Origin of the sequence: Anaeromyxobacter sp. SG64, from assembly GCF_022690745.1 — a bacterium.
GTDB classification, from domain to species: Bacteria; Myxococcota; Myxococcia; order Myxococcales; family Anaeromyxobacteraceae; genus Anaeromyxobacter; species Anaeromyxobacter soli.
The window spans coordinates 17,098-70,989 of record NZ_JALCZB010000008.1 but is presented as its reverse complement, the minus strand read 5'-3'; the positions used below and the strand labels follow the sequence as shown (position 1 = coordinate 70,989).

At 73.8% G+C, this 53,892-nt stretch carries 56 protein-coding genes and 2 tRNA genes (1 of these 58 only partly in view); 30 read left to right on the top strand and 28 right to left on the bottom strand.

The window, feature by feature from the left end; translation table 11 throughout:
• The 4 genes from MNZ29_RS04360 to MNZ29_RS04345 all read left to right on the top strand — a co-directional run.
• On the top strand, window positions 1–356 hold the 3' end of the coding sequence (locus tag MNZ29_RS04360) for a HAMP domain-containing sensor histidine kinase (protein ID WP_242334525.1). 1,198 nt of this gene lie to the left of the window's left edge; the window shows 356 of its 1,554 coding nt (coding positions 1,199–1,554); the start codon falls outside the window, past its left edge; its stop codon occupies window positions 354–356.
• Complete coding sequence (locus tag MNZ29_RS04355) at window positions 353–1,774, top strand: pitrilysin family protein (protein ID WP_242334528.1); 1,422 nt, start codon at window positions 353–355, stop codon at window positions 1,772–1,774. The genes MNZ29_RS04360 and MNZ29_RS04355 overlap by 4 nt, the downstream gene beginning before the upstream one ends.
• A 136-nt stretch (window positions 1,775–1,910) precedes the next feature.
• A complete protein-coding gene (locus tag MNZ29_RS04350; protein WP_242353059.1) occupies window positions 1,911–2,369 on the top strand; it encodes a bacteriohemerythrin in 459 nt (152 codons plus the stop codon).
• A 45-nt stretch (window positions 2,370–2,414) separates the two neighbouring features.
• Window positions 2,415–2,726 carry a hypothetical protein gene (locus MNZ29_RS04345; protein ID WP_242334534.1) on the top strand — a complete coding sequence of 104 codons (312 nt, stop codon included), beginning with the start codon at window positions 2,415–2,417 and terminating at the stop codon, window positions 2,724–2,726.
• Here the strand turns inward: MNZ29_RS04345 and MNZ29_RS04340 are convergent.
• The 4 genes from MNZ29_RS04340 to dapF are packed head-to-tail and all read right to left on the bottom strand — an operon-like array spanning window position 2,723 to window position 7,678.
• Window positions 2,723–3,517, bottom strand: coding sequence for a PhzF family phenazine biosynthesis protein (locus MNZ29_RS04340; RefSeq protein WP_242353049.1), 795 nt, complete (start codon window positions 3,515–3,517; stop codon window positions 2,723–2,725). The genes MNZ29_RS04345 and MNZ29_RS04340 overlap by 4 nt on opposite strands.
• 22 nt (window positions 3,518–3,539) lie before the next feature.
• Entirely contained in the window at window positions 3,540–4,997 is a 1,458-nt protein-coding gene (locus MNZ29_RS04335) for a DUF4388 domain-containing protein (RefSeq protein ID WP_242353047.1), read from the bottom strand.
• 9 nt (window positions 4,998–5,006) lie between these two features.
• On the bottom strand, window positions 5,007–6,875 hold the full coding sequence (locus MNZ29_RS04330; RefSeq protein WP_242353045.1) for a response regulator: 1,869 nt from the start codon (window positions 6,873–6,875) through the stop codon (window positions 5,007–5,009).
• Window positions 6,876–6,877: 2 nt separating this feature from the next.
• Entirely contained in the window at window positions 6,878–7,678 is an 801-nt protein-coding gene (gene dapF / locus MNZ29_RS04325) for a diaminopimelate epimerase (RefSeq protein ID WP_242353043.1), read from the bottom strand.
• Window positions 7,679–7,709: 31 nt separating this feature from the next.
• Here dapF and MNZ29_RS04320 point away from each other — a divergent pair, with 31 nt between their 5' ends.
• Together MNZ29_RS04320 and argE are read left to right on the top strand one after the other, a co-directional pair.
• Window positions 7,710–9,104, top strand: coding sequence for a formimidoylglutamate deiminase (locus tag MNZ29_RS04320; RefSeq protein ID WP_242353041.1), 1,395 nt, complete (start codon window positions 7,710–7,712; stop codon window positions 9,102–9,104).
• A gap of 52 nt (window positions 9,105–9,156) precedes the next feature.
• Window positions 9,157–10,272, top strand: coding sequence for an acetylornithine deacetylase (gene argE / locus MNZ29_RS04315; RefSeq protein ID WP_242353030.1), 1,116 nt, complete (start codon window positions 9,157–9,159; stop codon window positions 10,270–10,272).
• A gap of 142 nt (window positions 10,273–10,414) precedes the next feature.
• Here the strand turns inward: argE and MNZ29_RS04310 are convergent, their stop codons facing one another.
• The gene (locus MNZ29_RS04310) at window positions 10,415–13,111 is read right to left on the bottom strand and encodes an SNF2-related protein (protein WP_242334554.1); all 2,697 of its coding nucleotides are present in this window, start codon (window positions 13,109–13,111) and stop codon (window positions 10,415–10,417) included.
• A gap of 147 nt (window positions 13,112–13,258) precedes the next feature.
• Between MNZ29_RS04310 and MNZ29_RS04305 the strand changes: the two genes are divergently transcribed.
• Both MNZ29_RS04305 and MNZ29_RS04300 read left to right on the top strand, forming a co-directional pair.
• Window positions 13,259–13,330, top strand: a tRNA-Val gene (locus MNZ29_RS04305).
• Between the two features lie 16 nt (window positions 13,331–13,346).
• Window positions 13,347–13,423 (top strand) — tRNA-Asp (locus MNZ29_RS04300).
• Window positions 13,424–13,525: 102 nt separating this feature from the next.
• Here MNZ29_RS04300 and MNZ29_RS24840 read toward each other — a convergent pair.
• Window positions 13,526–14,299, bottom strand: a complete 774-nt coding sequence (locus MNZ29_RS24840; protein ID WP_242353028.1) for an AraC family transcriptional regulator — start codon at window positions 14,297–14,299, stop codon at window positions 13,526–13,528.
• A 158-nt stretch (window positions 14,300–14,457) separates the two neighbouring features.
• Between MNZ29_RS24840 and MNZ29_RS04290 the strand changes: the two genes are divergently transcribed.
• Entirely contained in the window at window positions 14,458–14,808 is a 351-nt protein-coding gene (locus MNZ29_RS04290; protein ID WP_242334622.1) for an antibiotic biosynthesis monooxygenase family protein, read from the top strand.
• Between the two features lie 121 nt (window positions 14,809–14,929).
• On the opposite strand, the gene MNZ29_RS04285 is transcribed toward MNZ29_RS04290, so the two are convergent.
• From MNZ29_RS04285 to MNZ29_RS04255, 7 genes are all read right to left on the bottom strand, one after another.
• Window positions 14,930–15,400, bottom strand: a complete 471-nt coding sequence (locus MNZ29_RS04285) for an SRPBCC family protein (RefSeq protein WP_242334625.1) — start codon at window positions 15,398–15,400, stop codon at window positions 14,930–14,932.
• Window positions 15,401–15,430: 30 nt separating this feature from the next.
• Entirely contained in the window at window positions 15,431–15,856 is a 426-nt protein-coding gene (locus tag MNZ29_RS04280) for an SRPBCC domain-containing protein (protein WP_242334628.1), read from the bottom strand.
• Window positions 15,853–16,179: a helix-turn-helix transcriptional regulator gene (locus tag MNZ29_RS04275; RefSeq protein WP_242334631.1), complete on the bottom strand. Its 327-nt coding sequence runs from the start codon at window positions 16,177–16,179 to the stop codon at window positions 15,853–15,855. Before MNZ29_RS04275 ends, MNZ29_RS04280 begins: the two co-directional genes overlap by 4 nt.
• 157 nt (window positions 16,180–16,336) lie before the next feature.
• A complete protein-coding gene (locus MNZ29_RS04270; RefSeq protein ID WP_242334634.1) occupies window positions 16,337–16,522 on the bottom strand; it encodes a hypothetical protein in 186 nt (61 codons plus the stop codon).
• A 358-nt stretch (window positions 16,523–16,880) separates the two neighbouring features.
• Window positions 16,881–17,675, bottom strand: coding sequence for an SDR family NAD(P)-dependent oxidoreductase (locus MNZ29_RS04265; protein WP_242334637.1), 795 nt, complete (start codon window positions 17,673–17,675; stop codon window positions 16,881–16,883).
• Between the two features lie 119 nt (window positions 17,676–17,794).
• Entirely contained in the window at window positions 17,795–19,183 is a 1,389-nt protein-coding gene (locus MNZ29_RS04260; protein ID WP_242334640.1) for an aminotransferase class V-fold PLP-dependent enzyme, read from the bottom strand.
• A 107-nt stretch (window positions 19,184–19,290) separates the two neighbouring features.
• Entirely contained in the window at window positions 19,291–20,151 is an 861-nt protein-coding gene (locus MNZ29_RS04255; protein ID WP_242334643.1) for an aldo/keto reductase, read from the bottom strand.
• A 211-nt stretch (window positions 20,152–20,362) separates the two neighbouring features.
• On the opposite strand from MNZ29_RS04255, the gene MNZ29_RS04250 reads away from it, so the two are divergent.
• Entirely contained in the window at window positions 20,363–20,905 is a 543-nt protein-coding gene (locus MNZ29_RS04250; RefSeq protein ID WP_242334646.1) for a YgjV family protein, read from the top strand.
• A 20-nt stretch (window positions 20,906–20,925) separates the two neighbouring features.
• Here the strand turns inward: MNZ29_RS04250 and MNZ29_RS04245 are convergent, their stop codons facing one another.
• Window positions 20,926–21,213, bottom strand: coding sequence for a hypothetical protein (locus MNZ29_RS04245; RefSeq protein ID WP_242334648.1), 288 nt, complete (start codon window positions 21,211–21,213; stop codon window positions 20,926–20,928).
• Window positions 21,214–21,443: 230 nt separating this feature from the next.
• Here MNZ29_RS04245 and MNZ29_RS04240 point away from each other — a divergent pair, with 230 nt between their 5' ends.
• Window positions 21,444–22,637, top strand: a complete 1,194-nt coding sequence (locus tag MNZ29_RS04240) for an MFS transporter (protein ID WP_242334651.1) — start codon at window positions 21,444–21,446, stop codon at window positions 22,635–22,637.
• Between the two features lie 62 nt (window positions 22,638–22,699).
• Here the strand turns inward: MNZ29_RS04240 and MNZ29_RS04235 are convergent, their stop codons facing one another.
• The 4 genes from MNZ29_RS04235 to MNZ29_RS04220 all read right to left on the bottom strand — a co-directional run bounded on the left by MNZ29_RS04235 (window position 22,700) and on the right by MNZ29_RS04220 (window position 25,100).
• Window positions 22,700–23,581, bottom strand: coding sequence for a hypothetical protein (locus MNZ29_RS04235; protein WP_242334654.1), 882 nt, complete (start codon window positions 23,579–23,581; stop codon window positions 22,700–22,702).
• A 132-nt stretch (window positions 23,582–23,713) separates the two neighbouring features.
• Window positions 23,714–24,310, bottom strand: a complete 597-nt coding sequence (locus tag MNZ29_RS04230) for a TMEM175 family protein (RefSeq protein ID WP_242334656.1) — start codon at window positions 24,308–24,310, stop codon at window positions 23,714–23,716.
• A gap of 137 nt (window positions 24,311–24,447) precedes the next feature.
• A complete protein-coding gene (locus tag MNZ29_RS04225; protein ID WP_242334659.1) occupies window positions 24,448–24,681 on the bottom strand; it encodes a hypothetical protein in 234 nt (77 codons plus the stop codon).
• An 83-nt stretch (window positions 24,682–24,764) separates the two neighbouring features.
• On the bottom strand, window positions 24,765–25,100 hold the full coding sequence (locus tag MNZ29_RS04220; RefSeq protein WP_242334661.1) for a helix-turn-helix transcriptional regulator: 336 nt from the start codon (window positions 25,098–25,100) through the stop codon (window positions 24,765–24,767).
• Between the two features lie 137 nt (window positions 25,101–25,237).
• Between MNZ29_RS04220 and MNZ29_RS04215 the strand changes: the two genes are divergently transcribed.
• From MNZ29_RS04215 to MNZ29_RS04200, 4 genes are all read left to right on the top strand, one after another.
• Entirely contained in the window at window positions 25,238–25,663 is a 426-nt protein-coding gene (locus tag MNZ29_RS04215) for a DoxX family protein (RefSeq protein WP_242334664.1), read from the top strand.
• A 204-nt stretch (window positions 25,664–25,867) separates the two neighbouring features.
• Complete coding sequence (locus MNZ29_RS04210; RefSeq protein WP_242334667.1) at window positions 25,868–26,500, top strand: outer membrane beta-barrel protein; 633 nt, start codon at window positions 25,868–25,870, stop codon at window positions 26,498–26,500.
• 105 nt (window positions 26,501–26,605) lie between these two features.
• On the top strand, window positions 26,606–26,971 hold the full coding sequence (locus tag MNZ29_RS04205) for a VOC family protein (RefSeq protein WP_242334670.1): 366 nt from the start codon (window positions 26,606–26,608) through the stop codon (window positions 26,969–26,971).
• Between the two features lie 200 nt (window positions 26,972–27,171).
• Window positions 27,172–28,539 (top strand): sodium-dependent transporter, encoded by a 1,368-nt coding sequence (locus MNZ29_RS04200; protein ID WP_242334673.1) that lies wholly within the window; start codon window positions 27,172–27,174, stop codon window positions 28,537–28,539.
• 46 nt (window positions 28,540–28,585) lie between these two features.
• Here MNZ29_RS04200 and MNZ29_RS04195 read toward each other — a convergent pair whose 3' ends face one another.
• Window positions 28,586–29,521, bottom strand: a complete 936-nt coding sequence (locus MNZ29_RS04195) for a hypothetical protein (RefSeq protein WP_242353026.1) — start codon at window positions 29,519–29,521, stop codon at window positions 28,586–28,588.
• A gap of 393 nt (window positions 29,522–29,914) precedes the next feature.
• On the opposite strand from MNZ29_RS04195, the gene MNZ29_RS04190 reads away from it, so the two are divergent.
• Window positions 29,915–30,457 carry a hypothetical protein gene (locus MNZ29_RS04190; protein WP_242334679.1) on the top strand — a complete coding sequence of 181 codons (543 nt, stop codon included), beginning with the start codon at window positions 29,915–29,917 and terminating at the stop codon, window positions 30,455–30,457.
• A gap of 141 nt (window positions 30,458–30,598) precedes the next feature.
• Here the strand turns inward: MNZ29_RS04190 and MNZ29_RS04185 are convergent, their stop codons facing one another.
• Window positions 30,599–31,807, bottom strand: coding sequence for a glutathione-independent formaldehyde dehydrogenase (locus tag MNZ29_RS04185; protein ID WP_242353015.1), 1,209 nt, complete (start codon window positions 31,805–31,807; stop codon window positions 30,599–30,601).
• Window positions 31,808–32,081: 274 nt separating this feature from the next.
• On the opposite strand from MNZ29_RS04185, the gene MNZ29_RS04180 reads away from it, so the two are divergent.
• Genes MNZ29_RS04180 through MNZ29_RS04135 form a run of 10 tightly spaced genes read left to right on the top strand, consistent with a single transcriptional unit; the run spans window position 32,082 to window position 43,367 of the window.
• Window positions 32,082–34,034 (top strand): FAD-dependent oxidoreductase, encoded by a 1,953-nt coding sequence (locus MNZ29_RS04180; RefSeq protein ID WP_242334685.1) that lies wholly within the window; start codon window positions 32,082–32,084, stop codon window positions 34,032–34,034.
• Entirely contained in the window at window positions 34,031–34,531 is a 501-nt protein-coding gene (locus tag MNZ29_RS04175; protein WP_242334688.1) for a ubiquinol-cytochrome c reductase iron-sulfur subunit, read from the top strand. Before MNZ29_RS04180 ends, MNZ29_RS04175 begins: the two co-directional genes overlap by 4 nt.
• A 9-nt stretch (window positions 34,532–34,540) precedes the next feature.
• Window positions 34,541–35,896, top strand: coding sequence for a cytochrome bc complex cytochrome b subunit (locus MNZ29_RS04170; protein WP_242334691.1), 1,356 nt, complete (start codon window positions 34,541–34,543; stop codon window positions 35,894–35,896).
• Window positions 35,897–35,898: 2 nt separating this feature from the next.
• A complete protein-coding gene (locus MNZ29_RS04165; protein ID WP_242334694.1) occupies window positions 35,899–37,170 on the top strand; it encodes a cytochrome c family protein in 1,272 nt (423 codons plus the stop codon).
• Window positions 37,167–39,071, top strand: a complete 1,905-nt coding sequence (gene nosZ, locus MNZ29_RS04160) for a Sec-dependent nitrous-oxide reductase (protein WP_242334697.1) — start codon at window positions 37,167–37,169, stop codon at window positions 39,069–39,071. Before MNZ29_RS04165 ends, nosZ begins: the two co-directional genes overlap by 4 nt.
• Window positions 39,072–39,105: 34 nt before the next feature.
• Window positions 39,106–39,768 carry a hypothetical protein gene (locus MNZ29_RS04155; RefSeq protein WP_242353013.1) on the top strand — a complete coding sequence of 221 codons (663 nt, stop codon included), beginning with the start codon at window positions 39,106–39,108 and terminating at the stop codon, window positions 39,766–39,768.
• Entirely contained in the window at window positions 39,765–41,147 is a 1,383-nt protein-coding gene (gene nosD, locus MNZ29_RS04150; RefSeq protein ID WP_242334704.1) for a nitrous oxide reductase family maturation protein NosD, read from the top strand. Before MNZ29_RS04155 ends, nosD begins: the two co-directional genes overlap by 4 nt.
• Window positions 41,144–42,067 (top strand): ABC transporter ATP-binding protein, encoded by a 924-nt coding sequence (locus tag MNZ29_RS04145; protein ID WP_242334707.1) that lies wholly within the window; start codon window positions 41,144–41,146, stop codon window positions 42,065–42,067. The genes nosD and MNZ29_RS04145 overlap by 4 nt, the downstream gene beginning before the upstream one ends.
• On the top strand, window positions 42,064–42,522 hold the full coding sequence (locus MNZ29_RS04140; RefSeq protein WP_242334710.1) for a nitrous oxide reductase accessory protein NosL: 459 nt from the start codon (window positions 42,064–42,066) through the stop codon (window positions 42,520–42,522). The genes MNZ29_RS04145 and MNZ29_RS04140 overlap by 4 nt, the downstream gene beginning before the upstream one ends.
• Entirely contained in the window at window positions 42,519–43,367 is an 849-nt protein-coding gene (locus MNZ29_RS04135) for an ABC transporter permease (RefSeq protein WP_242334714.1), read from the top strand. Before MNZ29_RS04140 ends, MNZ29_RS04135 begins: the two co-directional genes overlap by 4 nt.
• Before the next feature lie 299 nt (window positions 43,368–43,666).
• Here MNZ29_RS04135 and MNZ29_RS24835 read toward each other — a convergent pair whose 3' ends face one another.
• From MNZ29_RS24835 to MNZ29_RS04125, 3 genes are all read right to left on the bottom strand, one after another.
• Window positions 43,667–43,963 carry an HNH endonuclease signature motif containing protein gene (locus tag MNZ29_RS24835; protein ID WP_308197044.1) on the bottom strand — a complete coding sequence of 99 codons (297 nt, stop codon included), beginning with the start codon at window positions 43,961–43,963 and terminating at the stop codon, window positions 43,667–43,669.
• Window positions 43,964–43,974: 11 nt separating this feature from the next.
• Window positions 43,975–44,853, bottom strand: coding sequence for an HNH endonuclease (locus MNZ29_RS04130; RefSeq protein WP_308197043.1), 879 nt, complete (start codon window positions 44,851–44,853; stop codon window positions 43,975–43,977).
• 394 nt (window positions 44,854–45,247) lie between these two features.
• Window positions 45,248–45,409, bottom strand: coding sequence for a hypothetical protein (locus tag MNZ29_RS04125; RefSeq protein WP_242334720.1), 162 nt, complete (start codon window positions 45,407–45,409; stop codon window positions 45,248–45,250).
• 143 nt (window positions 45,410–45,552) lie between these two features.
• On the opposite strand from MNZ29_RS04125, the gene MNZ29_RS04120 reads away from it, so the two are divergent.
• From MNZ29_RS04120 to MNZ29_RS04110, 3 genes are all read left to right on the top strand, one after another.
• Complete coding sequence (locus MNZ29_RS04120; protein WP_242334723.1) at window positions 45,553–46,605, top strand: nitronate monooxygenase family protein; 1,053 nt, start codon at window positions 45,553–45,555, stop codon at window positions 46,603–46,605.
• 91 nt (window positions 46,606–46,696) lie between these two features.
• Window positions 46,697–47,554, top strand: a complete 858-nt coding sequence (locus tag MNZ29_RS04115; protein ID WP_242334726.1) for a putative RNA methyltransferase — start codon at window positions 46,697–46,699, stop codon at window positions 47,552–47,554.
• A 133-nt stretch (window positions 47,555–47,687) separates the two neighbouring features.
• The gene (locus MNZ29_RS04110; RefSeq protein ID WP_242334791.1) at window positions 47,688–48,170 is read left to right on the top strand and encodes a DoxX family protein; all 483 of its coding nucleotides are present in this window, start codon (window positions 47,688–47,690) and stop codon (window positions 48,168–48,170) included.
• A gap of 23 nt (window positions 48,171–48,193) precedes the next feature.
• Here MNZ29_RS04110 and MNZ29_RS04105 read toward each other — a convergent pair whose 3' ends face one another.
• A complete protein-coding gene (locus tag MNZ29_RS04105) occupies window positions 48,194–49,342 on the bottom strand; it encodes an MFS transporter (protein WP_242334729.1) in 1,149 nt (382 codons plus the stop codon).
• A 203-nt stretch (window positions 49,343–49,545) separates the two neighbouring features.
• On the opposite strand from MNZ29_RS04105, the gene MNZ29_RS04100 reads away from it, so the two are divergent.
• Window positions 49,546–50,391 (top strand): S1/P1 nuclease, encoded by an 846-nt coding sequence (locus MNZ29_RS04100; protein ID WP_242334732.1) that lies wholly within the window; start codon window positions 49,546–49,548, stop codon window positions 50,389–50,391.
• A gap of 8 nt (window positions 50,392–50,399) precedes the next feature.
• Here MNZ29_RS04100 and MNZ29_RS04095 read toward each other — a convergent pair whose 3' ends face one another.
• The 4 genes from MNZ29_RS04095 to MNZ29_RS04080 form a co-directional block, all read right to left on the bottom strand.
• Window positions 50,400–51,419, bottom strand: coding sequence for an aldo/keto reductase (locus MNZ29_RS04095; RefSeq protein ID WP_242334735.1), 1,020 nt, complete (start codon window positions 51,417–51,419; stop codon window positions 50,400–50,402).
• Window positions 51,420–51,848: 429 nt separating this feature from the next.
• Window positions 51,849–51,998 (bottom strand): hypothetical protein, encoded by a 150-nt coding sequence (locus MNZ29_RS04090; protein ID WP_242334739.1) that lies wholly within the window; start codon window positions 51,996–51,998, stop codon window positions 51,849–51,851.
• A gap of 130 nt (window positions 51,999–52,128) precedes the next feature.
• Complete coding sequence (locus tag MNZ29_RS04085; protein WP_242334742.1) at window positions 52,129–52,536, bottom strand: bacteriohemerythrin; 408 nt, start codon at window positions 52,534–52,536, stop codon at window positions 52,129–52,131.
• A 78-nt stretch (window positions 52,537–52,614) separates the two neighbouring features.
• The gene (locus MNZ29_RS04080; protein WP_242334746.1) at window positions 52,615–53,574 is read right to left on the bottom strand and encodes a DUF5996 family protein; all 960 of its coding nucleotides are present in this window, start codon (window positions 53,572–53,574) and stop codon (window positions 52,615–52,617) included.
• Window positions 53,575–53,892: the final 318 nt, after the last annotated feature.

The window sequence follows — 53,892 nt, the reverse complement described above, 5'->3', positions numbered from 1 at the left end:
GCCAGCTCCGCGCCGTGTTCCTCAACCTGCTCCGCAACAGCCGGGAGGCCATGCCCTCGGGCGGGATCGTGACGGTGCGCACCCGCCGCGCGGGGGAAGCGATCGAGGCCGAGGTCGCCGATACGGGCGGGGGGATCCCCCCAGGGGATCTGACGCGCATCTTCGAGGCCTTTTACTCGACGAAGGAGCGCGGCACCGGTCTCGGTCTCGCCTTCACCCGGCAGGTGGTAGAGGAGCACGGAGGCTCGATCCGCTGCGACAGCGCGGTCGGTCGAGGGACGACGTTCGCCGTCCGCCTGCCGGCGGCGGCGGACGAGCAGACTGCAACACCCACGGAGGTCGTGAGTACGAGATGAGGCAGCCGAGGCACGAGATCCGGCGGAAGCGCCGCAAGCTCCTTCCGCAGAAGGCCGGCGCGATGATCCGCGCCGGCGATCCCCGCCAGCGCGTCGCGGCGCGTCCGAGGCCCCCGCGCGAGAACTGGGGGGAGGTGCATCGCTCCGTGCTGTCGAACGGGCTGCGCGTGCTCACGGCGCGCGCGCCGGGCCTCCACTCGGCCATGATCGCGCTCTACGTGCGCGCCGGCTCGAGACACGAGACCGCCGCGCGGAACGGGGTCTCGCACTTCCTCGAGCACCTGTTCTTCCGAGGCTCGGTGGCCTGGCCGGACACGGTCGCGATGAACGCGGCGGTGGAGAGCGCCGGCGGGAGCCTGAACGGCATCACCGCGCGCGACCACGGCTGCTATTACACGCCCATCCACCCGGACGAGGTCGGAACCGGGCTCGCCATCCTCGGCGACCTCATCCGCCGGCCGCTCCTCAAGGAGATGGACGTCGAGCGCGAGGTGATCCTGGAGGAGATCCTCGACGAGGTGGACGCCGACGGCCGCGACATCGACCCGGACAACCTCTCGAAGCGCATCGTCTTCGGCGATCACCCGCTCGGCTACAAGATCGCGGGGACGCCGGAGATCGTGCGGCGCCTCTCGCGGCGCGACGTGCGGGCGCACCACGAGCGCTTCTACAGCGGGGCGAACCTCGTCCTGGCGGTGGCGGGTCCCGTGCGGGCGAGCGACGTGGAGGAGCTCGCCGAGGAGCACCTCGGACGCCTGCCCCGCGGCAAGGCCAGCACCGACCTCGCGCCGCCGCCCTGGCCGGGCGGGCCGCGCCTCGAGCTCGTGGACCACGACGACGCCCAGGCGGAGTTCTCGGTCTCGTTCCCCTGCCCTCCGGAGCGCCACGCCGACTACCCGGTCCACCTCTGCATCCGGCGCATCCTCGACGACGGGCTCTCCTCCCGGCTGCCGTTCGAGATCGTCGAGCGGCGCGGCCTCGCCTACTCGCTGCACGCCGGGATCGACACGTTCGCCGACGCGGGCATGACGGTCGTGGACGGCGCGTGCGCCCCGCGCAAGCTCCCGCGCGTGCTGGAGGAGGTCCTGCGGGTCCTCGGCCAGCTCGCCGAGCAGCCCATGCCGGAGGAGGAGCTGCTGCGCGTCCAGCGGCGCCACCGCATGACCCTCGCCTTCTCGCTCGACAGCGCGGCCGACCTCGCCGGCTGGTACGGCGCGGGCGAGGTGCTCTCCGCGCCCGAGAGCTTCGAGGAGCGCTGCCGCCGCGTCGAGCGCGTCACCCCCGCCGACGTGCAGCGCGTCGCGGCCGAGACGTTCCGGCGCCGGAACCTCGTCGCGGTGGTCGTCGGCCCCTCCGGCCGTCGCGACCGCGCCAGCCTGTCGCGGCTGGTCGCGACCACGACAGCCATCCCCACTTAGAGTGTGGGCGAAGGCGCGCACGCCGCTCCTCTCGGGGCGGTCGTGATGTCCGTCAACCGTGGGCGTGTCAGCGGGCTCCAGGGCTCGTACCCTCCGTCAGAGGACCGCGCGACCATGGCGCGGGAGGGGAGATTCCATGGCGCTCCGCTGGACGTCGGCCCTGTCGCTTGGCGTGGCCGAACTGGACGCGCAGCACGAGGAGCTGTTCCGCCGCTTCGACCGGCTCCTCGACGCCATGCTCCGGCGCGACCGCAGCGAGGCGACGAGCCTCATCGGCTTCCTCCAGCACTACACCCGCGATCACTTCGCCGCGGAGGAGCGGCTCATGCGCGAGGTGGCGTACCCCGACGCCGCCCTCCACGCCGCCGAGCACCTCGCCTTCGGCGCCGAGATCGACGCGCTCTCGAACCTGTTCGCGGTGGAGGGTGCGAGCGCGCGGCTCGTGCTCCGGCTGGAGCGCGAGGTGACCGGCTGGCTGCAGGATCACGTCTACTCGACCGACCATGCGCTCGCCCGCTTTCTGCTCGCGCGGGCGGCCGGGCCCACGCCCGTCACCGGGAGCCCGGCGCGCCAGCGGCGCGCCTCGGAGGCGTGATCCCGTGGCCCGCCGCCGGGACGGGTGCTAACGTCCTGGGCTCCCATGGCGGACTTCGTCACGCGCGCGGTCGAGCGACTCCGGCAGGACCCCGGCTTCAGCCGGAACCGCTACTTCCACGCGCTCTCCTCGCCCGAGGGAAAGCGGGCCCTGCGCATCCACCGCCACCTGCGCTCGCTCGAGCGGGATCTGTCGGCGGGCGCGGCCGCGACCGTGGCGCACGACGCGGAGCGGGTGCGCCTCGTCCTGCGCGGGAAGCGCTCGTCCCGCACAGCCTGGCTCACGCGCGCGGAGTTCCGGCTCCTGTGCACGAGCCCGATCGTCCGCGCCGCGCTCGGCGACCCCGACCTTCCCTAGCGACCCTGCAGCTCGAGCTCGCCCGTGAGGTAGGGCGCGACGCGCCCGGCGAGCACCACCGCGTCCTCGCGGTCCTCGCATTCGACGACGCCGCCGCGGCGCGACACCTGATGCGCGAGCAGCCGGCGGCGCCCCAGGCGCCCGGCCCAGTAGGGCGCGAGGGTGCAGTGCGCCGAGCCGGTCACCGGGTCCTCGGGGATGCCGGCCTGGGGCGTGAAGTAGCGCGAGACGAAGTCGGCGCCGCGGCTCCCCGGCGCCGTGATCGCGAGCCCCGCCGCGTCGAGCGCCGCGACCGCCGCGAGGTCGGGCGCCGCGGCGCGCACCGCCTCCTCGCTCTCGAGGACCGCGACGAGATCGCGCGCGAGGAGCGTCGCGAGCGGGCGGCGGCCGAGCGCGCGGAGGAGCGGCTCCGGCGGCTCGACGGGCCTCGCGGGACGGCGCGGGAACGTCATGACGAGGCGCTCGCCCTCGCCTCGCGCGACGGCGAGCGGGCCGCTCTGCGAGCGGAACGTCACCGCCGCGCGGCCGGGCTCGAGCCGGGAGAGCACGACGAAGCCGGCGGCGAGCGTCGCGTGGCCGCAGAGGTCCACCTCGACCGTCGGCGTGAACCAGCGGATGGCGTACCCGTCGCCCTCGCGCACCAGGAACGCGGTCTCGGAGAGCGCGTTCTCGGCGGCGATCGCGCGGAGCGTGTCGTCCGGGAGCCAGCCGTCGAGGACGCACACGGCGGCCGGGTTCCCGGCGAACACGCGCTCGGCGAACGCGTCCACCTGCCAGATCGGGATCCGCACCTGGAGCTCCTCCCGCGCCCGCTCAGTACATCGCGGCGCGCGCGCCCGCGCCGGCGAGGAGCGCGCGCAGCCCCTCCGCGGCGTCGCTCCCCTCGAAGGCGAATCCGCCCGGCGCCTGGCGGAGCGACTCCGGCACCGCCGCCTCGGATGGCCCGCAGACGACCACGGGGAGGCGGAGCACGTTCGCGAGCTCGGCGAGGAGCGGCGCGTCGTCGTCGGCGGGGAGCAGGACGAGCGCGCCGACGGCGCCCGCCGCGAAGGGCCGCCAGAGCGGCCGCTGCGCGCGCTCGCCGGGGAGCTCGGTCAGGTCGAGGCGTACGCCCTCGCCGAGCGTGACGCGCCCGAGCGTGCCGAAGCCGGCGGGGGCCTCGACCTCCGCGTGGAAGCCGGGGACGGTCTGGAAGCGCTGGAGCGCCGCGCGGCGCGCGAGCGGGCCGCCGCCGGCGAGGACGACCTTGCCCACCGCCTGCGCGCCGGAGGAGCGGCCGCGCGCGATGCGCGCCCGCAGCGCGTGGAGCTCGGCCGGGCCGAGCAGCGGCGTGACCTCCGCGGGGGCCGGTCCGGCGAGGCGGCGCGCGTAGCCGCGCTCGAGGAGCGCGACGAGCGCGCGGACGGTCTCGAGGTCGGAGGCGCGGCAGCGGTCCACCACGTCCTGGAAGCGGCGCGGCCCGGCGAGGAGCGCGACCACCTCCTCGGTGACCGGGTGCAGGCCGGCGGGGATCTCGCTCGGGTGGACGGCGAGCTCGACGAGATCGCCGGGCGGCGGGAGCGCCGGCAGGAGCCGCGCGAGCTCGTCGGCCTGGCGCAGCCCCTCGAGGACCAGCTCCTCGACGCGCCGGTCGATCCGCTGCGGCCCGGCGAGCGCGCCCGGCACGAACGCGAACTGCCCCTCGCGCCGGGTGAGGAGCCGCCACAGCGCCTTCTCGCCCACCGCCGCGCCCATCGCGGCGTCCACGACGCGCCCATCGGAGAGCGCGATCTCGGCGCGCTCTCCCTCGCGCTCCACGGTGAGCCGGCCGGTCTTGCGGTTCCCGGCGAGGATCTGGAGGAGGTCGGCGATGGGGATCTGCGCGAGGTTCCCCTCGATCTCGCGGGTCTCGCCGGAGACCGCGCGGGCGGCGTCGACGCGGCGGAAGATCTGCTCGATGCGGGCGAGGACCTCGTCGAGGTTGAACGGCTTGCGCAGGAACGTGCCGAGGCGCGCGCGCTCCGGATCGACGTTCTCGCCGGTGAGGACGACGGGGATCCGCTCGGTGCGCGGGTTCGTGCGGAGGATGCGCACGAAGGTACGCGGGTCGAGGAGCCCCGCGCGCTCGTCGAGGAGGACGAGGTCGGGGAAGCGGAGGATCGCGATCTGCAGCGCCCGCGAGGCGTCGCGGGCGGCGTGGACCTGGTAGCCGCGCTGGCGCAGCGCCGGGGCGAGGGCGCGCACCGTCGCGGCGTCGGGGTCTGCGATGAGGATCTTGCGACCGGGGGCCATCTCGCCTCGCTAGAGGGGCTGCAGGTCGTAGAGGTGCTGGAGCTTCGCGACGAGCGCGTCCACGAGCGGCGCGTCGGAGGTGTGGAACACCCGGCCCCCGGGGCCGGCGAGGAGCGCGTAGGCGGAGTGCTCGGAGAGGAAGAGCACGAAGGCGTGATCGGCGAAGCGCTTGTCGCCGTCGAGGTAGACCTCGGTGACGAGCGGGTGCACGACCGGCGCCGCGTCGCGGCCGCGGGGGCCGAGCAGGTACACCCGCGCGGACGGATCCCCGGCGCGCGCGGCGGCGTCGCCGGGCGGGAGCGCCTGCACGAGCGCCGCGAGCCCGCGCCCGCCCTGCCCGCCGACGTACAGCATCCCCCGCGCCCGCGGGTCGCGCGCGATCTCGCGGGCGGCCTCGCGCTGGGCGGCGGCGAGAAGGTCGCCCTCGACGCGCGCCCGCGCGGAGGGCGAGCTCTCCGGGATGGGGCCCGCGCCGGAGAGCAGCAGGTCCGAGAGCTCCCAGAACGCGGCCGGGTCGAGGTCGTCGAGGTGCAGGCGGCGGACGAGCGAGCCGCGCTGCTCCAGGATGCGCCCGCGCGCCCAGTGGAGCAGCTCGTCGAAGTCCTCCCCGTCCTTCGGGAACGTCGCGGCGCCCATGGAGAGGAGCACCGGGCAGCGCTCCTCGACGCGCTGGATCGCGTCCTCGCGCCGGACCTCCTCGACCGCGCGGCGCAGGAACATGAGCGCGCCGAAGTGGTCGGTCTCGGGGAGGAGCACGTAGTACTCGCTCTCCGAGACCTTCGCGAGGATGTCGGCGTCCCGTCCCACGCGCGCCACCGCCGCGACGAGGTCGCGCACCGCGCGGCGGTACGGCTCGCGCCCCGCCTCCTTCCGCATCTGCTCGGCGTTGTCGAGGGAGAGGACCACGAGCGAGAAGGACCGCGCGTAGCGGCGGGCCTTGTAGAACTCCTTGCCCGCGTAGTCCACGAAGTAGGCGAGGTTGTAGGCGCCGGTCTCGCGGTCGCGCAGGCCCACCCGCTCCACCGCCTGGAAGCGACGCGCGTTCTTCACCGCGATGGCGGTGAAGTCGGCGATGGTCGCGGCGGCCTGGTGCTCCTCGGCGCCGAAGGGGCCGGCGGCGCGATCGGAGAGGAGCGCCACGCCGACCGGCTCGTCGTCCGCGACGAGCGGCACGAGCATGGCCTCGCCCGCGCCGGCGAAGGGCGCCTCGAACGGCGCGCCGCCGCGCAGCGGCTCCGCCCACTCGGCGCCGGCGGGGTCGATCCGCGCCGGCAGCGCCGCGCGATCCACCACGCCGCGGTAGGCGCGGAGCAGGAGCTCGCCGCGCTCGCCGGCGGTCCAGAGCGCCGCGCCCTGCGCGTCGGTGACGCGTGCGAGCACGGAGAGCGCCAGGTCCTGGAGCCGCTCGCCGTCGAGCGTCGAGAGGATCTGCAGCCCCTGCCGGTAGAGCGCCTGGGCGCGGGTGAGGTCGAGGTTCTCGGAGACGAGCTGCGAGTGCTCGCGCCGGAGCTGCACGCGGCCGAGCGCGCGCTCCGCGACGGCGACGAGCTCCTCGGGCTCGACCGGCTTCGTGAGGAAGTCCGCGCAGCCGGCCTTCATGGCCTCGACCGCCATCCGCACGTCCTCGCGCCCGGTCACCGCCACCGCCTCGAGCTCGGGGTCGCGCCGCTTCGCCTCGCGCACGAGGGCGACGCCGTCCATGCCCGGCATGACGATGTCGGTGACCACGAGCTCGAAGCGCTCCTCGGCGAGGAGCGCCAGCGCCTCCTCGGCGGAGGAGGCCGTGCGCGTGGCGTGCCCGGCGTTCGCGAGCGCGCGGCCGAACAGCTCGAGGAAGAGCCGCTCGTCGTCGACGACGAGGATCCTGCCGGTCGCCATCCCTAGAGGTCCGCCTCGCCGGCGAACACCCGCGCGGCCGGGCCGCGCATCGTCACGCGCGTGAGGTCCTCGCCGACGGTGATCTCGAGGGTGCCGCCCGGGAGCCGCACCTCCACCGGGGTCCGGACCGGCGCCGCGCCCGCGCGCACCGCGGCCACCGCCGCGGCGCAGGCGCCCGTCCCGCACGCGTCGGTGAGCCCCGCCCCCCGCTCCCACACCACGAGGTCGATCCCGCCCCCGTGGCCCGGCCGCGCGAAGCCGACGTTCACGCCGCCCGCCACGGCCCGCTCGATCGCGGGCCCGATGGCGGCCGCGCGCTCGCGGGTGGGGACGTCGAAGAGGACGGCGTGCGGGTTCCCCATCGAGACGCGCGCGGCGCGGAGGGTCTCGCCCTCCACCCGGAACTCCTCGTCCCCGAGGACCCGCGCCGGCCCCATCTCGACCGAGACGCTGGACGGGACGCCGGCCGCGTCGCGGTGCACGGCGCAGCGCTTCGGGCCGGAGTCGGTGTCGATGACCAGCTCGCCCGAGAGGCCGCGCGTCTCGGCGAGGTGCCGGGCGACGCAGCGGATCCCGTTCCCGCACATGGCCGCCACCGAGCCGTCGGAGTTGAAGATGTGCATCGTGGCGGCGGCGCCGGGCGTCCGGGGAGGCAGGACGGTCAAGACGCCGTCGGCGCCGATGCCGCGGCGCCGGTCGCAGAGGCGCCGGGCGCGGTCGGGGTCCATCAGGGGCCCGTCCACGACGATGAAGTCGTTCCCGAGCCCGTGGTACTTCACGAAGGAGAGCGGCACGAGGCGCATCATAGCTCGCCTGCCGCTCCGCGCCTCCCCCGTGCCCGGCCCAACGCGCGCCTACCTGCCCGATCTCCTGCTCGCCGGCGGCGAGCTGCGCGCCGGCGCGGCGCTCTCCGTCCGGGACGGGGCGGTCGTGGCCGTCGGCGAGCCGCCGCCGGGCGCCGAGCAGGTCCCGCTCCCGCGCCGGCTCCTCCTCCCCGGCCTCGTCTCCGCCCACGGCCACTCCTTCCAGCGGGCAATCCGCGGGCGGACCGAGCGGCGCGGCGCGGGCCGCGAGGACTTCTGGAGCTGGCGCGCCGCCATGTACGCCGCCGCGAACCGGCTCGGCCCGGACGACCTCGAGGCGGTCGCGCGGATGGCGTTCCACGAGCTCGCGCGCGCCGGGGTCACCGCGGTGGGCGAGTTCCACTACCTGCACCGCGACCCGCACGGCCGCCCGTACGCCGAGCCCGCCGAGCTCGCCCTGCGGGTCGTGCGGGCGGCCCGCGACGTCGGGCTCCGGGTCGTGCTCCTGCGCGCCGCCTACGCGCGCGCCGGCCACGACCTCCCGGCCGATCCGCTCCAGCGCCGCTTCGTCGAGCCGAGCGTGGACGCCTACCTCGCCGGGCTCGACGAGCTCGCCTCGGAGCTCCAGGGCGATCCCCTCGCCACCGTCGGCGTCGCGCCCCACAGCGTCCGCGCCTGCCCCGAGCCGTGGCTCGCGGCGCTCGCCGCCGAGGCGCGGCGGCGGCGGCTCCCGCTCCACGTGCACGCCGCCGAGCAACCGGCGGAGGTCCTCGCCTGCCGCGCCGAGCACGGCCTCTCTCCGATCGCCCTCCTCGCCCGCGCCGGCGCGCTCCACCCGGGCGCGACGCTCGTGCACGCCATCCACCTCGACGACGACGACGTGCGCGCCATCGGCGCCGCGGGCGCGACGGTGTGCGCGTGCCCGCTCACCGAGCGGAACCTGGGCGACGGGGTCGTCCCCGCCGACCGGCTCGTCGCGGCGGGCGCGCGGCTCGCGCTCGGTGCGGACTCGCTCGCGGAGATCGACCTGCTCGGCGAGGCGCGCGCGCTCGAGCTGCAGCTCCGGCTCGTGCGCGGGGAGCGCAACGTGCTCGACGAGCCCGCGGGGACGCTCGCGGCGCGGCTCCTCGGCGCCGCCACCACGGGTGGCATGCGCGCGCTCGGGCTCCGCGGCGGGACGCTCGCGCCGGGCGAGCCGGCCGACTTCGTGGCGGTCGATCTCGACGACCCGTCCATCGCCGGCGCGGCGCCCGAGGCGCTCCTCCCCACGGTGGTCTTCGCGCTCGCGCGGACGGCGATCCGGGAGGTGCACGTCGCGGGCGAGGCGGTGATCACGGCCGGCGACGCGGCTCCCGGGAGGGTGCCCGCCGCGCGGATCCTCGCGGATTTCCGCGCGGCGATGGGCCGGCTGTGGGGCGCCGGCTGACGCGGTGACGAGAAGCCGGCGCGCCGGCCGCAGGTCGTCTAGGCTCCTCGCCATGGATCTCGTCCCGCTCCTCCGCTCCCTCATCGCGATCGACTCGACCTCCACGCGGTCGAACCTGCCCATGCTCGACCTGCTCGAGCGCGAGGCGCGCGCGCTCGGCTTCGAGACGCGCCGCCAGGCCTGGGTGGACGCGAACGGCGTCGAGAAGGGCAACCTCGTCTGCCGGCGCGGGCCGGCCGCGGGCGGCGGCCTCGCGCTCGTCGGTCACTCGGACTGCGTGCCGTTCGACCCGACCTGGGGCGAGGCGCTCCTCGGCGAGGAGCGCGACGGGCGGATCTACGGGCGGGGGGCGGCGGACACGAAGGGCTTCCTCGCCGCGGCGCTCGTCGCCGCCTCGCGCGCGGCGCCGGGGCGGCACCCGCTCTCCCTCCTCTTCACGGCCGACGAGGAGATCGGCTGCCTGGGCGCGAAGCGCCTCCTCGCCGAGGGCCGGGTGCACCCGCGCCACGCGATCGTGGGCGAGCCCACCTCGCTCACGCCGGTGCGCGCGCACAAGGGCTACTGCGCGGTGGAGGTGGTGCTCACCGGGGTGGAGGGGCACAGCGCCTACCCGGAGGTCGGCGCCTCCGCCATCCACGCCGCCGGGCGGCTCTTCCCCGAGCTCGAGAAGATCGGCGAGGCGCTGCGCGCCGAGGCGGACGGCGCGTTCTCGCCGCCGCACACCACCTGGAACGTCGGCGTCATCCAGGGCGGCAAGGCGCGGAACATCATCGCGGGCGAATGCCGCTTCACCTACGAGTGGCGGCCGATCCCGGGGCAGGATCCGCGCAAGGCGCTGCGCCTCGTCGAGGACGCCTGCGCGCGGCTCGCGCGGTCGAACGGCGGCAAGGTGCAGATCGAGGTGACGCCGCTCCGCACCGACGCCGCCGCGGTCACTCCCGCGGAGGCCGAGATCGTGCGCTTCCTGGAGGCGGAGAGCGGGAACCGGCCGACGACGGTGCCGTTCGGCACCGAGCTGCCCGAGGTGATCGGGCTCGGCGCCGAGGCGTGCGTCTTCGGCCCGGGCGACATCCGCGTGGCGCACCGGACCGGCGAGTACGTGGAGATCGCGCAGCTCGAGCGGGCGGCGGAGATCCTGGCGCACGCGATCGAACGGTTCTGCGGGTAGGGGAGCTCGTCGCTTCATCCCACGAGGCGCGCGAGCCCGTCGCCGAGACGGGCGCAAGACGAGCGAAGCGCCGAGGCGTGCTCGGTCGTACGCCGCAGCGTGCAGCGACGCGTCCGCCCGTCGCAGGTTCGTGCGCCCGAGGCTACGGAACGACGACCGCCGCCGCCTCGAGCTCGAGCTTCGCCTTGTCGATCGCCCGCGCCACGATCTCGCGGTGCTGGCGCAGGATGGCGAGCGCGCCCTCGATGCGGGCGCGCGGCGCGCCGCCCTGGAAGGCGGACTCGATGAGCCGCTCCTCCTCGGAGTCGGCGTGGAAGGCGAGCAGCTCGTGGGCCTCCTCGCGGCGCCGGGCGAGGATCTCGAGCGCCTCCCGCTCGGCCGCCTCGCGCGCGGCCTCGAGGACCGCGGCCGGCGCGGCGCCGACCTTCGCGTCCTGCACGTCCTCGATCTCGTCCTCGAGCCGCTGGGCGCCGCCGGGCACGTGCTTGTGGACGCCCTCCAGGTCGACGAGCACCGACACCGGGGAGAGATCGAGGTAGCGCGACGCCTGGCGGGAGGCGACGCGCGCGCCGGGCGCGAGGTCTGCGCTCGAGGCGAGGCGCGGCTCGAAGCGCGCGTAGAGCCCGCCGCGGCGGGGCGCCCACTCGCGCTTCAAGGCGGCGGAGCGGCCCGCCTCGCCATCGCGGACGAGCCCGACCAGCGCCTCGACGAGCTTGTGCCCGGTCGCGAACCACTGCAGCTCGTCGCGGGCGACCGCGGTCTCGCGCCAGAACGAGCCGAGGTAGGTGACCGGCTCCTCCGGCATCTCCATCCCGGGGAGCGCCTCGATGCGCATGCCGGAGCCCAGCGTGAAGGCGACCTCGAACGGGTGGACGTTCTGGTCGGTGTCCACCTCCATGCCGATCCGCTGGCCCACGTCCGTCGCGAGGTCCTCGAGCTCCTCCTCGAGCCAGCGCGAGAGCGTGACGAGCGCCTGCTCCACGGCTTCGCCGGCGGCCTGCGCGCCGCCGATGCCCTCCGGCACCTCCTCGCCCATGCGCTCGAACGCGTTCGTGACGAGGCGCGACAGCTCGGGGATGGAGGCGGAGCGGATGTCGAGGAGCGGGTCGCCCTCGTGCTGCGCCGTGCGGGCGGCGGCGACGCGCTCGGCGAGGTCCTTCCGGAAGGCCTCGCGCGTGCGCTCGGTGCGCTTGCGGCGGAGCGCGTCGAGCTCCTCGGGGAGCGAGGCGAGCACCGCGTCGAGGCCGCCCACCGGCTCCTCGAAGATGCCGATCTCCTTCTCGTAGAGGTCGGCGAGGAACGCCTCCTCGCCCGGCTCGACCACGAGGTGGATCTCGACCGGGCGGTGCTGCCCGAGCCGGTCGAGGCGGCCGATGCGCTGCTCCAGCACGAGCGGCGACTCGGGGAGGTCGGCGCAGACGAGCTGGCTCGCGAACTGGAAGTTGCGCCCCTCGCCGCCGGACTCGCCGGAGAGGAGGACCATCGGCCCCTCGGGATCGCGGAAGCGCGCCACGAGCCGGTCGCGCCCCTCGAGCGAGGGCGCGTCGTCGTAGAGGAGGGCCTCGAGCCCGGCGCCGCCGATGCCGGCCTGCAGCTCGCGGAGCGCCTCGACGTCGTGGCCGAAGACGAGGACCTTCTCGCCGCCCTTCGCGAGCCGGGCGCAGAGCTCCACGAGCGCGGCGCGCTTCTCGCCCTCCCCGACGTCCTTGCGGCGCAGCACGCGGGCGGTGAACGCGCCGACCTTCACGCGCCGGTTGCGGATGAGGCGGGCGGAGAGGCTGTAGCGGTCGGCCAGGTGGGAGAGGAGCGTGAGGCGGTCGGCGGGCTCGTCGCGGGTGAAGACCTCGTCGCCGGGGGCGAGCTCGCGCAGCCGCGCGAGCGCGTCCTCGGGGGAGCCGCCGGCGAGGAGCTTCCGCGCGACGTCCGCGTAGGCGTCGTGCTGCTCGAGGCGGACGAGGAACTCGTCGAGCGTGGTCGAGGGGACCGGCTCGACGAGCGAGAGGAGCCGGAAGTACTCGCGCGGATCGAGGCGCACCGGCGTGGCGGTGAGGAGGAGCACGCCGTAGGAGGCGCGGCAGAGCGGCGCGACGGCGGCGTGGAGCGCGTCGTCGGCGAGGTGGTGGGCCTCGTCCACGACGAGGAGGTCGAACGGGATCTCGGCCGCGACGTCCACGAGCTCCGGGTCGTCGCGGAGCGCCTCGAACGAGACGATCGCGTGGGGCGAGCGCGCGAGCGCCGCCTCGGCGCCGCCGAGCGCGGCGATCCGCTCCGGCGTGAGCAGCGAGAAGAGCGCGTTGAACTTGTGGAACAGCTCGGCGAGCCACTGGAAGGCGAGGTGCTCGGGGACGATCACGAGCACGCGCTCGGCGATGCCGAGCTGGCGCATGCCGGCGAAGACGAGCCCTGCCTCGACGGTCTTGCCGAGGCCGACCTCGTCGGCGAGCACGAAGCGCGGCAGCCGGTCCGAGAGGATGCGGCCCGCGGCGCCGACCTGGTGCGGGAGCACGTGGACGCGCGACGAGAGCAGCGCGCCGAGCGAGTCGGCGCGGCGGAGCGCCTCGAGCCGGTTCACGCGGGTGCGGAGCGCGAACGCGGCGGCGGAGGCCTGCTCGCCGGCGGCGAGGGCGTCGAGCGGTCCACCGGCCCCCGCCTTCTCGAGCGGGGTGTCCGCCGGGACCTCGGTGAGCGCGGGGTCGCGGCCGGAGACGACCGTCACGCCCTCGCGGCCGGCGAAGCGGACCGCCAGGCGCCGCCCTTCGTCGGCGATCTGGACGATCACCCCAACGCCCCAGCCGCGCTGCGCGCGGTGGATCACCTTCGTCCCCGTTTTCCAGGCCATCCGTGGCGCCCCCGTTACCATGCGTACCCGGGCCGGTCCAGCGTGACCACCTCCCGCCGGAGCCCCGCCGCGGCGGCCCGTCCCAGGCGCGGCCACCGTTGACATGCGGGTCTGCTCAAGCTAGAAACCCGTCCGCTTTCGCGCCTTGGGCGGATAGCTCAGGGGTAGAGCGTCGCCCTTACAAGGCGAGGGTCACAGGTTCGAAGCCTGTTCCGCCCATCCAAGTGTTCGACTTGGGGTGTTAGTTAAGTCGGTTATAACGCCGGCCTGTCACGCCGGAGGCCAGGGGTTCGAGTCCCCTACACCCCGCCACCTCTCGAGGCCGGGATCCTGAACAAGGGTCCCGGCCTTGGTGTTTCTGGGCCAAGGCCTGCCCGCCGCGGCGCCGATAGCCCCTGCTTCCGTCTCGCCCCGTCAGCAGAGCTCACCGGCCGCGAGGAGCCGGCCCGGGGGCTGGCCGGTGACGGCCCTGAACTCGCGGATGAAGTGCGACTGATCGTAGTAGCCGGCCTCGTATGGCACGCTCGACAGCGTCGCTCCCCGGCGGTGGACCTCCACCGCGTGGCGCAGGCGCAGGAGCGAGGCGAGCTGCCGGGGCGACGCGCCGACGTCCCGCCGAAAGCGTTTCTCGAGGGCGTCGTGGGAGAGCCCCAGGCGCCGCGCGAGCTCGCCGACGCGCACGTGGCCGCGACGGGCCCGGATCTCCCCGATCGCGGCCTGGACGACCCCATCCGGCGGGCCCGGCCTCCAGCGCGAGACGAGGAACGCCTCCAGGACTGCGAGGCGCTCGGCAGCAGAGGTCGCCTCGGCGAGCCGCGCCGCGGCGCGCTCCACTGCGTCGCGGGGCACGAGCGCGTCCATGGGCAGCGTCTCGCCGCGGAGCTCGTGCAGGGGCACACCGAGGAACGACGCGGCTCCCCCCTCGCGGAACTTCACGAGCACCACGCCGCCCCCCGCCGACGTGCGGACGCGGCGGCTGGTCCCGTGCAGGCCGGTGACCGTGGCGTCGGGGAGACGGCGCGCCTCCGCCCCCTCGAGCAGCGCCGCCGAGCCGCCGTAGCGGAGGCCGATCACGATCCCGGGCTCGGGGAGCAGCGTGCGCGTCGCCTCCTCCCGCGCCTCGACGATCTCGAGGGCGTGGACGAACGGCGCGAGGCGCGCGCTCGGCTGGAAGGACCGCACCTGCACCCTCCCGTCTTGCCGGCGCGCGGGCCTGCGCGCAAGGCAATGAGTTCGTACAAGCCGCGCCCGAGCGAGGCTCCTAAGTCACGTGCCGCGAACGTCCACCGAGTGCTCCTCGCACCGGAGGGCCCCATCACCCCGCGCCACCCGATGAGGCCATCGCCATGACCCTGCTGACCACCGCGCTCGACGATCCCCGGCTGCGCTTCCGCATCGACTGCTTCAGCGTACCCGCCGCCTCTCGGGCCGAGTTCGAGGAGGCCACCCGCCGCAACCTGGACTTCATCTCGACCCTCCCCGGCTTCCGCGGTCACCTCGTCTTCCGGAAGAGGGGTGGGCAGACCGCCTTCGATGTGGTGACGCTCGCGGTCTGGGAGAGCCAGGAGGCGATCGACCGGGCCGCGACTGCGGTGCGCGCCCACTACGAGCGGATCGGGTTCGACCGGGCCGCCTCGCTGGAGCGGTGGCAGGTCCGGTCCGAGCTCGGCGGCTACGAGATCCTGCGCGGACCCTAAAGCCTCACCCGCGCGCGCGGCGCAGGAAGGACCTCGAGCGAAACCTCGGGGACTCCGGGTCGGGACTCCAACCTCCACGCCGCGCACGCTCGGGGCTCGCGGCGCTGGCCATCCCGGTGCTTCACGTCGTCCGCTCGAGCTCCGCCGCGAGCCGGTCGAAGTTCTGCTCGTTGGCCGGGACGACGATCGGCTTCACCCTCGCGCAGTGCTCAGCGGTCTCGTGCCACATGCGCCAGGTGACGCGGGTCGCGCCACCGCTCTGTTCGTCCAGCGTGATCGTCATCTCGAAGGGATGGCCTACCGACAGGTGGCGGAAGACGATGCGCCTCGGCTCCTCCACCGCGAGGAAGACGCTCTCGTTCGGATGGTCGACGCCGTCCGGCCCGTGCATGACGAAGCGCCAGGTGCCGCCCGGGCGCAGGTCGAACACCTCGAAGGTGCTGCTGAAGCCCTGCGGTCCCCACCAGCGCGCCAGGCGCGACGGATCACGAAACGCCTCGAACACGCGCTCGGGCGGAGCCGCGAACGTGCGCGAGCTCACGATCTCGCGCTCCGAGGCATCGCCGCCTTTGCCCTCTCGTCGAACGGACATGGTCTCCTCCGGCAGAAAAGTGCTCGCCGCCTACCGCTTCACGAATCGGTCGGCCATCGCGCCGAGCACGTACTTCCAGCCCTCCGCGTGCATGCGGCCCATCTCGTCGTCCGGGACGTTCGTGTGCCGCAGCGTCACCTCGGTGTCGCTGCCCCGCGCCTCGAGCGTGACGGTCACGACCGACTCGACGCCGCGCGTCGCCTCCGACATCCAGGTGTGCTGGATGCGCCTCGCGCGCTCGAGCGCGACGAACCGGCCGTAGTGCGCCCAGGAGCGGCCGGCGTGATCGACGGAATGGTAGAAGAGGCCGTCCACGACCGGGTTGATGATCGCGCGGGCGGTCCCGTACCACGGGCTTCCCGGGCTCCGGTGGTCGAGCCAGACGTCGTAGACCTGCGCCGGGGTCGCCGGGATGGTGCGCTTCACGGTCAGCTCGGTGGTCTTGATCTCGTTCATGATCGCTTCCTCTTCTCCGCGAAGAACGCCTCCATGCGATCGAGGCGCTCGGTCCAGAACTGCTCGAGCTTCGAGGCCCACCGCACCACCTCGCGCAGCGGCGCCGGCTCGAGCGCGAGCGTGTGCTCGCGGCCGCGACGCGTGCGACGGACCAGCCCGGCGCGCTCGAGCACCTTGATGTGCTTCGAGATCGCGTTGAGCGACATCGCGAACGGCGCCGCCACGTCCGTCACCCGCGCCGGCCCGCGCGCCAGCTGATCCAGGATGGCCCGGCGGGTCGGATCGGCGACCGCGGCGAAGACGATGTCGGATCGGTAGTTCAACCTGACGGTTGAATATGGACGGGGCGCTGCGGTGTCAAGGGCACGTGCGGGAGGCGGCCGCGATCACGGGTCGACCGGCGCACGAGGCCGGGATCCTGAACAAAGGTCCCGGCCCTCGGTGATTCTGGCCCGCTCCGCGACAGGTCGACTGTCGCGATCAATGCCCCTGAAACCGCGCGTAGGTCACGCCATCCCAGGTGAGGACCTGGCAGGCCGGGTCGAAAACTCCGGCGAAGGTCCTGCCGCCCGACCGGCCCGTCACGGTCAGTCCCGAGCACGTGTACGTACCGGACTCGCTGACGTCGGAGTGGTCGTAGACGAAGCTCCCGCTCGCGAAGCTCACGGCCCAGCTTCCGAGGACCGGCCCATTCGGCCCGAGACCGACTTCGTGCTGCTCGATCGACCTGAACGCGGCGCTCTCGATCGCTGCGCAGGCATCCGCGAAGGGGCCTCCCGTGCAGGCCGCGTCGGCCGCGCCTCCGTCGGTGTGCGTCGCGGCGCGACCGCAGGCGACGGCAAGAAGCAGGAGTACACGTGGAGCTCGCATGACTCAGGGTAAACGAAAGGCGCGAGCCGCGTCTATTCTCGACGGCCGCCGACAGCGGTGCGCGTGCTTCGTGCGACAGCGGATTACTCTCGTATACCGTACGCTCCCCATCTTCCGCGGGGAGGCCCGTCTCACCACGGCCGGAATGGCCGATTCACACGATCGCTCGAACCACGCCGCCATCCACGCGCAGGGCCGCGCCGTTGGTGGCGCTGGCTTGCGTGCTGGAGACGTACACGATGAGGTGGGCGGCCTCCTCCGGGGTGGCGAAGCGCTGGAGCAGCGACGTCGGCCGCGCCGTCGCGAAGAACTGCCGCTCCATCTCCTGCTCGCCGATCTTCCGCTCCTGCGCGAGCTGCCGCACGAACTCGACGACGCCCTCGGAGCTCGTCGGGCCCGGGAGGACGGCGTTCACGGTCACCCCCGTGCCCCGCGTGCGCTCGGCGAGCCCGCGCGCCACCGCGAGCTGCGCGGTCTTGGAGACCCCGTAGTGGATCATCTCCACCGGGATCTGGAGCGCCGACTCGCTCGACACGAAGACGATCCGGCCCCAGCCCCTCGCGAGCATCCGCGGGAAGTGGTGGCGCGCGAGGCGCACGCCGCTCATCACGTTCGTCTCGAACATCCGCGTCCATGCCTCGTCCGTGATCTGCTCGAAGGGCACCGGCTCGAAGACGCCCGCGTTGTTCACGAGCACGTCGACGTCGGGGACCGCGCGGACGAGCGTATCCACCCCGGCGGCGACCGACACGTCCCCGGCGACGCCGCGCACGCGCGCCTGCGGCTCCGCGCGGAGGATGGCCTGCACCGCTTCCTTCACGCGGGCCTCGGTGCGGCCGTTCACGACCACCTCGGCACCTTCGCGCGCGAACTCTTGCGCCGCCGCGCGGCCGATGCCGGCGGTGGACCCGGTGACGAGCACCCTCTTTCCGGCGAGTCCGAGATCCATGAAATCTCTCCTCCCGACCTGATCCTCGAAGCTTCGGCGTGGTCGAGCACCCGACCCTTCACGGTCCGTTCGGCCACCCGCTCCCCGTGGTCGAGGGCCGCGGTCGCGGTCCCCTGCCGTCACGCTCCGCGGGTGGGCCCTCGCTCCCCCGCCTCCGCCGCCCTCCGCATCGCCTCGAGCGACCGCTCCACGTCGTCGTCCGTGGTCGCCCACGAGCAGACGCTGATCCGCATGGCGGTGTGGCCCTGCCAGACGGTGCCGCCGCACCAGCAGGTACCGTCCGCCTGGATCGCCGCGATCACCCGCCGCGTGCGCTCCGGCTCGCCGAAGGACACGAGCACCTGGTTCAGCGTGACCTCGTTCAGCACGCGGTGCCCCGCCCCGGCGAGCCCCTCGGCGAAGCGCCGCGCGTGGCGGCAGCTTCGCTCGATGAGGTCCGCGAGCCCGGCGCGCCCGAGCGCGCGCAGCGCGGCCCAGACCTCCACGCCGCGCGCCCGGCGCGACAGCTCCGGCGTGTAGTCCGCCGGATCCCGCTCCGTGCCTACCGGCAGGTAGGCGGCGGTCATGCCCATGGCGGCGCGCAGGGGGGCGCCGTCACGGACGAGCGCGATCCCGCTGTCGTACGGCACGTTCAGCCACTTGTGCGCGTCGGTCGCCCAGGAGTCCGCGCCCTCGATCCCGCTCGCGAGCCCCGCGCGTCCGGGCGCGGCCCGGGCCCAGAGGCCGAAGGCTCCGTCCACGTGCACCCACGCGCCGGCCTCGTGCGCGCGGGGCACGAGCTCGGAGAAGGCGTCGAACGCGCCGGTGTTCACGTTGCCAGCCTGGAGGCAGACGATGGTCGGCCCGGAGAGCCGGGGCAGAGCTTCGGGGCGCATCCGGCCCTGCCCGTCCACGGGGACGCTCACGACGCGGTCGCGCCCGAGGCCCAGCATCGCGAGGGCCTTCATCACGCTCGGGTGCGCCTCGGCGCCGACGACGACCGCGATCTCCGGCGCGCCGAAGAGGCCGCGCGCCTCGACGTCCCACCCCGCTCGCGCCAGCACGGCGTGCCGTGCGGCGGCGAGCGCGGTCAGGTTCGCGACCGTCGCGCCGGTCACGAACCCGCCCGCCGTTCCGGGCGGCAACCCGAGCGCCTCGACGACCCACCGCAGCGCGACGTCCTCCAGCGCGGCCGTTCCGGGCGTCACGTCGCGCCGGGCCGAGTTCTGGTCCCACGCCGTCGCGAGCACGTTCGCGGCCACCGTGACCGGGAGCGCCCCGCCGATCACGAACCCGAAGAAGCGCGGCCCGGCCATGGCCATGGTGGCCGGTGACACGAGCGCGTCCAGCTCCGCGAGCACCGTGCTCGGGTCGCTCGGCTCGGCGGGGAGCGCGCGGTCCAGGGCGGCGAGCCGCTTCACCGCCTCCGGAGAGGGCGCCACGGAGCGCGTCCGGAGCTCGCGGAGGTACGCCGAGGCACGCGTGGCTGCGTCCTGCAGGAGACTGCCGGTCACGTCGTCGCGATCCACGGTTCCCTCCTCGCGCGCCCGCGTACGCGGGGCCGCATGCGCGCCCGGGACGCGGCGCGACGGACTGGAGCGCTGACATGTTCGCGAGCGCCCGCCTCGTCAAGGCTTCACAGCACCTCGAGCGGCCGCTCCTCCTCCGGCGGCGGGAAGGCGCCGTCCAGCTCGGCGAGGTCTTCCCGGGTCAGGCGGAGGTCGAGCGCGGCGCGGTTCTCCTCGACGTGCGCCGGGGTGCCGGCCTTCGGGATGGCGTTCACTCCGTCGAGCCTGAGGATCCAGGCGAGCGCGATCTGCGCCGGCGTCGCGCCGTGCCGCTCGGCGACGTTCGCGAGGGCGGCGTCGTCGCGGAGCAGGCGCCCCTGCTCGTAGGGCGAGTACGCCATGACCGGGATGCCCCGCGCGCGGCACCAGGGCAAGAGGCCGAGCTCGATGCCGCGGCGGGAGAGGTTGTAGAGCACCTGGTCCGCCTGCACCTGCGACCCGCCCGGCACGCCGGACAGCTCCTCCAGATCCGGCACGTCGAGGTTGCTGACGCCCCAGTGCCGGATCTTCCCGGCCTCGACGAGCTCCTGGAAGGCGAGGACGGTCTCCTCGAGTGGGAACGCGCCGCGCCAGTGCAGGAGGTACAGGTCGATGCGGTCCGTCCCGAGCCGCCGCAGGCTCCGCTCGCAGGCGGCGATCGTGCCGGCGCGCGAGGCGTTCGTCGGGAGGACCTTGCTCACCAGGAAGACCTCGTCGCGCCGCCCGGCGATGACCTCCCCGACGAGCTCCTCGGCACGCCCGTCGGCGTACAGCTCCGCCGTGTCGATGAGCGTGAGGCCGAGGTCCAACCCGAGCTCGAGCGCGGCCCGCTCCGTCGCCCGGAGGGAGGGATCCTCGGCCATGAACCAGGTGCCCAGCCCCAGGGCAGGGATCCGCTCGCCGAGCGGGAGCGCGATCGTTCGCACGCCGGAGACCGATGACGCTGGCATGCCGAGACGATCGGATCGCCCTCGCCGTGACGCAACCAGGAGCGGGACTCGAGGCCCGCTGCTCGCGGATCTCGAGGGTCACGTGCTCGCGCGGGCGCGTTGCGCCTCCGGCGGCGCGGTGGCAGCATTCGCGCCCCGGCCCGGCCGGGCGACGCACGCGCGATGCCCGCGCGACCGTGCGCCCCGCGGTCCGGTCGAGGAGCTTCGCGACATGCACCCGTTCTCCCCGGCGCAGGTGGTCGGGTACGTCGCTCTCGTGCTGGGGGTCTCCGGCTTTCTCCAGCGCGACGACCGCCGCATGAAGCTCCTCGTCGCCAGCGAGTGCTTCGTCTACGTCGTCCACTTCACGCTGCTCGGGCGCCCGCCGGCCGCCTCGAGCGCGCTCGTCTCAGGGGTTCGCACGCTCCTCTCGGTGCGGTTCCGCTCGGCGTGGCTCGCCGCCGCGAGCGTCGCCGTGAACGTGGGCCTCGCCGTGGCGCTCTCGACCCGCGGCGCCGGGTGGATCCCCGTCGTGGGCTCGAGCCTCGGGGCGATCGCGGTGTTCACGATGCGGGGCGTCCCGATGCGGCTCGTGCTGCTCGCGAGCACCTCGCTGTGGCTCGCGAACAACGTCCTCAGCCGGTCCCTCGGCGGCACCGTGCTCGAGTCGCTCATCGCGGCCACGAGCATCTCGACCATCCTCCGCATGACCCTCGCGGAGCGCGCGGCAGCCGCCGAGAGCGCGCGGTCCGGGGCGGAAGGCGCGACGCCGTGAAGGGTGCGCGACCGCTCAGGTCACGCCGCGCGTCCGGGGGGAGGCATCGGCCCGCGCTGGACGGGCACCTCGTCGCTCGCCCGGGTTGCCGCGACCGCGCTCGACACCGACACGGCGCCGAGCAGGACGACCATGCTCGTCAGGGCGGCCTGGAGGACCAGCGCCTCGACGAGCACCACGGTGCAGATGGCCCACACGCCCAGCAGCAGCGCGAGCCCGGCGAGCTCGCGGCTGAGGAGCGCGTCCGCCACCGTGCGGCGACGGATCTCGGTGATCCCGTTGGAGCGGTGGCGAATTCGATAGCGCACGGCGCCTCAACACTCCGCTGGCCGCGGGATTCCCGGCGAGCCGCGCAACCATATCCGCCTCGAGCCGACGCCGCTCGTGCCTCTTCCCCGCCCTCCTGGAACATGCTGTCGCGCCGAGGGATTCGGCAGCGGGAAGTCAGGCGGCCCCCCGCCAGGTCTTCCGCAGGGCCGGCCCGGGCGTCACCTCCACCCACATGCGCCGCCGCGCTGCGGTATGTCTGCGGGCCTCGATGAGCGCCCCCGTCCGCCGACTCCTGTGGCTCCTCGCCGGCACGGCCGGCCTCACCGTCGCGAACCTGTACTACAGCCAGCCGCTCCTGCCGATGATCGCGGCCGAGCTGCACGTCGCGCCCCGCACCGCCGGCCTCGTCTCGACGGCCACGCAGATCGGGTACGCGGTGGGCATGCTGCTCCTCGTCCCGCTCGGCGACGGGCACGAGCGGCGGCGGCTCATCGTGGCGATGACGGGCGCGGTCAGCGCGGCGCTCGTCGCCGTCGCGGCCGCGCCGGGCCTCGGGGCGCTGCTCGCCGCGAGCTTCCTCCTCGGCGCGACGACGATCGTGCCGCAGCTCGTCGTCCCGTTCGCCGTCGCGGTCGCCGACCCCGCCGCGCGCGGCCGCTCGGTGGGGCTCGTGATGAGCGGGCTCCTCGTCGGCATCCTCCTCTCGCGCACGGTGAGCGGCGTGCTCGGCGCGCACCTCGGCTGGCGCGCGACGTACGCGGGCGCGGCGGGGACGATGCTGCTCCTCGCGATCGCGCTCCGCTTCGTGCTCCCGGCGCAGGCGCCGCCGTCCCGCGCGCGCTGGGCGGACCTCCTCGCCTCGCTGCCCCGCCTCGTGCGCGAGGAGCCGCTGCTCCGCCGGCACGCGCTCCTCGGCGCGCTCGCGTTCGCCGCGTTCAGCGTGTTCTGGACCACCCTCGCCTTCCACCTCGCGCTCCCGCCGCTCGGCTACGGCTCCAGCGTCGCCGGGCTCTTCGGGGTGGTGGGTGTATCGGGCGCGATCGCCGCGCCGGTCGCGGGCCGCCTCGCCGACCGCCACGGCTCGCGAGTCGTGAACCTCGGCGCGATCCTCGCGGTGCTCGCCTCGTTCGGCGTGCTCTGGCTGGGACGGACGAGCCTCGCCGGGCTCGCCGCGGGCGTCGTGCTCCTCGACTTCGGCGCCCAGGCGAACCACATCTCGAACCAGACCATCGTCCTCGGCCTCTCGGCCGAGAAGCGCAACCGCATCAACACCGTCTACATGGTGACCTACTTCGCGGGCGGCGCCGCCGGCTCGACCGCCGGCGCGTGGGCGTGGAGCGCCGGCGGCTGGTCCGCCGTGTGCGCCGCCGGGGCGGCGTTCTCGGCGATCGCGATCGTCGCGTGGGCGACGGTGGGTCATCGCCACGCCGTCGCGGCCTCCGAGGCGGTGGCGAGGGGCTAGGAGCAGAGCCCGACCGGTGCCGGAGCCCTGCGCGGTCGACGGCGCTCGCCTCCCGGCCGGCCTCACCTCGCCCCGGCCACCGCCTTCAGCGCCTTCTCGATCGCGTCGGGCGCGCAGCGGATGTTCATGAAGCTGTGCGAGCCCATCATCTTCAAATCAGGGAAGTTCACCGCGATCCGGAAGCGGGCGTAGAGCGCGCGCACGTCACCGCCGGTGACGAGGAGCTCGTACGGCAGGTGCCCCGTGGAGCGGAGCGGCTTGGAGTCGATCTCGTTCATGATGCGGGCGTCGCCCGAGCAGCCGTCGGAGAGCGCCACGCCGAACACCGTCTGCGTGCCGCCGGGCAGGTCGATGCGGTAGACCTTGCTCGCGCCCCCGCGCCGCTCGGCGAGCCCGGCCTCGATCGCCTTCACCGCCTCGTCGTGGCTCGCGAAGTGGCCGAGCTTGGACGGCTCGTCGAAGTACTCCATGCCGACCATGTAGTGGTACTTGCGCAGGTCCTTCGCGCTCTTGCCCTCGGAGGGCCCGTACTCCTCGGCCCGCCCCAGCGCGCCCTCGAGCGAGGCCGCGACGGGAGCGAGGTCGCCCGGGAGGCGATAGGCCGCCGCCATGTACGAGGGGTTCGTGTAGGCGACCTGGACCTCCTCGCCGACCTTCGTGATCGTGACGCGCTGGGCGGCGGCATAGCCGCCGGACGGCGTCTTCGCAGCCTCGGACTTGAGGCTCTCGTTCGTCACCGCGAGGACGAGGGCGCCGGGGTACGGCGCGTAGCTCCCGGCGATCTCGAAGCCCGCCGCCTGGAGCTTCTGCCGGGCGGTCCTCGCGGCACCGTCCACGTCTCCAGGCGCGCGCGAGGCGAGCACGAAGGGCTTCATCGTGGGGTCGGCCGCGAGGGCCGGGGAGGCGAGGAGGAGCAGGCTGGCGAGAGCGAACCGGTGGTTCATGGGTGGGGTCCTTTGGCGGCGGCGCCGCGCGACCGTGCGATCGGTCGATCGAGCTTGAGAGCCAGCGCGTGGCGCGACGATTCCGGACAGGATGTCGCACCGCGGGCACGCCAACCGCCTCGAGCCGTCGCCTCAGGTGGCGCTCTCCCTCGGCGCGTCGAGCCGCCGCTCGATCCGCCTGTCCGGGATCAACCAGAGGATCGCGACGAGGACGTAGAGCGCGTACGAGAGCCACGGGTGGACGAACGCGAGCCCGATCCCGAGCGCGTAGAAGAAGGGCGAGGTCTTCCCCTTCCAGTCGCTCCCGATGGCGCGGGCGAGCGTCGAGCCGGGGCCCTCGTGCGCGACGATCGAGCCCTGCAAGAGGAAGTACGCGATGGCGGCCGAGAGCAGCACGCAGCCGTACACCGCCGCCGGCCACGGCTCGTTCGGGCTCTCGCCCACCCAGTGCGTCGTGAACGGCACGAGCGAAAGCCAGAACAGGAGGTGCAGGTTCGCCCACAGGATGCGCCCGCTCACGTGGTGCGTGGCGTGCAGCATGTGGTGGTGGTTGTTCCAGTAGAGCCCGACGTACACGAAGCTGAGCACGTAGCTCAGGAACACCGGCACGAGCGGGCGCAGCGCGGAGAGGTCGTGGCCTCCCTCGGGGACGCGCAGCTCGAGCACCATGATCGTGATGACGATGGCGAGCACGCCGTCGCTGAACGCCTCGAGCCGGGTCTTGCCCATGCGTCGTACTTAACCCGCCGCGAGGGCGGCGCGCCGCGCGTGCCGTTCTGCCAGGCTCTTCGTGGCCGGGCACGCCGATGCCCCGCCTCACGGTGGTACTGGACGTCAGCGGCGCTCGCGGCCTCGAGAGGCGCCGCTCACGCCGCGAGCGGCAGGCTCGTCTCGAGCGCCCCCGTCTCGACCCCGACCAGCTCCGCCGCGTCGCGCGCGGAGAGCCGCCGGCGCTCGACGAGGACGCGGCCGGCGAAGACGCGCGCCTCACGGGCGCGGGCCGCGTCGCTCAGGTAGAGCGAGGCGTGCAACGCGCGACGCGCCTCCGCGGGCACGGCGGGATCGACGAGCAGCATCGGGACGAGGGACCAGGTGTTCATCGCATGCTCCTGGCCCCTCTATTTAAATCGACGTCCGTCGATTTCAACCGAAACGCTTCCGCGTGAGGCCACCTCCTGTCCGCTCAGCGGCCGCGCGCCCGTCGTTCCGCGGGCTTGGGCCGGCTCGCGCCCGAGAGGGTCCGCACGCGCAGCGCGTCGAGGTACGCCTCCATCACGTCCCGCCGGAAGCGGTAGTAGGCGAAGTGCCCGTCCCGCCGCCGCTCGAGGAGCTGCGCGTTCACGAGCTCCTTCAGGTGGTGCGACACCGTGGACTGGCAGAGCGCGGCCGACTCGACGACGGACGAGCACGGCACCTCGCCGCCCGCCGCCGCCGCGCGCTCGAGGATCTCGCAGCGCTGCGGATCGGCGAGCGCCTTGGCGATGCTGCAGAATTCTTCGTCGGTGAGCCCGACCGGCATGGTGACGCCCCCCCCGGCGGGTATCGATAACCGTCGATGATTCGCGAGTCAAGGCGCACCTTGGCCGGCGCGTGTGGGAGACCGCGTCGCCGCCGAATAGGCTCGCCAGGCGCCGGCCCGGCGTTAGGTATCGGGCCATGGACACCCGTGCACTGGCCGCGACCGCGGCGCGTCTCGAGACCCCCAGCTACTCCGCGCTGCGCTTCGTCGCCGGCGCGATGTTCATGTTCCACGGCTCCCAGAAGATCCTCGGCTGGCTCGCCGCCGGGCCCGGCCCCGCGGCCGGCACGCAGCTCTGGTTCGGCGGCCTCATCGAGCTCGTCGCCGGGGCGCTCATCGCGCTCGGGCTCTTCACGCGCGCCGCGGCGTTCCTGGCCTCGGGCACGATGGCCGTCGCCTACGTCCAGTTCCACTGGAAGCTCGCCCTCTCCGGCTTCGCCTGGCTCCCCGCCGTGAACAAGGGCGAGCTCGCCGCGCTGTACTGCTTCCTGTTCCTGTACGTGACCGCGCGCGGGCCCGGGGCGGTCTCGCTCGACGCGCTGCGCGGATCGCGCGGCCGCTGACGCGCCGGCGGCTGTGGCTCGATCGCGTGACGTGGCGGGGGTGCCGCGCCCGTGCGCCGGGCTCACGTGCGAGGACGTGCCCCGCGAGCGCACACTCGGCCGCCGAAGGGGCGGAGATCGCTAGTGAGCAGATCCACCGTCCGTCCGTGGCACGATGGGTGAATGACCGGGCCGCAGCGGTTCCCACCTCACGAGGAGAGATCCATGCGCAAGCTGCTCCCTGCCCTTTTCGCCCTCACGCTGCTCGCGGTCCCCTTCGCCTCGCACGCCCAGGTCTCGCTCGGCCTCAGGCTGGGCTACGGCCCGGCGCTCGGCGACGCCGCGAAGGACTCCAGGATGTCCGACGGCATCAAGAGCCAGATCCCGATCCAGCTCGACGCCACGTACGCGCTGACACCGAGCTTCGGCCTCGGCGGCTACGTCTCCTACGGCTTCGGCCAGATCGGGGACGAGTTCGCCCAGCTCTGCGATCAGGTCGACTGCTCCACGCGCGTCGTCCGGGCCGGCGTGCAGGGCATCTACACCTTCGCGCCCATGGGGCAGCTCCGGCCGTTCGCGGGCGTGGGCGCCGGGTACGAGTGGGGCAGCATGAGCGCGGAGGCCGGCGGCCAGAAGGTCTCCTTCTCGTTCCGCGGGTTCGAGCTCCTGAACCTCACCGGCGGCGCGGACTACGTGGTGAGCCCGCAGCTCGCGGTCGGGCCCTACATCGGGCTCAGCCTCGCGCGCTACTCGAACACCTCGATCGACGACGGCACGCAGACCATCTCCGGCGAGATCGACCAGAAGGCGATGCACGAGTGGCTGCAGTTCGGCATCCGTGGGCGGTTCGACCTGTAGGCTCTTGCTCGCGCTCCCCCCCGGCGCGCCGGTGGGGGAGCGGGCCTCCACGAGTGGCGGCGGCGCACCGCCGCCTTCGCTAGAATCGTCCGCACCGGAGGTGACATGCACAAGAGCAGGCTCTGCGCGGTGACGATCGACTGCGAGAAGGGGGATCTCGACGTGGCCTCGCGCTTCTGGTCGGGGGCGCTCGGGCGTCCCGAGCGCGAGCGCGAGGGGAACTACGTGACGCTCGAGGATCGCGACCGGCTCATCGTGCTGCTGCAGCGCGTCGATCATCCGAGCAGGGTTCACCTCGACCTCGAGACCGACGACATGGAGGCCGAGGTTCGCCGGCTCGAGGCGCTCGGGGCGAAGCGGGTCGCGCAGGTCCGGACCTGGTGGGTGATGGAGGCGCCCACCGGGCAGCGCTTCTGCGTCTGCCGCCCGCAGCGCGGGCCGCTCGGGGACGACGCGAACACGTGGCCGTGAGCGGCGCGGCCCCGGGCTCACGCGCCGCCGGCGCTCTTCCGTTACCTCGAGCTCGCGGCGACGGGCGTCCTCCGGGAGAGCCGCGCCGTCGTCGATTTCCTCGCGCGCGGCCCTGCGCCGTGTCCTCGCTCAAGATCGACGGGTCCCGGCGGTGTTAGATGGGCGGCCCGAAGCCCGGCCCATTCCCGCCGAGGAGCCGCATGTCCGCACCGAAGACTGCCAGCCGCGACGCTTTCGCCTCGACCCTCGGCGCCTTCGCCGCCACCGTGGGCTCCGCGATCGGGCTCGGCAACATCTGGAAGTTCCCCTACCTCACCGGCTCGAACGGCGGCGCCGCCTTCGTGCTCACCTACCTGCTCGCAGTGGCGCTCGTCGGGATCCCGGTGATGGCGGTGGAGCACGTCATCGGCCGGAGGATGCGGCTCGACGCCGTGCGGGCCTATGGCCGGGTGGTCCCCGGCCAGCGGTTCTGGGCGGCGATCGGGTGGGCGGGCCTCGCCTCGGCCCTGCTCATCATGGCGTTCTACACGGACGTCGCGGGCTGGGTGTTCGCCTACGTCTTCAAGTCGGCGGGTGCGTTCGTCTCCGGCAGGCCGCTCACCCCGGAGACCTTCGGTGCCCTCGCGAGCGGGACCTGGGAGCCCATCGCCTGGCAGGCGGTCGTCCTCGTGGTCACGACCGCCATCATCGCCGCCGGCGTCTCCCAGGGCATCGAGAAGGTCACGAAGACCCTCATGCCCCTCCTCTTCGGCCTCCTCCTCGTCTGCGACCTGCGCGCCCTCACGCTCCCGGGCGCCTTCGCCGGCGTCTCCTACCTGTTCAGCCCCGACCCCTCGAAGATCACGGCGAGCGTCCTGCTCTCCGCCCTCGGCCTCGCCTTCTTCAAGCTGTCGCTCGGCATGGGCACCATGACGACCTACGGGTCCTACATGCCGGACCAGACCCGCATCGTGCCGAACGCGACGCGCGTGGCCCTCGCCGACACGCTCGTGTCGCTGCTCGCGGGGCTCGCCATCTTCCCCGCGGTGTTCGCCTTCGGCGGCACGCCGGCCGGAGGCCCCGGGCTCCTCTTCAACACCATCCCGCTCGTCTTCGCCCGGATGCCGCTCGGCGGGCTCTTCACGGCGCTCTTCTTCGTCCTCGCGGCGATCGCCACGATCGGCGCGATGGTGAGCCTCATGGAGGTCCCGGTGGCCTTCTTCGTCGAGAAGGGCCACGTGCGCCGCCCGGCCGCCGCCGCGATCACCGGCGGCACGATGTTCGCGCTCGGCGTCCTCGCGACGCTCTCGCAGGGGCCCGTCCTCGCGGACGTGAAGCTCTTCGGCAAGACCTTCTTCGATCTGTTCGACTTCCTCTCCTCGAACGTGCTCCTCCCGGTGGGCGGCCTCGCCATCGCGATCGTGGGAGGGTGGCTCGTCTCGCGGAGCGCCTTCGTGGAGGAGCTGAACAAGGGCCACTCGGCGGCGAGCTGGTACGACCGGACGTTCTACGCGTTCATCCGGTTCGTCGCGCCGGGGCTCATCCTGCTCATCCTCCTGAGCAGCCTCGGCGTGATCCGGCTCTCGTAGGCGTCCTCGCGCCGGCGAACCCGCGCGAGAGCCCTCGCCGCGCGGCTCAGAGGAGCTGGTACTGGACGCCGGTGACCACCGAGGGGAGCTGGTCCTGCTCCCCGCGGAAGCGCTTCAGGAACGGGAGCTGGCCTCGCACGAACAGCCAGGCCTCGCCGAGCACCTTCAGGTAGACGCCGGGCGACGCCGACAGCACGGTGCCGCCCGTGTTCACGACGGCCTCCCCGCCGGCCTCGTCCGCCGCGGCGTGGCGGCCGTCGAGGCCGAGGTCGAGCGCGAGCCGCTTCGCCGGAAAGTACTGACCGTGAACGCTCCAGAGCAGCGCCCGGCCGTAGCGGTAGCCGGCGCCATTCTCGGTGCGGAGCCGGCCGGAGAGGCTCCCGAAGGCGAGCCAGCTCCCCTGCTCGAACCGGTAGCTCACGCCGGCGAAGGGCCCCCAGGCGCCGGTGCCGGGCTGGCCGTGCTCGTCGATGCGCTCGCCGCCCGAGCGCAGGCGGTTCGGCCCGGTGGGCATCGAGGTCCCCGCGGTGAGCGCCACCTCCTGCACCCGCCCGACGCCCAGGTTCACGCTCCGAAAGGCTGCGTAGCGCGCCGCGAGCTCCGCGTCGCCGAGGCCCGTCGCGTCGGAGGTGGCCGTGGACGCGCCGCGGCCCACCGCCTCGATGGCCTTGTGGACGAGCGGGAGCGTGCCGGTCAGCGAGAGGCGGTCGGTCGGCCGGTACACCGCGTTGAGCCGGAAGGACCACTGGGTGAGCTCGTCGGTGAGGGCGGGATCTGCCTCGTTGCCGGCGTCGACCCGGAGGTACTCGGTGTCGAGCTGCAACCGGAAAAGGCCGGTGATGGCGGCCGGATCGCTCGACGTGAGCAGCGGATCTCCGCAGGCGCACACGGAGCAGGCGCGCGCGGGGAGGGCTGCCGCCAGGCCGGCCGCCGCCAGGGCCGCGAGGCAGAGGCGCGCGGTGAGTGGATGGAGGCGCCCCATTTCGGTCCCTTGGCGATACATCCCCTCCTCCGATCGGCGCGCGTGCCCGGTGTCACCAGCGAGCCGCAGGCTCGGCGAGCGCAGGACCGGGTGTAATCGGCGCTCGCTCTCGACGCTGGGCCGCAGGGGATCGCGCAGCGGTGAACGAGCCGTCTCACCGGTCTCCGGGCGCCGCGTGAATAGACGAAGGACGGGCGCGTCTGTTCTCGGAGCCCGAGGCCTTCCGACCTGCGACGATCCGTCTGGCCCCGGATGGCCCTTTCCGGGATCCAGCGCAGGCGATTGAGGGTGGTTTACTCGCGGTCTCTTTGGCCCCACCTGGGCCGCCCTGGCGGTCGTGCTTGGTTCACCCAGGGAGCGATGACGCTCCCGCACTCGGAGAGGACACAGACGATGACGAAGAGGATCGCAGTCACGCTCGCGTTCGCAGCGCTGGTCGGCTTCGCTGCCCCGGCTCGCGCCCAGGAGACCGGCAAGGCGAAGGCCGACGCCGCCGCGGCGCGCGCCAACGCCGCCGCAGCGCACGCCGACGCCGCTGCCAAGAAGGCCGACACGGCCGCGAAGAAGGCCGACGCGCAGAGCGAGGCCGCCGCGAACAAGGCCGAGGAGAAGGGCGAGGCCGCCGCGGCGAAGACCGAGGAGAAGGCCGCCGAGACGAGCGCGGTGGCCGGCGAGAAGGCCGGAGAGGCGAAGGCCAAGGGCCACGAGACGGCCACCACCGCCAAGGCCAAGGCGAAGACTGGCAAGGCCAAGGGCGTCTCCAAGGCCAAGACCGGCAAGGCGAAGGGCGAGGCGACCGCGGCGGAGGCCAAGGCCAAGGGCGAGGAGAAGGCCAAGGCCGCGCAGGAGCGGATCGAGACGGAGCCCGCGCCCGCCCCCGCTGCGCCTGCTCCGGCTCCTGCCCCGGCGCCTGCGCCGCCCGCGACGAAGCCGTAGCCCGGCCCAGGCCCCGCGGTACCCCGACGACCCGGCCATCCGCCGGGTCGTCGGCGTTCGAGGCGGTTCGTGCCCGGAGCCCTTCCGGGCGGAGGGCACGGCGCGCGAAGCGTCTTCGGATCGCGCGCCTCGATCGGGCGTTCAGCGCGCCGCTGCCTCCTGGCCCGGCTTGATGAGGACCTTGGTGTAGCCGGGCTCGCGCCGATCGAACTTCCGGTACGCGTCCGGCGCCTCGCTGAGCGGGATGCGCCGCGACACGATGAAGCTCGGCTTCGCCCGGCCGGCGATGATGAGATCGCGCAGCACGAGGCTGTAGTTCTTCACCGGCGTCTGTCCCATGCCGAGCTGGATCCCCTTCTCCCACAGCTTGCCCCACGGCAGCGTGTAGGCGCCCTGCTTCGCCGCCTTGTCCTTGCCGCCGGGATCCTCGGGCAGGAACACGCCGATGATGCCGAGCGCGCCGGTGGGGTTCACGACCTCGACGAGCTGCTCGGTGAGCGACGTCGGGTGCTCCTTGCTCGGATCCTCGAAGTCCTTCGCCTGGTAGCCCACGGCGTCGATGCCGCACATCACGCCCGCCATCTTCTCCTCGCCGCGGCGCATCGCCCCGCGCACGAGCGGGTTCGCGAGCCGCATGCTGCGGATCTGCTCGGCGGGCGGCCCCTTGCGGAAGTCGATGGCGATGGCGCCGATCTTTTGCGCCTTCTCGAGCCGCTCGGGGATCGCGTCCACGACGTACACCTCGGCGGCGCCGCGCAGCATGGAGCTGTACGCGGCGAGCAGGCCCACCGGCCCCGCCCCGAAGATCGCGACCGTGGAGCCGGGCTGCACCCGCGCCATCTCCGCCGCGTGGTAGCCGGTCGGGAAGATGTCCGAGAGGAGCAGGAAGTCGTCCTCGAGCTCGTCGCCCGGCTTGCCCGGCAGCTTGATGCAGTTCGCCTCGCCCCACGGCACGCGCAAGAGCTCCGCCTGGCCGCCCTTGTACGGGCCCATCCCCACGTAGCCGTAGGCGGCCCCGGCCGCCTCGTCGTTCGTCACGAGGCACGCGCTCGTGTAGCCGCGCGAGCAGTTGAAGCAGGTGCCGCAGGCGATGTTGAAGGGCAGGACCACCCGATCGCCCTTCTGGAGCTGCTGCACGGCGGTCCCCACCTCCTCGATGACCCCCATGTTCTCGTGGCCCATCACCACGCCCGGCTCGGCGGCCGTGCGCCCCTCGTACATGTGCAGATCGCTGCCGCAGATCCCGGCGGTGCTGATCCGCACGAGCACGTCCGTCGCGCTCTCGATCCGCGGATCCTCCACCTGCTCGACGGACACCTTCCCCGGTCCCTTCCACACCACCGCGCGCATGTGTGACCTCCTGGAAGACTCGAACTTCGGCACGTGAGGCGCGGCTGGCATCGGGCCGGGGGCCGTCCGGCCCCACGCCGCGGCGCTCTCGCCCGGCACGGCCCCTCGGCGGCCGACGCCGGCGTGCCGCTCCGAGAGTGCGCGCTCCGCGGCGCCGTGCCACACCCGAGCCGACGAGCCCAGCCGGAGTGACCGGGCGTCCTGACGTCTACGATGGGGAGTGCCCAGCAGGATGAGCCGCCCGGCACGGGGTCGCGCGGAGAATTTCCCACCGATGGGGATCACTGCGCGGATACCCGGGCTGCGCGACTGGCAGGAGCAGGTGAAGTGCCAGGCGGGCTGCCCCGTCGCCACGGACGCAGGGCGCTACGTCCAGCTCGTCGCCGAGGGACGTTACGAGGAGGGTTACCTCGTCGCGCGCGCCCCGAATCCGTTCGCCTCCGTGTGCGGCCGCGTCTGCGCCGCGCCGTGCGAGGAGGCCTGCCGGCGCGGGAGCGTGGACGCGCCGATCACCATCCGCGCGCTCAAGCGGACCGTCTGCGAGCGTCACGGCGTCGAGTCGATGCACCCCGAGACGCAGAACCGCCTCCGGACCGAGCCGATGCGGGAGGGGAATCGCTACGCCGGGCACCTGCCGGTCGAGCGCGTCGAGGCCCCGCCCGCCCGGCGGCGGCCGAAGGTCGCGGTGATCGGTGCGGGCGCGGCGGGGCTGTCCGCAGCGCACGACCTCGCCCTGCTCGACTACGAGGTCACGGTCTACGAGGCCTCGCCCGAGCCGGGCGGGATGATGCGCTACGGGATCCCGGAGTACCGGCTCCCGCGCAGCCTGATCCAGGCGGAGATCGACGCGATCCTCTCGCTCGGCGTCACGCTCCGGCTGGAGACGCCGCTCACGCCGGAGCGCGGCCTCGCGGCGCTCCGCGCCGAGGGGTTCGAGGCAGTCTTCCTCGCGGTCGGCGTGCAGAAGGGGCGCGAGCTCCAGCTGCCGGGCGTGGAGCTCGACGGGGTCGTGAAGGCCATCGACTACCTCCTCAACGCCAACCAGGGATACCGGCTCGACCTGGGCCGCCGGGTGGTCGTGATCGGCGGCGGGTTCGTGGCGTTCGACGCCGCCCGCACCGCGCTGCGCGTGAGCCGCGAGGAGGAGCTGAAGGCCCTCTCGGACGAGGCCGGCGGCGAGGCGGACGCGCGCCTCAAGGAGGCGCTCGACTCCGCGCGCGAGGCGCTGCGCGGCGGCGCGACGGAGGTCACGATCGTCTCCCTCGAGGCGTTCGAGGAGATGCCCGTCCTGCGCACCACGCAGGGCCACGAGGAGTTCGAGGAGGCGCAGCGCGAAGGCGTCCGCTTCCTGCCGCGGCGCGGCCCCAGGCAATTCCTCGGCGAGGGCGGCAAGCTGCGCGCGGTCGAGCTGCGCAAGGTCCTGTCGGTGTTCGACGAGGCGGGACGGTTCGCGCCGCGCTACGACGACGCGGACACGACGACCCTCCCGGCCGACGGCTGCATCCTCGCCATCGGGCAGCGCGCGGACCTCTCGTTCCTCCACCCGGAGGACGGCGTCGAGCTCACGCCGGGCGGCACGATCCGCGTGGACCCCGGCACGCTCGCCACCTCCGCGCCGGGGGTGTTCGCCGGCGGCGACGTCGCGTTCGGGCCCCGGAACCTCATCGAGGGCATCGCGAACGGCAAGCGCGCGGCGCGGTCCATCCACCGGTACCTCGCCGGGGAGCGCGCCCGGCTCGAGACGCGGCTCGACGTCGAGAAGATCCCGACCCGCGACTACCGCATGATCGCCGGGTTCGAGCTGCTCGATCGGATGCCGCCCCCCACGCTGCCGGTGGACCGGCGCACCGGGATCGCCGAGGTCGAGGTCGGGTTCTCGGAGCTCCAGGCTCGGCAGCAAGGGGCGCGCTGCCTCGTCTGCCACGTCCAGACCATCTACGACCCGGAGAAGTGCGTCCTCTGCAACCGCTGCGTGGACGTCTGCCCCGAGTACTGCCTCGCGCTCGTCCCGCTCGACGAGGTGGAGCTGCCCGAGGGGGAGCGCGCCGAGGTGGTGGCGCGCGCCACGGCCGGCGGGCTGCCGCTCTCCGCCATGCTGAAGGACGACACCGCCTGCATCCGCTGCGGGCTCTGCGCCATCCGCTGCCCGACGGACGCGATGACGATGGAGCGCTTCACCTTCACGGAGCGCTGGACCGCGGCGGCCGCGCCGGAGGGGACGCCATGACCTCGGATCGCAGGGAGTTCCTGAAGAAGCTCGGGATCGGCGTGGGGCTCGCCTCCGTCGCCGGTCAGGGGCTCGCGTCGCTCCGCTCGCTCGTCCCGAACGTCTCCTACGACGCGCCCACGGTCGTGAAGCTCGGGATCCCCGCCGAGTTCCCGGAGGGGATGAAGTTCCTGCCGGAGCAGCGGCTGTTCGTGTTCCGCGAGGGCAATGTCTTCCACGCGATCTCGGCCGTGTGCACCCACCTCGGCTGCACCGTCCGCGCGGAGGCGCTCTCCTCCCCGGTGGTGAAGAAGGTCGGCGGCACCGAGCTCCGCCTCACGCACCGGTTCCTCTGCCCGTGCCACGGCTCGCAGTACACGGGCGACGGCCAGAACGTCGCCGGACCGGCGCCGCGGCCGCTCGAGTGGTGGGCGCTCTCGATCGCGCCCGACGACGGGCAGCTCGTCGTGGACCTCGCGAAGCCGGTGGAGCGCAGCTTCCGCCTCACGACCGCCTGAGGAGGCGCCATGGCCGTCCTGCCGACCGTCCCGCCGGAAGCGCCCCGCACCGCGCCGGGCGTCCACCTCCGCCGCCTGTGGAGCGTGCGCCCCGCCTCCGATCGCGAGGCGGGCGACGCGATCGTCGCGAACTTCATCCTCCACTGGTTCCCGGCGCGCTCGCTCAAGGAGTCGATGGAGTGGCGCTACTCGCTCTGGCTCGGGACCATCTCGACCGCGCTCCTCGCCCTCCTCGTCGCGTCCGGGATCCCGCTCCTGTTCCTGCACATCCCGTCCGTCGAGCGGGCCTACGGGTCCGTGAAGGACATCGAGAACGTCGTCACGTTCGGCTCGTGGATGCGCGCGGTGCACCGGCTCGGCGCGCACCTCATGGTGGCGACCGTCTTCCTGCACCTCGTGCGGGTCTTCCTCACCGGCGCCTACAAGAACGGCGTCGGCCGCGGCCAGAACCGTGAGTGGAACTGGGTCATCGGCGTCGTGATGTTCCTCGTGACGCTGTTCCTGTCGTTCACGGGGTACCTGCTCCCGTGGGACCAGCTCGCCTACTGGGCGGTCACGGTCGGCACCAACATCGCCTCGGCGGTGCCGCTCGTCGGGGCGCAGATGCGAGAGCTGCTCCTCGGCGGCCGCGCCATCGACCAGCCGACGCTCACGCGCTTCCACGTCCTGCACGTGATCGTGCTCCCCGGCGTGCTCGGGGTGCTGTTCGCCTACCACATGTGGCGCATCCGCAAGGACGGCGGGCTCGCGCGCGCCGATCACGCGACGCGGCTGCCCGCGCCCGCCGAGGTGCCGGCGGAGCGCACCCGCACCAAGACGTACTCGCTCCTCGGCGTCGCGCGCGGGCAGGGACCGCTCATCCGCGCCTCGTCCGTCGAGCGGCCGGAGACCACGGTCAGCTCGGTCCCGGAGCTCACCCGCCGCGTCGCCCTCGTCATGCTCGGCACCGTCGCGGTGATCTCGATCCTGGCGGTGTTCGTCCCGTCGCCGCTCGAGGAGCCGGCGAACCCCCTCGTGACCCCCAACCCGGCGAAGGCCCCCTGGTACTTCCTCTGGCTGCAGGAGATCGTCACCGACACGACGATCCGCATCGGCTCCTTCACCGTGAACGGGGCGCTCGTCGGCGGCGTCATCCTGCCCGGCCTGCTCGTCGCGCTCCTCGTCGTCTGGCCGTGGCTCGATCGCAGCCCGGCCGCGGCGGCGGGGCGGTGGTTCCCCCGGAGCCGCCGCACCCAGAACGCCGTCTTCCTCGTGATCGTCGCCATCGTCCTCCTCCTCACCATCGTCGGCACGTTCTCGCGCGGCCCCTACTGGCACCTCTACTGGCCGTGGCAGGCCTGGCCCGAGATGCCGACCCGGTTCTGACCATGGAACCCGTGACGCCATCGCCGTTCGCATCCCGTGACCGGCTCCTGTTCGCGATCGTCGGCGTCCTGCTCGTCGTCTCGACGATCCTGTTCGTGTGGAGTGACCGCGCGAAGGACTGGCGCTGGTACCAGGCCGAGTTCCGCGGGCGCGTCGCCGAGAAGTTCGGCGAGGAGAAGGCGCGGGGGGTGCACGACGGCCTCGTGCAGATCTGGGTGCCCGAGCTGCGCCGCGCGGACCGCTGCATCACCTGCCACCAGGCCGGGCCGTGGAAGGGGTTCGAGGCCGCGGAGGAGCCGTTCCGCACGCACCCGCCGGAGATCCTCCGGAGCCACCCGGTCGAGCGGTTCGGCTGCACCGCCTGCCACGGCGGCCAGGGGTACTCGATCGACGCCGACGAGGCGCACGGCCCTGCGCCGCACTGGGAGGAGCCGGTGCTCGGGCCGTACCTCGGCGAGGCGTACTCGCTCGCCTGGGAGGACAAGGGCACGCTCATCCAGATCAACTGCAACCTCTGCCACCGCTTCGAGCGCGAGACGAAGGGGGCCGACGCGGTGAACCTCGCGAAGAAGCTCGTGCGCGACAAGGGCTGCCGGGCATGCCACGTCGTGAACGGCCGCGGCGGCACCATCGGCCCCGACCTGACCTACGTCGGGGACAAGGCGCCCGAGCAGTACGACTACTCGCGCCTCCTCGGCCAGAAGACGGCGTTCGCCTGGCACGTCGCGCACCTGAAGGAGCCGAAGGCGATCGTCCCGGAGACGGTGATGCCGAACTTCGGGTTCTCGACCCGCGAGGTGCAGGCGCTCGCCATGCTCGTCACCTCCTGGCAGCGCACGTCGCTGCCGACGTCCTTCGCCCCGGGCGCGCCGCGGAGCGAGCCGCAGACGCAGCAGGAGGTGGCGGAGGAGGAGCGGATGCGCACCGGGCCGGGCGCCTGGTTCGTGAAGACCGGATGCTTCGTCTGCCACAGCATCTCCTCGCTCGGCGTGAAGAGCCCCGCGCAGATCGGGCCGGACCTGTCGATCGCCGTCGAGGACGTGCAGAAGCGCTTCGGCCGCACCCTCGACGACTTCCTCGCGGCGCCGACCGGCACGATGGCGGTGGTGCTCTCCCGGCAGATCATCCTCACGCCGGAGGAGAAGAAGGTCGCGATCGCGAAGCTCCGCGAGGCGTTCGCCGCCTGGCAGAAGGAGCGCGCGAAGGGCGCGGAGCCCGCCGCGAAGCCCACGGAGCCGGGCGTCGAGCCCGCTAACATCAGGAGGACGCCATGACGGTGCAAGGAAGCAGGCGCTTCGCGATGGCGGCGGCCGCGCTCGCGATGATCTCGATCGCGGGCTGCGCGCCGTCGAAGCCGAAGGGAGGACGCCGCGCCCCGGCAGGCGCATCGGACACCGCGGTGGCCGCGCAGAAGACGTACATCGCCCCGGGCGATCTCGACGAGTACTACATGTTCTCGTCGGGTGGTCACTCCGGCCAGGTGTTCGTGTACGGGCTGCCCTCGATGCGGCACCTCGGCACCATCCCCGTGTTCACCCCCTACCCCGGCACGGGCTACGGGTTCGACGACGACACGCGGAAGATGCTCGGCGAGTACACCTGGGGTGACGCTCACCACCCGGGGCTCTCGGAGACGAAGGGCGACTACGACGGCCGCTGGCTCTTCATCAACGACATGAACGGGCGGGTCGCGCGCATCGACCTGCGCGACTTCAAGACGAAGCAGATCCTCGGCCCCATCCCGAACGTCTCGGGCAACCACGGCTCGTCCTTCGTCACGCCGAACACCGAGTACGCGATGATGTCCTCGCGCTTCTCGGTGCCGATCCCGCTCGGCACCTACGCGCCCATCGAGAAGTACGCCACCGACTACAAGGGCGTCGTCGTCGGCGTGAAGATCGATCCCAAGTCGGGCGAGATGTCGCTCGGGTGGGAGATCGTGACCCCGCCGTTCGACTGGGACCTGGGCGACGCCGGCAAGGGCGTGTCCGACGGGTGGATGTTCTTCACCTGCTACAACTCCGAGCGGGGCACGGGGAAGCTCGAGGTGACCGCCTCGCAGCGCGACCGCGACTACATCGCCGCGGTGGACTGGCGGCTCGCCGAGAAGTCCGTCGCCGCAGGCAAGGGCAAGATGATCGGCGGCGTGCGCGTGCTCGACCCGCGCGAGATCCCCGGCCTCATCTACCTCATGCCCTGCGGGAAGTCGCCGCACGGCGTGGACGTCTCTCCCGACGGCAAGTGGATCGTCGGCTCGGGCAAGCTCCAGGGCGTCACCACCGCGTTCAACTTCGAGAAGGTGCAGACCGCGATCCGGAACAAGGACTTCGCCGGCGACGAGGACGGGATCCCGGTGCTCAAGTACGAGTCGATCAAGGACGCGGAGGTGCCGGTGGGACTCGGCCCGCTGCACACCCAGTTCGGCACGGACGGCTACGCGTACACCTCGCTGTTCGTCGACAGCGCGATCGCGAAGTGGAAGCTCGGGACCTGGGAGGTCGTCGACAAGATCCCGGTCTCGTACTCGGTCGGCCACCTCGCAGCCGCCGAGGGCGACACGGTGAGCCCGGACGGCAAGTACGTCGTGTCCCTGAACAAGCTCTCCCACGGGCGGCACCTGTCGCTCGGGCCGTCTCAGCCCGAGTCGTCGCAGCTCATCGACATCACCGAGGAGAAGATGAAGCTGCTCTACGACGCCTTCACCGAGCCCGAGCCGCACTACGCGCAGATCATCAAGGCGGACAAGGTGAAGCCGATCGAGGTCTACCCGAAGGAGGAGAACCACCACCCCCTCGCGACCTGGGACGTGAAGGAGGCGGGCCTGAAGCGCGAGGGCGACAAGGTGATCGTGCGCACCGTGGTGGTCCGCTCCACCATCACGCCGACGAGCGTGGAGGTGAACCAGGGCGACACCGTCACCTTCGCCATCACCAACATCGAGCAGACGACGGACGAGCTGCACGGGTTCGGGCTGCTCGGGTACAACCGCAACCTCGTCCTCGATCCCGGCGAGACGAAGACGGTCACCATCAAGGCCGACAAGCCGGGCGTGTTCCCCTACTACTGCACGAACTTCTGCTCCGCGCTCCACCAGGAGATGCAGGGTTATCTCATCGTGAAGCCACGCGCGGGCGGCGACGACAAGGGCCGCAAGCGCGACAACGGCCACGACTGACGGCGGAGGGCGCGTGATGCGATCGGAACGGGCGATGTCGCCGCCGGCCGGGCGGCTGCGCGGCTACATCGTGAGGAGCCACCGGGTGCTGGACTCGCCGATCAGCGCTGCGCCGCGGGCGCTCCTCGTGCTCGCGGCGGTGCTGCTCGTCGTGGCGCTCACGCAGCCGCTGTGGGACATGACGATGTTCGCGCCGCAGTACCAGGACGGCCTGCGGCTGCACATCTACGCCTCGCAGCTCGTGGGTGGCAACGGCGGCCAGGACCTGAAGGAGATCAACCTCCTCAACCACTACATCGGCATGCACGACCTCGCGCAGGAGAGCTTCAAGGAGTTCCTGTGGATGCCGTTCGTCTTCGGCGCCCTCGCGCTCCTGCTCCTCCGCGCCGCCGTGTTCGGGACCGTCGGGAACGTGCTCGACGTGACGGTCCTGTCCATGTACGTCGGCGCGTTCTCCCTGTGGTCGTTCGCAAAGACGATGTGGGCGTACGGCCACGAGCTCGCGCCGACCGCGCCCGTGAAGGTCCCGCCGTTCATGCCGCCGGTGTTCGGCTCGAAGCAGCTCGCGAACTTCGAGGTGTACTCGTACCCCGGCGTCGGGACCTGGGCGATCATCGTCGCCGCGGTCGCGATGGCGGTCGCGCTCGCCGTCGCCGTCCGGGGCGCGCGGCGCGAGCTCGCCGCCGAGCCCGCATGACCGCGGCCGGGCTCCTCGCCGCCCTCATCGCGGCGCAGGCCGGGGGCGACATGCCGAGCGTCGCGCCGGGGCAGCTCGAGGGCCGGCCGCCCCCCGGCGAGGCCTCGCCGCTCCAGGCGCGCGTCGACGCAGCGCCCGCGGGCGCGACCGTCGAGGTCGGGCCGGGGACGTACGACGGCGACCTCGTCATCGACCGCCCGCTGCGGCTCGTCGGGCGCGGGCGGCCGCTCCTGCGCGGCTCCGGCAAGGGGAGCGTGGTCCGGATCCGGGCGGCCGGCGTGACGGTGGCCGGGTTCGACGTGGACGGGCGCGGCGGCGGCGACCTCGGCCGCGACAGCTCCGGCGTGCACGTCTCCGCGCCGGGAGCCGTGGTGCGCGACAACCGGATCGCGAACGCGCTCTTCGGCGTGTACCTGCGGGAGGCGCCCGGCGCGCGCGTCGAGGCGAACGTGGTGCGCGGCATCCGCGGGAAGGATCCGGGCGAGAAGGGCTCGGGCATCCACGTCTGGAACACGGACGGGTTCACGCTCGCGGGGAACGACATCGCCGACTGCCGCGACGGGCTCTACATCCAGTCCTCGCCGCACGGCACGATCCTCCGCAACTCCGTCCGCGACCTGCGCTACGCGATCCACTTCATGTACTCGGACGACAACGTCTTCGAGGACAACCTCTTCGAGCGCTCGGACGCCGGCGGCGTGCTCATGTACTCGCGGCGGCTCGTCTTCCGGCGGAACCGCTTCCTCCACAATCGCGGCTTCGCCTCGGTCGGCCTCCTCCTGAAGGCCTGCGACGACTCGCTCGCCGAGGACAACCTGCTCGCGGACAACGCGCGCGGCGTCTTCCTCGAGGGCTCCTACCGCAACCTCCTGCGCAGGAACGTCGTCGCCGAGTCGGACACCGCCCTCGTGGTGTACGACTCGTGCGGCGAGAACCGGATCGAGGGGAACGCGTTCATCGCGAACCTGACCTCCCTCACGCTCGTGGGCCGCCGGACGGACACGGTCCTCGACGGCAACTACTGGTCGGACAACGACGAGCCCGACCTCGACGGCGACGGTGTCTCCGATCGGCCGTTCGTGCTCGGGAGCCTGTTCGATCACCTGCGCGGCAACCTCACCGCCGCCGATCTGCTCGCCCAGAGCCTCGCCGCCGCGGCGCTGGGGGTCGCCGAGCGGGCGTTCCCCGTGCTCGCGCCGTCCGAGGTCGCCGACCGGCGGCCCCTCGCGCGCCCGCCTTCGCTCCCCGCCGTACCCCGCCCCTCGCCGCGCCCGCGGAGGCCCGATCCGCTCGGGCTCGCGGGCTCGCTCGCGGCGCTCGCCGCCGGCGGGGCGCTGCTCGCCGGCGCGCGACCTCGGCGGCACGTGGAGGCGCCGTGATCCGCTTCGACGCCTTCGGCAAGCGCTACGGCCGGCATCGCGCGGTCTCGCGCGTCGACCTCGCGGTGACCCGCGGCGAGGTCGTGGCGCTCCTCGGCCCGAACGGCTCCGGGAAGAGCACGTGCCTCAAGGCCGCGGCGGGGCTCGTAAGGCCGACCGACGGCCGCGTGGAGATCGGCGAGCCGCTCCGCTCCGCGGCGCTGCCCGAGGCCCGGCGGGGCGTCTCGTTCCTGCCGCAGAAGGTGGCGTTCCCCGAGGCGCTCACCGGGCGCGAGGTGGTCGAGTTCTACCGCCGGTTGCGGGGCGCCGCCCGCGGGCGCACCGAGGCCGCGCTCGGGCTGGCCGCGCTCGAGGGCGCGGCGGACCGTCCGGTCGGGACCTACTCGGGCGGCATGGTCCAGCGGCTCGGGCTCGCCGTGGTGGCGCTGGCCGACGCGCCCATCCTCCTGCTCGACGAGCCCACCTCCTCCCTCGACCGCGCCGGCCTCGCCGCCGCCCACGCGCTCGCCGATCGCGGCCGCAGCGAGGGACGCGCGGTGCTCTTCAGCACGCACCAGCTCGCCGACGTCGAGCGTCTCGCGGACCGCGTCGCCGTGCTCGTGGACGGGGCGCTCGTCGGGAACCTCGATCGCGCCGAGCTCGCGGAGCGTCTCGCCCGGCGCGGGGTCCTGCGCCTGCGCGTCGCGCGCGCGCCGGCCGCGCTCCCGGCCGAGCTCGAGCGGCTGGCACCCGGCGCCGAGCTCCACGGAGACGAGATCGTGGTGATCGGGCCCGCCGCGGTCCGCGCCGCCGCGCTGGAGGCGGTGCGCGCGAGCGGCGCCGAGCTGCGCGGCCTCTCCTCGGAGGAGGGGCGGCTCGACCTCCTCTACGACGAGCTCGTCGGCGCCGCCGGGCGCTCCGGAACGGAGGTGCGGGCATGACGTCTTCCCTATCGCGCGCGCTCGGCGCGCTGGCGCTCCTCGCCGCGCTCGCCTGCCGGACCCGGTCGCCCGCGCCGGCGCCCCTCGACACCCGGAACGACGCCTGCGCTTTCTGCCGGATGGCCGTCTCGGATCGCCACTTCGCCGCGCAGCTCGTGGCGCCGGGCGAGGAGCCGCTGTTCTTCGACGACCTCGGCTGCCTCGCCCGCCACCTGGCCGCGTCCCGCCCCCACGCGGGCGCGGTGGCCTGGGTCGCCGATCACCGGACCGGCGAGTGGGTCCGGACGGCGCGCGCCACGTACACGCGGAATCCCAGGCTCGAGACGCCGATGGGCTCGCACCTCGTCGCGCACGCGGACGCCGCCTCCCGCGACGCGGATCCCGCCGCGCGCGGCGGCGTCCCGGCGACCGCCGCGGAGATCTTCGGCCCCGCGGGGCCACCGGACGGCAGATGAGCGCACCGACCCGGCTGGCCGCCCTCTCCCTCGTCGCGCGCCAGGAGATCGCGCTCGCGGTCCGCTCGCGCTGGACGGCGATCTTCGCGGGCGTGTTCGCGCTGCTCGCCGTGGGCGTGGCGGCGAGCGGCTACGTCCTCTCGGGCGGCAGCGGCTTCGAGGACTTCGCGCGCACCAGCGTGTCGCTCGTCCAGCTCGTCGTCCTGGTGGTGCCGCTCGCGGCGCTCGTGATGGGCGTGCTCGCCGTCGCGCCGGAGCGCGGCACCGCCGAGCTCCTCTTCTCGCAGCCCATCGGGCGCGGCGTCGTCCTGCTCGGGCAGCTCGCGGGCCTCTTCGTCGCCCTCTCGGCCGCCGAGCTCATCGGGTTCGGCGCGGCGGGGCTCGTCGTGTTCCTGAACGCCGGGGAGGAGGGCGCGGGCGCGTACTTCCTCCTCGTGCTCGGGGCCGTCCTGCTCACCGCGGTCTTCCTCGCGATCGCGGCGCTCGTCGGCGCCGGCGCGGTGGGGCGCAAGCGGACGCGGGCGCTCGCGCTCGCCCTCGTGGTCTGGTTCGCCGCGACGGTGCTCGTCGACGTGGCCGCGCTCGGCGTCGCGACGCTGCTCCGCTCCACGGCCGCGTCGCGCCTCCTCGTGGCCTCGGTCGTCGTGAACCCCGCGAGCGCGATCCGGGTCGGATCGCTCCTCGCCGTCCAGGGCACCGCCGCGTTCGGCGCAGCGTCCCTCGCGCTCCTGCGGCTCACCGGCGGACCGGTGGGCGCGGCGCTCCTCCTCTGCGCCTCGGTCCTCGCGTGGATCGCCCTGCCCATCGTGGCGGCGGTTCATCGGCTCCGGCGGATCGACCTGTGAGGTGGGCGCGCGTGCGCGGCCCTACTCTCTCCCCCGCACGCGAGGTGTCTCGTGTCGAGGGTCCCGCGCTCTCCGCATTCGGGATTCGTCACATTTTCGGCAGCTGACCGACGGAGCCGCTCCGGACGGACCAGCGGCGCACCGCGCGATCCGGTTGGGCATCGACGGGTCGGCCCGGCGCGGTCCGAGAACGCTTCCGTTCGGAGCACTCGGGCGGCAAGAGCGGTGACCGACACGGGGCCGACGTGGGTCGGGTTCGGAAGGGGAGGTTCGGCTAGCTCCGTGAACGGCCCGCAGAATCACGGCGCCCACATGCCCAGCTGCATCCCGGGATACAGCGATGCCACGCCAGCGCGCGAGAGCGGCGTCGGCCGTGCGTTTGCGTCGCGGCGGAAGCGATCCATGTGCTCGCGCCCGAAGGTGTTCTCTGCGTGAAGAAGATTATGGGGTCGGCAGGCGAGCCGAAGATTATCGATCGTCGTCGGCCCACCGAGGGCGGCGGGTTGGATGTGGTCGAGCTCGAGCTTCCAGCGACTGTTGCAGCGGCAGCCGTCCGAGCCCACCCAGGCGCACCGCCCGCCGTCGCGCTTCCACACCGCGCGGCGCACTATCGCCGGGATCGTGGACCTCGCCGTCGGCGGCTTCGCCGCATGCTCCTTCGCGCCCTAGGCCTCGTCCTTCGTCTTGCGCTCGGGCCGACCGCGCCCTTCCTCTTGCCGTGCTTCTCGATGGCGCAGCGGATCGCCTCGTGGAGCACCGCAGCGAGATCGCCGTCCGGGACCTTGTGCGAAAGGAGCGATCGGAGCGTCTCGAGGTCCTCCTTGCAGGCGCGATCGAGCGTGACGCGGAGCGACCAGTGGCTCTCCGACACGGCGAGCGTCTCGGCCCTTCGCTTCGGCTTCACGAAAGTGGGTGGGGGCGCCGGGAGCGGACCGGTGTCGAGGGGCGAATCGAGGGTCGGCTTCGCAGGGCCGGGCGCGGTCGCCGTCTCGGCCCGCTCGGCTTCTGGGAGCTGCAGCGGGGCGCTCACCGCGGCGGGCGCTCGCTCGGCCAGCTTGCGGAGGCCTGCGCGCGGCGCGGTGCGCGCCTGGATGGAGGCGACGAGGTGCTCGACCTCGGCCCGGGTCCGGAAGGCTGCGCGAGCTAGGAGGTCGCCCACGTTCTCCTCGGTGAGCACCTGGCCGAGGAGCGCCACGGTGGACAAGCACAGGCGCCCATCGCGCAGCGGAGCCTCGAGATTCGGGAAGCGGCGCAGCACGCGCATCGCCTGGATACGCCGGCCGGCGGCGCCCTCGCGCAGGTGGAGGGCCTCCAAACAGTAGGCCCACAGGGACGCATGACCCGCCGCGACGAAGGCTCGGCGCCGATCGAATTCGTCGAGGTGCAGGAGGAAGTCGACCTGGACGTTTCGTTCCTCTCCGGCGAGCTCGCGCAGGCGGAGGGCGAGGACGTTAGAGTCGAGTGAAGCAGGGGCGAGCGCAGACATGAGGTGCACCTCCAGTACACCCTTCGTAGCACGCGATTTTCGGAGCTCCGGAGACGCTCCAGGCTCGCGCCTGCGCGGCGTTCTTCGGCGCATCCTCGTCGATGCCTTTCGGCGATCGCCACGCGTGACACGCGCGAGGCGCGTGCGCGAGAGCGGCATTTTCGCGCCGGCCCGTATGCTCGAGCGCGCTCGTGGCGAGAGGGCGTCAATGGGAAATGTTTCACCCACCGCAACTGGGACGCCCGCGCTCTGGGCGAGCGAATTGCCCGACGTAGCGAACTATCGCTGGCGATAGCTGTTACTTAAGGTGAACCGCGGCGACCTTTCGCGACGCTCGGGTCCGTGCGCAGGCGCGAGCTGTGGATGCGCGTCGTTCGCATGCGCTCGCGCGAATTCACGCCTGCGCCGAGCCCAGCCGGTTCCACGCCCACGACGAGACGTCCGCCTGGCTCGCCGCCTTCGCCGCCTTCATCGGGTCGCCGCTCAGAGCGCGTGCGCCGACTTCGTCGATGCCTGAATCCGCCATGCGCGCGAAGACGTCGGTCGAAACACCCACCGCTCGGCTTCGATGAATGGCGGACTCTCCGCCGGGGGCGCCCCCCTCGCGCCTGTGCCGCGGCGTCTCCTCCGGCCTAGAGCCTCCCGAGACCTCGGCTCGCGCCCGGAGGGGCGGCCGCCGCTCGGCAAGGGAGAGACCGCATGGCAGCCCAGGCGAACGCGCTCCTCGCGCGGCTCGGCTTCGAGCACCCCATCATCCAGGCGCCGCTCGGAGGCATCCCCACGACCACCCTCGTGGCGGAGGTCTCGGAGGCCGGCGCGCTCGGGAGCCTCGGCGCGGCGTACCTCTCGCCGGAGCAGCTCGAGGACGCGATCGGCGAGATCCGCTCGCGGACGTCCAGGCCCTTCGCGGTGAACCTGTTCGCCGGCGGGTGGGACGCGAAAGCCGCGGGCGACGCGCGGCGGATGCTCGAGCTCCTCGCGGGCGTCCACGGGCGCCTCGGCCTCCCCCCGCCCACGGTCCCCGCGCTCCCCGCGGACACGTTCGAGGCGCAGCTCGCGGTGGTGCTCGACGCGCGCCCCGCGGCGTTCAGCTTCACGTTCGGCGTCCCGTCCGCGGAGGTCCTCGGGCGTCTCCGGGAGCGCGACGTCTTCACCATGGGGACCGCCACCACGGTGGAGGAGGCGCGGCTGCTCGAGCGGGCCGGCGTGGACGCCGTCGTCGCGCAGGGGGCCGAGGCCGGCGGCCATCGGGGCACCTTCGCCGGGCCGTTCGAGGCGGCGCTCGTCCCCACCGCGCGGCTCGTGGCCGAGAGCGTCTCCGCCGTGCGCGTCCCGGTGATCGCCTCGGGCGGCCTCATGGACGGGCGCGACGTCGCGGCGATGCTGCGCCTCGGCGCCGCCGCGGCGCAGCTCGGCACCGCGTTCCTCGTGACGCCGGAGTGCGGCGCGTCGGCCGCCTACAAGCGGGCGATCCTCGCCGCGCGCGCCGACACGACCGCGCTCACGCGCGCGTTCTCGGGGCGGCCGGCGCGCGGGCTCGAGAATGCCTTCATGCGCCTCGTCGACGCAGAGCCGGGCGCGATCCTCCCCTACCCGCTCCAGAACGCCCTCACCCGTCCGATGCGCGCCGCGGCGGCGCAGCAGGGCGACCCGGAGCACCTGTCGCTCTGGGCCGGGCAGGGCGTCGCGCGGGCGCGCGCGCTGCCCGCGCGCGAGCTCGTCCGGCGCCTGGTCGAGGAGCTCGGGGCGTGAGGGCGTCGGACGCTCGCGCGGGCCGGCGCGAGGCGTGCCTGCGGGCGAGTCGGGGCACCCGCGGTCCCGGTTCGTGCTAAGCCGGGCTCCGATGCTCCCCGAGATCCTGAACGCCCTGCGCTGCCCGCTCTGCGCGGGGCCGCTCGCCGAGGTCGCCGCCGGGAGCGGCCGCGCGCTGCGCTGCCCCGCCGGGCACAGCTTCGACCTCGCCCGGCAGGGCTACGTGAGCCTCGACACCGGCAGCCGCCCGCACGCAGGCGACTCGGGCGAGATGATCGCCGCCCGCGCGGCGTTCCTCGCCGCGGGACACTACGCGTTCGTGACGGACGCGCTCGTCGCGGCGGCGCGCGAGGCGTGGTCCGGCGGCGCCGGGCCCGCGCGGCTCGTGGTGGACGCGGGCGCGGGCACTGGGCACCACCTCGCGGCGGTGCTCGACGCCCTCCCCGAGGCCGCGGGGCTCGCGCTCGACGTCTCGAAGCCGGCGCTCCGCCGCGCGGCGCGCGCCCACCCCCGGGCCGCGGCCGCGCTGTGCGACACGTGGCGCGGTTTGCCCGTCGCGGACGGCGCGGCGCGGCTCGTCCTCGACGTCTTCGCGCCGCGCAACGGTCCCGAGTTCCGGCGCGTGCTCGGCGAGGGCGGCGCGCTCGTCGTCGTCACGCCCGCGCCCGAGCACCTCGCCGCGCTCGTGGACGCGCTCGGGCTCCTCGCGGTGGACCCCGAGAAGGCCGAGCGCGTCGAGGCGAGCCTGGGGGAGCGCTTCGTGCTCCAGGGCGAGGTGCTCGCCTCGCGCGAGCTCGCCCTCGAGCATGCGGAGGTGCGGACGCTCGTCGGCATGGGCCCGAGCGCGTGGCACGCCGACGCCGCCGCGCTCGCCGCCCGGATCGCCGCGCTGCCGGAGCCGGTGCGGGTCCGCGCGGCCGTCCGCGTCGGGACCTACCGGCCCCGGTGACGTTGCCCCTCCAGCGCTCGCCCCGCGCGCCCTCGCCGCGCCGCCGTGCGTGGCGGCGCTCGTGAGGCGGCGCGCTCCTTGTCGCGCCGGCTCAGGGCACCAGATTTCCCCGGGGGGAGATCTCGTGAGCTCGATGACCGCTGTCGCGAAGGACGCTGCGTTCGTCCCGGTGCGCGCCACGCTCGGCGCGACGATGCTGTACCACGGCCTGCAGAAGCTGCGAGGTGAGGGTCCGAAGCAGACCGGGGAGATGTTCGAGGGGCTCGGGATCAAGCCGGGGGTCACCTGGGCGACGCTCACCGGCGTCGCGGAGGTGTTCGGCGGCGCGACCGCGATCCTCGGGATCGGCACCCGCCTCGGCGCGCTCGCGATCCTCGCCACGCAGGCGGTCGCCGTCGCGAAGGTGCACGCGCCGAAGGGCTTCTCCAACGTGAACGGGGGGTTCGAGTTCAACCTCGCGCTCATGGGGATCGCCGCCGCGCTGCTCACCGCCGGCCCCGGTCGCTTCTCGACCCACGAGCTCGTCGAGCGGAGCGTCGCGCGCAGCTGGCGGGGATGGGCCCTCGCCCCGCGGCGCCAGTCCCGCGCCCTCGGCTTCGTGAAGCTACTGAAGTAGCGCGGCGCGCTGAGCGCGCCGGATCAGGCGGGCGCGCGCCCGCACAGCGCCGCATTCGCGGCGATCCCGACGCCGACCGAGGCGGCGCAGACCGCCACCACCGCGCCCCAGCCCCCGGCCTGCCAGGCGAGCCCGGGGAGCGCCGAGCCGAGCGTCCCGCCCGCGTAGTAGAAGGCGAGGTAGAGCGCGCTGGCGCCGCCCTTGGAGGTCCGCGCCGAGGCGTTCACGAACGCGGGCACGACCGCCTGGGCGGTGAACGTCCCGAGCACGAGCACCACGAGCCCCATCACCACGAGCGGCAGGGGCCCCGCGAGCACGAGCACCATCCCGAGCGCCTCGCCCGCCAGGCCGAGGCCGATGAGGCGCCGGGGCGGCACGCGGCCGGAGAGCCTGCCCGCGAGCGGCGACGCGACGACGCCCGCGGCGTACACGACGTACACGCTCGAGACCGCCGCGGTGGAGAGCCCGTACGGCGGGGCGGACAGGTGGTACGGCAGGTAGGTGAAGATCCCGATCCAGCCGAAGAAGAGCGAGAGGCCGACGAGGTAGGCCCCGACGAGGCGCGGATCGCGGAGGTGCCGCAGCATCCCGGCGTACGCCGCGACGATCCCGCGCCCGGCGACGCGCGCGCCCGGCACGAGCCCGCGAGCGAGCACCGCCGCGGCGGCGAGGGTGAGCGCCGCGAACGCCACGAACGCGGCACGCCAGCCGAGGTGGGCGGCGATGGCGCCCGACCCGACGCGCCCGACGAGCCCGCCCACGACCGACGCGGCGATGATGCCGCCCACGACCCGTCCGAGCTCCGCGGGGGAGAACCGGTCGCCCGCGTAGGCCACCGAGACCGCGGTCATGCCGGGCACGAACGCGCCCTGCAGCGCGCGCAGGCCGACGAGCGCGCCGAACGACGGCGCCGCGGCGCAGGCGAGCGTCGCGAGCGAGAGGAGCGCCGTCGCGCTCGCCATGACGCGCCGCCGCCCGAGCGCGTCGGAGAGCGGACCGTACACGCTCGAGGCGGCGGCGACGGCGAGGACGACCGCCGAGACGGTGAGCCCCGCGCGCGCCGGACCCACGCCGAACTCCCGCGAGAGCAGCGGGAGGATCGGCTGGGTCACGTACATGTCCGAGTAGGCCGCCACCGTCCCGACGTACAGCGCCACGCGCTCGCGATCCATCGCGCGCACGATACCGCAGGCGCGGTCCGGTCGGCCCGGACCGCTCGTCGCCTCCGGCGCCGGGTTCCACTCGGTTCCAACGACTCCGCGCGGCGCTAGTATCGCGTGCGGGGCGCGTGTGAAGCCCCGAACCCGGTGCGAGCCGAGGTCCGCGTCGGCAGGGAGCGGTAGGCTCGAGGTTCTCCCCTAGACGCCGAGGCCAGATGACCCGCTCCCCCGCCACGCTCCCGCTCCTCGCCCTCGCCGGCGCGCTCGCCGTCGGGCCGTCGCCGGCCGCGGCCTGGTCCACGCAGGGCCACCGCGTCGCGGCGGCCGTCGCGGAGGAGCGGCTCACGCCCGCGGCGCGGCGGCTCGTGCGAGAGCTCCTCGGCGCGACGCCCATGTCCGACGCGCGCGTCGCCGGATGGGCCGACGCCCAGCGCGAGCCCGCCACGCGGCCCTGGCACTACGTGAACATCCCTCCCGGCGCCGCCGGCTACGTGCGCGAGCGCGACTGTCCGGGGGACGCCTGCATCGTCGCCGCGATGGAGCGCGCCGTCGCAGAGCTCCGCGACGGAGACTCGGCCGTCCGGAGGGCGGACGCGTTCCGCTGGCTCGTCCACCTCGCCGCGGACGTGCACCAGCCGTTGCACGCGGACGGTCGCGATCGCGGCGGCACCGAGCTCGAGACCCGCACGCGCGGCGGGAAGAGGCCGCGCAGCCTGCACCGGGTGTGGGACGAGGACGTGCTCCGACCCATCCTGTACCGCCGCGGCGCGGTGGCGGCGGGGCGCGCCCTCGCGCGCGAGGTCCGCGGCCCGGAGGCGGCGCGCGCGGCGGCCGAGCCGTCGCCCGCCGCGTGGGCGAACGAGTCGCATGCGCTCGCGCGGGCGCTGTACGCGGAGCTCGAGCCGCTCCCACGAGAGGGCCGCAGCCTCGTGCTGCCGGACGCGTACCCGGACCGGCAGCGGGCGCGGGCGGAGGCGCAGCTCCAGAAGGCCGGGGTGCGGCTCGCGGCGCTGCTCGATCGGATCGCGCTCGCGCGGGAGGCTCGCGCCGGGCGGAGGTGAGGGTCGCCCTACCCGAGCCACTGCGGGTTCTGCGTCGTCCCGTCGTACTCCTCGGTCGTCTTGTAGAGCTCGTTCGCGCCGTCCTGCCCCGCCGCGGCGGAGCGGGCGAGCAGCGCGTTCATGCGATCCACGGCGAGCGGCTGGAAGCCCCGCGCGACGCGCAGCGCCTGCTCGACACGCTCGACGGTATCGCAGCCGGTGACGACCACGCTCGCGGGGAGACTCATCGCGTAGCCGAGGCACTCCTCCGCCGAGGCGATCCCCTGCTTCACGATGCGGGCGTCCGCCATCGGCTTCATGCCGATGACGCCGATGTCCTTCTCGAGGAGCACCGGGAGGACGTTCTTCTCGAAGCTGTCGTGGTGCGCGTCGAGGACGTTGAGGGGCAGCTGCACCGTGTCGAACCGGAAGCCGTGCGCGTCGGCCTCGCGCAGCATCTCGAGGTGCCAGCGAGGCGACTTGTGCCCGGTGAAGCCGATGTAGCGGAGCTTGCCGGCCTGCCGGGCGGCGACGAGCGCCTCGATGGCGCCACCCGCCGCGAAGCAGCGCGCGGGATCGGTGGGGCGGATGACCTCGTGGATCTGCATGAGGTCCAGGTGGTCCGTGCGCAGGCGCTGGAGCGACTCGTCGATCTGCCGCGCCGCCGTCGCCGCGTCGCGGCCGTCGATCTTCGACATGAGGAAGACCTTCTCGCGGTAACCGCCCTGCAGCGCCTTCCCCATCCGCCGCTCGCTCTCGCCGTCGTTGTAGTCCCAGCAGTTGTCGAGGAAGGTGATGCCGCCGTCCACCGCGGTGCGGACGATGCGGAGGCTCTCCTCCTCCGTCGCCTGCATCCCCATGTGGAAGCCGCCCAGCCCGACGAGCGAGACCGCCACGCCCGTGCGCCCGAGCTTCCGCTGCGGGAGCGGCGACCCGCCGGCCGCCGGGACGGCGTCATGCGTCCCGCCCTGTGCCGACCGACCGCCGCACGCGGCGAGCGGCGCGAGGGTCATGGCCGCGGACAGCTCCAGGAACTCTCGACGCGTCATGGTGGCGTCCCCCTCCCCGAACGATGGGCGCGACGGAGACGCGGCGGGAGGGCGGACGTCCCGCCCGCGCGGAGCCGCCGCCCGAGCCTGGCGAGCGCTCGCGCGCCCCAAACGCCGCGGCTCGCGCCCGTGCGCGCGGGCGGCTCCCCGCCTCGCCGCCGGACGCAGCGCCCCACCCTTCACCTACGGTGTCTACCCCGTTCGCCCCGGACCCGCTGCGAACCCGTTCAAGTGGGTGGCCTGGGTCTCGCCGCGCACAGAACGGAGAGTGAACCGAGGGCCCGCGGCATCCCACGGTCGAGGGACGCGCGCTGGCGGGAGAGGCGACGGGGCGCGCGAAGCGACCACGCGCCACGACATGAATGCGCGTTCACCGGAGCGGCGCCGACCGGGAGAGGGTCGCGCGCGCACCGTCGGCTGGGCTCGCCGTCAGCGACGGCGGCGCAGGCGGCCGGCGCGGGCAGGCACCGTCACGCGCGCAGGCAGCCGTGCCGGCCCGGACGGGCGGGTCAGCTTGGCGAGTGCAGCGACCAGCACGGCGAGCGAGACGGCGATCAGCACGGCGAGGAACGTGGCCACGAACACCTCCGGAGAGACCGAGGTGTCGAACCGCCGGCGCACAGCCGCAATTCCTTGCGTCGAGAACGACGCTTCCGGGCCACGGGGAGACGGGCGAGCGCTCGCCGCGCTGGGACGCGACGGAGGTCCGTCAGCCGTGCGTGTGCGGCGCGACGTGCGCCGCGAGCCGCCGATCGGCGTCGTTCATGTGCGCCGCGAGGGCGGTCCGGAGGTCGAGCGCCGCGGTCGTGGCGAGCTGCTCGTCCCCGCTCGCGAACGCGCGCTGCAGCTCGCGCATCTGCTCGAGGAACGCGCCGTGCTCGCCCGCGTGGGCGTCGCGCTCGGGAAACGCGCTGCCCTCCATGAGCAGCTCCTCGCTGCCGAAGTGCGCCACGCTGTAAGCGAGGAGCTGATCGGCGAGGCGCCGCGCCATCCACGGGCGGCCCTGCTCGAGGGAGTCCACGAACGCGCTCACCAGCCCGATCTGCAGGTGGTGGTCGTGATCCATCGCCTCGTGCCCGACCTCGAGCCGGTCGTTCCAGGTGTGCGTCTCTTTCATGGCTCCTCCACGTGCCGGTCCGCGATCCGGGCACTCCCATTGCCGGCGGGCGAGCAGGCCTCAACGCCCGCCGGGGGGTCAGTGGACCGGCGGCGGGGCGCCGGAGGTCTCGCCGTAAGCCGGCGCGGCCGCCTCCGCGGGCGCGCCGCGCTCGAGCGCGGCGCGATCCCAGCCTCCGAGCTCCGCCCCGGCCTCGTAGGTGGTCTCGAGGAATTCCCGGAGCCGCGCGTCCGGATCGGCGTCGGCGCAGACCGCCGCGTAGGGCAGCAGGAACTCGTGCAGCCCCTGGTCGTAGCGGGCCTCGCGCGGACGGACGGGCGCGGAGGCGAAGCCCGGCGGCTCCGGCGCCGCGTACGCGTAGAACGCCGCGTCCTCGAACCCGCCACCGCCCGGCCAGAAGCCGAACGACATCACCTCGTGCGAGTAGGCCTCGCGCGTGATCCAGTCCGCGCCGGGACGCTCCGGCGCGCGCCGGCCGGAGAAGAGCGTGACCGCGAGGTCGAAGCTCCCCCAGAAGAAGTGCACCGGGCTCGCCTTGCCGAGGAAGCGCGCGCGGAAGTCGCACAGGACCCGGGTCGTCGCGAGGAGCACGCGCCAGAAGCGCTGCGCAAACTCCGGATCGTACGAGGCGTGGAGGTCGTCCTTGTCGAACGGGACGGGGTCGGGCACCTCCACCGGCATCGTGCGGATGGGCACGTCGATGGCGAGGTCGCGGAGCATCCCCATGAGCCGCGCGTGGAAGCGCGACACCGGCTGCGCCACGAGCGGCATCGCGCCGAAGGTCCCGTCGCTCGTCGCGACCTCGAGCTGGTGGTCGAGGAGATCGAGCGAGATCTCGAAGCCGGTCGCGCCGTGGAACATGAGCGAGGTCGTGAGCCCGCGCGCCGTCGGATAGAGCGGCACGTTCCACCAGTGGTTCACGAGCGGCGTGGACGCGAGGCGCACCTTGCCGATGACCTGCGTCCACATGTGCAGCGTCGCGCGCGTGTCGCTCCAGCGCGACAGCGGCAGCTCCGGCCACGCGATCCGGTCTCGCATGCTCCCCCCCTCACGCCCGCGGCGCTCGTGTCTCTCAAGCTGCGCAGCCGAGGAAGGCCCGCGCCAGCGCCAGGTGGAGCGGGCTGGACCGAGCGGCCGAGCGGGCGAAAGCCGCCGTAAGCCGGTAAGCGCTGCGCCCATCGCTCACGATCGTCCGCATTTATCGGAACGACCGCGTACCCGGGGGAGGGGCCCCACGCGCAGCGTGGGGAGGGGGCAGCGCCCCCTCCCGGCGGGGAGCCGTCGCGGGGGGGGGGGGGGGGGGGGGGGCCGGCCCCCCCCCCCCCCCCGCCCGGCGGGGGGGGGCGGCGGGGGGGG

Excerpts from the sequence above, each read along its gene's own strand:
- MNZ29_RS04230 (WP_242334656.1), bottom strand. The coding sequence starts at position 24,310 with ATGGGCAAGACCCGGCTCGAGGCGTTCAGCGACGGCGTGCTCGCCATC.
- MNZ29_RS04240 (WP_242334651.1), top strand. The coding sequence starts at position 21,444 with ATGAGCGCCCCCGTCCGCCGACTCCTGTGGCTCCTCGCCGGCACGGCC.
- MNZ29_RS04175 (WP_242334688.1), top strand. The coding sequence starts at position 34,031 with ATGACCTCGGATCGCAGGGAGTTCCTGAAGAAGCTCGGGATCGGCGTG.
- MNZ29_RS04185 (WP_242353015.1), bottom strand. The coding sequence starts at position 31,807 with ATGCGCGCGGTGGTGTGGAAGGGACCGGGGAAGGTGTCCGTCGAGCAG.
- MNZ29_RS04140 (WP_242334710.1), top strand. The coding sequence starts at position 42,064 with ATGACGTCTTCCCTATCGCGCGCGCTCGGCGCGCTGGCGCTCCTCGCC.
- MNZ29_RS04165 (WP_242334694.1), top strand. The coding sequence starts at position 35,899 with ATGGAACCCGTGACGCCATCGCCGTTCGCATCCCGTGACCGGCTCCTG.
- MNZ29_RS04235 (WP_242334654.1), bottom strand. The coding sequence starts at position 23,581 with ATGAACCACCGGTTCGCTCTCGCCAGCCTGCTCCTCCTCGCCTCCCCG.
- MNZ29_RS04120 (WP_242334723.1), top strand. The coding sequence starts at position 45,553 with ATGGCAGCCCAGGCGAACGCGCTCCTCGCGCGGCTCGGCTTCGAGCAC.
- MNZ29_RS04100 (WP_242334732.1), top strand. The coding sequence starts at position 49,546 with ATGACCCGCTCCCCCGCCACGCTCCCGCTCCTCGCCCTCGCCGGCGCG.
- MNZ29_RS04200 (WP_242334673.1), top strand. The coding sequence starts at position 27,172 with ATGTCCGCACCGAAGACTGCCAGCCGCGACGCTTTCGCCTCGACCCTC.
- MNZ29_RS04170 (WP_242334691.1), top strand. The coding sequence starts at position 34,541 with ATGGCCGTCCTGCCGACCGTCCCGCCGGAAGCGCCCCGCACCGCGCCG.
- MNZ29_RS04180 (WP_242334685.1), top strand. The coding sequence starts at position 32,082 with ATGGGGATCACTGCGCGGATACCCGGGCTGCGCGACTGGCAGGAGCAG.
- MNZ29_RS04210 (WP_242334667.1), top strand. The coding sequence starts at position 25,868 with ATGCGCAAGCTGCTCCCTGCCCTTTTCGCCCTCACGCTGCTCGCGGTC.
- MNZ29_RS04355 (WP_242334528.1), top strand. The coding sequence starts at position 353 with ATGAGGCAGCCGAGGCACGAGATCCGGCGGAAGCGCCGCAAGCTCCTT.
- dapF (WP_242353043.1), bottom strand. The coding sequence starts at position 7,678 with ATGCGCCTCGTGCCGCTCTCCTTCGTGAAGTACCACGGGCTCGGGAAC.
- MNZ29_RS04220 (WP_242334661.1), bottom strand. The coding sequence starts at position 25,100 with ATGCCGGTCGGGCTCACCGACGAAGAATTCTGCAGCATCGCCAAGGCG.
- MNZ29_RS04110 (WP_242334791.1), top strand. The coding sequence starts at position 47,688 with ATGACCGCTGTCGCGAAGGACGCTGCGTTCGTCCCGGTGCGCGCCACG.
- MNZ29_RS04195 (WP_242353026.1), bottom strand. The coding sequence starts at position 29,521 with ATGGGGCGCCTCCATCCACTCACCGCGCGCCTCTGCCTCGCGGCCCTG.
- MNZ29_RS04080 (WP_242334746.1), bottom strand. The coding sequence starts at position 53,574 with ATGCGAGACCGGATCGCGTGGCCGGAGCTGCCGCTGTCGCGCTGGAGC.
- MNZ29_RS04085 (WP_242334742.1), bottom strand. The coding sequence starts at position 52,536 with ATGAAAGAGACGCACACCTGGAACGACCGGCTCGAGGTCGGGCACGAG.
- MNZ29_RS04310 (WP_242334554.1), bottom strand. The coding sequence starts at position 13,111 with ATGGCCTGGAAAACGGGGACGAAGGTGATCCACCGCGCGCAGCGCGGC.
- MNZ29_RS04115 (WP_242334726.1), top strand. The coding sequence starts at position 46,697 with ATGCTCCCCGAGATCCTGAACGCCCTGCGCTGCCCGCTCTGCGCGGGG.
- MNZ29_RS04205 (WP_242334670.1), top strand. The coding sequence starts at position 26,606 with ATGCACAAGAGCAGGCTCTGCGCGGTGACGATCGACTGCGAGAAGGGG.
- MNZ29_RS04155 (WP_242353013.1), top strand. The coding sequence starts at position 39,106 with ATGTCGCCGCCGGCCGGGCGGCTGCGCGGCTACATCGTGAGGAGCCAC.
- nosD (WP_242334704.1), top strand. The coding sequence starts at position 39,765 with ATGACCGCGGCCGGGCTCCTCGCCGCCCTCATCGCGGCGCAGGCCGGG.
- MNZ29_RS04350 (WP_242353059.1), top strand. The coding sequence starts at position 1,911 with ATGGCGCTCCGCTGGACGTCGGCCCTGTCGCTTGGCGTGGCCGAACTG.
- argE (WP_242353030.1), top strand. The coding sequence starts at position 9,157 with ATGGATCTCGTCCCGCTCCTCCGCTCCCTCATCGCGATCGACTCGACC.
- MNZ29_RS04345 (WP_242334534.1), top strand. The coding sequence starts at position 2,415 with ATGGCGGACTTCGTCACGCGCGCGGTCGAGCGACTCCGGCAGGACCCC.
- MNZ29_RS04330 (WP_242353045.1), bottom strand. The coding sequence starts at position 6,875 with ATGGCGACCGGCAGGATCCTCGTCGTCGACGACGAGCGGCTCTTCCTC.
- MNZ29_RS04095 (WP_242334735.1), bottom strand. The coding sequence starts at position 51,419 with ATGACGCGTCGAGAGTTCCTGGAGCTGTCCGCGGCCATGACCCTCGCG.
- MNZ29_RS04255 (WP_242334643.1), bottom strand. The coding sequence starts at position 20,151 with ATGCCAGCGTCATCGGTCTCCGGCGTGCGAACGATCGCGCTCCCGCTC.
- MNZ29_RS04215 (WP_242334664.1), top strand. The coding sequence starts at position 25,238 with ATGGACACCCGTGCACTGGCCGCGACCGCGGCGCGTCTCGAGACCCCC.
- MNZ29_RS04285 (WP_242334625.1), bottom strand. The coding sequence starts at position 15,400 with ATGTCCGTTCGACGAGAGGGCAAAGGCGGCGATGCCTCGGAGCGCGAG.
- MNZ29_RS04265 (WP_242334637.1), bottom strand. The coding sequence starts at position 17,675 with ATGGATCTCGGACTCGCCGGAAAGAGGGTGCTCGTCACCGGGTCCACC.
- MNZ29_RS04225 (WP_242334659.1), bottom strand. The coding sequence starts at position 24,681 with ATGAACACCTGGTCCCTCGTCCCGATGCTGCTCGTCGATCCCGCCGTG.
- nosZ (WP_242334697.1), top strand. The coding sequence starts at position 37,167 with ATGACGGTGCAAGGAAGCAGGCGCTTCGCGATGGCGGCGGCCGCGCTC.
- MNZ29_RS04130 (WP_308197043.1), bottom strand. The coding sequence starts at position 44,853 with ATGTCTGCGCTCGCCCCTGCTTCACTCGACTCTAACGTCCTCGCCCTC.
- MNZ29_RS04105 (WP_242334729.1), bottom strand. The coding sequence starts at position 49,342 with ATGGATCGCGAGCGCGTGGCGCTGTACGTCGGGACGGTGGCGGCCTAC.
- MNZ29_RS04190 (WP_242334679.1), top strand. The coding sequence starts at position 29,915 with ATGACGAAGAGGATCGCAGTCACGCTCGCGTTCGCAGCGCTGGTCGGC.
- MNZ29_RS04135 (WP_242334714.1), top strand. The coding sequence starts at position 42,519 with ATGAGCGCACCGACCCGGCTGGCCGCCCTCTCCCTCGTCGCGCGCCAG.
- MNZ29_RS04280 (WP_242334628.1), bottom strand. The coding sequence starts at position 15,856 with ATGAACGAGATCAAGACCACCGAGCTGACCGTGAAGCGCACCATCCCG.
- MNZ29_RS04250 (WP_242334646.1), top strand. The coding sequence starts at position 20,363 with ATGCACCCGTTCTCCCCGGCGCAGGTGGTCGGGTACGTCGCTCTCGTG.
- MNZ29_RS04290 (WP_242334622.1), top strand. The coding sequence starts at position 14,458 with ATGACCCTGCTGACCACCGCGCTCGACGATCCCCGGCTGCGCTTCCGC.
- MNZ29_RS04335 (WP_242353047.1), bottom strand. The coding sequence starts at position 4,997 with ATGGCCCCCGGTCGCAAGATCCTCATCGCAGACCCCGACGCCGCGACG.